The 55,781-nt window shown below is 72.8% G+C and carries 55 protein-coding genes; 42 read left to right on the forward strand and 13 right to left on the reverse strand.

The features are described 5' to 3' along the window. Positions 1 to 784: 784 nt before the first annotated feature. The gene (locus tag GJQ66_RS09425) at positions 785 to 1,915 is read right to left on the reverse strand and encodes a YcjF family protein (protein ID WP_155049082.1); all 1,131 of its coding nucleotides are present in this window, start codon (positions 1,913 to 1,915) and stop codon (positions 785 to 787) included. Positions 1,916 to 1,953: 38 nt separating this feature from the next. Next, on the reverse strand, positions 1,954 to 2,304 hold the full coding sequence (locus GJQ66_RS09430) for a MerR family transcriptional regulator (RefSeq protein ID WP_155049083.1): 351 nt from the start codon (positions 2,302 to 2,304) through the stop codon (positions 1,954 to 1,956). A gap of 130 nt (positions 2,305 to 2,434) precedes the next feature. Here GJQ66_RS09430 and GJQ66_RS09435 point away from each other — a divergent pair, with 130 nt between their 5' ends. The 3 genes from GJQ66_RS09435 (at position 2,435) to GJQ66_RS09445 (ending at position 5,523) form a co-directional block, all read left to right on the forward strand. Next, positions 2,435 to 3,949 (forward strand): SulP family inorganic anion transporter, encoded by a 1,515-nt coding sequence (locus tag GJQ66_RS09435; protein WP_155049084.1) that lies wholly within the window; start codon positions 2,435 to 2,437, stop codon positions 3,947 to 3,949. A 67-nt stretch (positions 3,950 to 4,016) separates the two neighbouring features. Next, the gene (locus GJQ66_RS15385; RefSeq protein WP_155049085.1) at positions 4,017 to 4,970 is read left to right on the forward strand and encodes a CPBP family intramembrane glutamic endopeptidase; all 954 of its coding nucleotides are present in this window, start codon (positions 4,017 to 4,019) and stop codon (positions 4,968 to 4,970) included. Between the two features lie 73 nt (positions 4,971 to 5,043). Further along, complete coding sequence (locus GJQ66_RS09445) at positions 5,044 to 5,523, forward strand: hypothetical protein (protein ID WP_155049086.1); 480 nt, start codon at positions 5,044 to 5,046, stop codon at positions 5,521 to 5,523. A 4-nt stretch (positions 5,524 to 5,527) separates the two neighbouring features. On the opposite strand, the gene GJQ66_RS09450 is transcribed toward GJQ66_RS09445, so the two are convergent. After that, positions 5,528 to 6,304, reverse strand: coding sequence for an aminotransferase class IV (locus GJQ66_RS09450; RefSeq protein ID WP_155049087.1), 777 nt, complete (start codon positions 6,302 to 6,304; stop codon positions 5,528 to 5,530). 56 nt (positions 6,305 to 6,360) lie between these two features. On the opposite strand from GJQ66_RS09450, the gene GJQ66_RS14705 reads away from it, so the two are divergent. Together GJQ66_RS14705 and pabB are read left to right on the forward strand one after the other, a co-directional pair. Continuing rightward, a complete protein-coding gene (locus tag GJQ66_RS14705) occupies positions 6,361 to 6,951 on the forward strand; it encodes an aminodeoxychorismate/anthranilate synthase component II (protein ID WP_230379506.1) in 591 nt (196 codons plus the stop codon). Beyond that, the gene (pabB, locus tag GJQ66_RS09455; RefSeq protein WP_230379507.1) at positions 6,948 to 8,297 is read left to right on the forward strand and encodes an aminodeoxychorismate synthase component I; all 1,350 of its coding nucleotides are present in this window, start codon (positions 6,948 to 6,950) and stop codon (positions 8,295 to 8,297) included. Before GJQ66_RS14705 ends, pabB begins: the two co-directional genes overlap by 4 nt. Positions 8,298 to 8,301: 4 nt before the next feature. Here the strand turns inward: pabB and GJQ66_RS15295 are convergent, their stop codons facing one another. Beyond that, on the reverse strand, positions 8,302 to 8,607 hold the full coding sequence (locus tag GJQ66_RS15295) for a hypothetical protein (protein WP_368732849.1): 306 nt from the start codon (positions 8,605 to 8,607) through the stop codon (positions 8,302 to 8,304). 59 nt (positions 8,608 to 8,666) lie between these two features. Between GJQ66_RS15295 and GJQ66_RS15390 the strand changes: the two genes are divergently transcribed. Genes GJQ66_RS15390 through GJQ66_RS09470 form a run of 3 tightly spaced genes read left to right on the forward strand, consistent with a single transcriptional unit; the run spans position 8,667 to position 10,197 of the window. Further along, positions 8,667 to 8,888: a LysR substrate-binding domain-containing protein gene (locus GJQ66_RS15390; protein ID WP_368732856.1), complete on the forward strand. Its 222-nt coding sequence runs from the start codon at positions 8,667 to 8,669 to the stop codon at positions 8,886 to 8,888. A gap of 7 nt (positions 8,889 to 8,895) precedes the next feature. Continuing rightward, positions 8,896 to 9,360 (forward strand): GNAT family N-acetyltransferase, encoded by a 465-nt coding sequence (locus GJQ66_RS09465; protein WP_368732850.1) that lies wholly within the window; start codon positions 8,896 to 8,898, stop codon positions 9,358 to 9,360. Between the two features lie 57 nt (positions 9,361 to 9,417). After that, on the forward strand, positions 9,418 to 10,197 hold the full coding sequence (locus GJQ66_RS09470) for an LLM class flavin-dependent oxidoreductase (protein WP_155049089.1): 780 nt from the start codon (positions 9,418 to 9,420) through the stop codon (positions 10,195 to 10,197). Positions 10,198 to 10,317: 120 nt separating this feature from the next. Here the strand turns inward: GJQ66_RS09470 and aztD are convergent, their stop codons facing one another. Genes aztD through aztB form a run of 4 tightly spaced genes read right to left on the reverse strand, consistent with a single transcriptional unit; the run spans position 10,318 to position 14,604 of the window. After that, positions 10,318 to 11,526 carry a zinc metallochaperone AztD gene (aztD, locus tag GJQ66_RS09475; RefSeq protein WP_155049090.1) on the reverse strand — a complete coding sequence of 403 codons (1,209 nt, stop codon included), beginning with the start codon at positions 11,524 to 11,526 and terminating at the stop codon, positions 10,318 to 10,320. A gap of 26 nt (positions 11,527 to 11,552) precedes the next feature. Further along, positions 11,553 to 12,479 (reverse strand): zinc ABC transporter substrate-binding protein AztC, encoded by a 927-nt coding sequence (gene aztC, locus GJQ66_RS09480; protein WP_155049091.1) that lies wholly within the window; start codon positions 12,477 to 12,479, stop codon positions 11,553 to 11,555. Further along, positions 12,476 to 13,681, reverse strand: a complete 1,206-nt coding sequence (locus GJQ66_RS09485) for an ABC transporter (protein ID WP_155049092.1) — start codon at positions 13,679 to 13,681, stop codon at positions 12,476 to 12,478. The genes aztC and GJQ66_RS09485 overlap by 4 nt, the downstream gene beginning before the upstream one ends. Beyond that, positions 13,678 to 14,604: a zinc ABC transporter permease AztB gene (gene aztB / locus GJQ66_RS09490; protein ID WP_368732851.1), complete on the reverse strand. Its 927-nt coding sequence runs from the start codon at positions 14,602 to 14,604 to the stop codon at positions 13,678 to 13,680. The genes GJQ66_RS09485 and aztB overlap by 4 nt, the downstream gene beginning before the upstream one ends. A 54-nt stretch (positions 14,605 to 14,658) precedes the next feature. Here aztB and aztA point away from each other — a divergent pair, with 54 nt between their 5' ends. From aztA to GJQ66_RS09505, 3 genes are all read left to right on the forward strand, one after another. Next, positions 14,659 to 15,273, forward strand: a complete 615-nt coding sequence (gene aztA / locus GJQ66_RS09495; protein ID WP_155049170.1) for a zinc ABC transporter ATP-binding protein AztA — start codon at positions 14,659 to 14,661, stop codon at positions 15,271 to 15,273. A gap of 69 nt (positions 15,274 to 15,342) precedes the next feature. Continuing rightward, positions 15,343 to 15,960 carry an acyl-CoA synthetase gene (locus GJQ66_RS09500; protein WP_155049093.1) on the forward strand — a complete coding sequence of 206 codons (618 nt, stop codon included), beginning with the start codon at positions 15,343 to 15,345 and terminating at the stop codon, positions 15,958 to 15,960. Continuing rightward, complete coding sequence (locus GJQ66_RS09505; RefSeq protein ID WP_155049094.1) at positions 15,960 to 16,295, forward strand: amino acid transporter; 336 nt, start codon at positions 15,960 to 15,962, stop codon at positions 16,293 to 16,295. The genes GJQ66_RS09500 and GJQ66_RS09505 overlap by 1 nt, the downstream gene beginning before the upstream one ends. On the opposite strand, the gene GJQ66_RS09510 is transcribed toward GJQ66_RS09505, so the two are convergent. Further along, positions 16,296 to 17,162: a fused MFS/spermidine synthase gene (locus GJQ66_RS09510; protein WP_155049095.1), complete on the reverse strand. Its 867-nt coding sequence runs from the start codon at positions 17,160 to 17,162 to the stop codon at positions 16,296 to 16,298. 124 nt (positions 17,163 to 17,286) lie between these two features. Between GJQ66_RS09510 and GJQ66_RS09515 the strand changes: the two genes are divergently transcribed. The 16 genes from GJQ66_RS09515 to GJQ66_RS09590 all read left to right on the forward strand — a co-directional run bounded on the left by GJQ66_RS09515 (position 17,287) and on the right by GJQ66_RS09590 (position 34,333). Next, on the forward strand, positions 17,287 to 18,654 hold the full coding sequence (locus tag GJQ66_RS09515; RefSeq protein WP_155049096.1) for an RDD family protein: 1,368 nt from the start codon (positions 17,287 to 17,289) through the stop codon (positions 18,652 to 18,654). 46 nt (positions 18,655 to 18,700) lie between these two features. After that, entirely contained in the window at positions 18,701 to 23,389 is a 4,689-nt protein-coding gene (locus GJQ66_RS09520) for an FtsK/SpoIIIE domain-containing protein (RefSeq protein ID WP_368732852.1), read from the forward strand. Positions 23,390 to 23,449: 60 nt separating this feature from the next. Beyond that, positions 23,450 to 23,830 (forward strand): flagellar protein FlgN, encoded by a 381-nt coding sequence (locus GJQ66_RS09525; protein ID WP_155049097.1) that lies wholly within the window; start codon positions 23,450 to 23,452, stop codon positions 23,828 to 23,830. Beyond that, positions 23,830 to 25,059, forward strand: a complete 1,230-nt coding sequence (locus GJQ66_RS09530; protein ID WP_155049099.1) for a hypothetical protein — start codon at positions 23,830 to 23,832, stop codon at positions 25,057 to 25,059. Before GJQ66_RS09525 ends, GJQ66_RS09530 begins: the two co-directional genes overlap by 1 nt. Before the next feature lie 12 nt (positions 25,060 to 25,071). Continuing rightward, positions 25,072 to 25,818 (forward strand): hypothetical protein, encoded by a 747-nt coding sequence (locus tag GJQ66_RS09535; RefSeq protein WP_155049100.1) that lies wholly within the window; start codon positions 25,072 to 25,074, stop codon positions 25,816 to 25,818. After that, positions 25,815 to 26,459 (forward strand): hypothetical protein, encoded by a 645-nt coding sequence (locus GJQ66_RS09540; protein WP_155049102.1) that lies wholly within the window; start codon positions 25,815 to 25,817, stop codon positions 26,457 to 26,459. The genes GJQ66_RS09535 and GJQ66_RS09540 overlap by 4 nt, the downstream gene beginning before the upstream one ends. Continuing rightward, on the forward strand, positions 26,456 to 27,082 hold the full coding sequence (locus GJQ66_RS09545; RefSeq protein ID WP_155049104.1) for a hypothetical protein: 627 nt from the start codon (positions 26,456 to 26,458) through the stop codon (positions 27,080 to 27,082). Before GJQ66_RS09540 ends, GJQ66_RS09545 begins: the two co-directional genes overlap by 4 nt. 43 nt (positions 27,083 to 27,125) lie before the next feature. After that, positions 27,126 to 27,416, forward strand: coding sequence for a hypothetical protein (locus GJQ66_RS09550; protein ID WP_155049106.1), 291 nt, complete (start codon positions 27,126 to 27,128; stop codon positions 27,414 to 27,416). A 57-nt stretch (positions 27,417 to 27,473) separates the two neighbouring features. Beyond that, entirely contained in the window at positions 27,474 to 27,761 is a 288-nt protein-coding gene (locus GJQ66_RS09555) for a WXG100 family type VII secretion target (RefSeq protein ID WP_196215849.1), read from the forward strand. A gap of 77 nt (positions 27,762 to 27,838) precedes the next feature. Then, a complete protein-coding gene (locus GJQ66_RS09560; RefSeq protein WP_155049108.1) occupies positions 27,839 to 28,159 on the forward strand; it encodes a hypothetical protein in 321 nt (106 codons plus the stop codon). 20 nt (positions 28,160 to 28,179) lie between these two features. Next, on the forward strand, positions 28,180 to 29,322 hold the full coding sequence (locus tag GJQ66_RS09565; protein ID WP_155049109.1) for a hypothetical protein: 1,143 nt from the start codon (positions 28,180 to 28,182) through the stop codon (positions 29,320 to 29,322). A gap of 3 nt (positions 29,323 to 29,325) precedes the next feature. Next, a complete protein-coding gene (locus GJQ66_RS09570) occupies positions 29,326 to 29,964 on the forward strand; it encodes a hypothetical protein (protein ID WP_155049111.1) in 639 nt (212 codons plus the stop codon). Then, the gene (locus GJQ66_RS09575) at positions 29,957 to 30,628 is read left to right on the forward strand and encodes a hypothetical protein (protein WP_155049113.1); all 672 of its coding nucleotides are present in this window, start codon (positions 29,957 to 29,959) and stop codon (positions 30,626 to 30,628) included. Before GJQ66_RS09570 ends, GJQ66_RS09575 begins: the two co-directional genes overlap by 8 nt. After that, the gene (locus GJQ66_RS09580) at positions 30,625 to 31,641 is read left to right on the forward strand and encodes a hypothetical protein (protein ID WP_155049114.1); all 1,017 of its coding nucleotides are present in this window, start codon (positions 30,625 to 30,627) and stop codon (positions 31,639 to 31,641) included. Before GJQ66_RS09575 ends, GJQ66_RS09580 begins: the two co-directional genes overlap by 4 nt. A gap of 67 nt (positions 31,642 to 31,708) precedes the next feature. After that, positions 31,709 to 33,505: a hypothetical protein gene (locus GJQ66_RS09585; RefSeq protein WP_155049118.1), complete on the forward strand. Its 1,797-nt coding sequence runs from the start codon at positions 31,709 to 31,711 to the stop codon at positions 33,503 to 33,505. A gap of 39 nt (positions 33,506 to 33,544) precedes the next feature. Beyond that, a complete protein-coding gene (locus GJQ66_RS09590; protein ID WP_230379508.1) occupies positions 33,545 to 34,333 on the forward strand; it encodes a hypothetical protein in 789 nt (262 codons plus the stop codon). 3 nt (positions 34,334 to 34,336) lie between these two features. Here GJQ66_RS09590 and GJQ66_RS09595 read toward each other — a convergent pair whose 3' ends face one another. Continuing rightward, positions 34,337 to 34,933 (reverse strand): nucleoside deaminase, encoded by a 597-nt coding sequence (locus GJQ66_RS09595; RefSeq protein WP_155049120.1) that lies wholly within the window; start codon positions 34,931 to 34,933, stop codon positions 34,337 to 34,339. A 36-nt stretch (positions 34,934 to 34,969) separates the two neighbouring features. Continuing rightward, positions 34,970 to 36,361: an adenylosuccinate lyase gene (gene purB, locus GJQ66_RS09600; RefSeq protein WP_155049122.1), complete on the reverse strand. Its 1,392-nt coding sequence runs from the start codon at positions 36,359 to 36,361 to the stop codon at positions 34,970 to 34,972. 166 nt (positions 36,362 to 36,527) lie between these two features. Between purB and GJQ66_RS09605 the strand changes: the two genes are divergently transcribed. Beyond that, positions 36,528 to 36,782 (forward strand): hypothetical protein, encoded by a 255-nt coding sequence (locus tag GJQ66_RS09605; RefSeq protein ID WP_155049123.1) that lies wholly within the window; start codon positions 36,528 to 36,530, stop codon positions 36,780 to 36,782. Continuing rightward, on the forward strand, positions 36,779 to 38,149 hold the full coding sequence (locus GJQ66_RS09610) for a hypothetical protein (RefSeq protein ID WP_155049125.1): 1,371 nt from the start codon (positions 36,779 to 36,781) through the stop codon (positions 38,147 to 38,149). Before GJQ66_RS09605 ends, GJQ66_RS09610 begins: the two co-directional genes overlap by 4 nt. Here GJQ66_RS09610 and GJQ66_RS09615 read toward each other — a convergent pair. Next, positions 38,115 to 38,513, reverse strand: a complete 399-nt coding sequence (locus GJQ66_RS09615; protein ID WP_155049126.1) for a phage holin family protein — start codon at positions 38,511 to 38,513, stop codon at positions 38,115 to 38,117. The genes GJQ66_RS09610 and GJQ66_RS09615 overlap by 35 nt on opposite strands. Before the next feature lie 75 nt (positions 38,514 to 38,588). Between GJQ66_RS09615 and GJQ66_RS09620 the strand changes: the two genes are divergently transcribed. Further along, positions 38,589 to 39,656: a histidinol-phosphate transaminase gene (locus tag GJQ66_RS09620; protein WP_368732853.1), complete on the forward strand. Its 1,068-nt coding sequence runs from the start codon at positions 38,589 to 38,591 to the stop codon at positions 39,654 to 39,656. A gap of 51 nt (positions 39,657 to 39,707) precedes the next feature. On the opposite strand, the gene GJQ66_RS09625 is transcribed toward GJQ66_RS09620, so the two are convergent. After that, on the reverse strand, positions 39,708 to 41,402 hold the full coding sequence (locus GJQ66_RS09625) for an AMP-binding protein (protein WP_155049128.1): 1,695 nt from the start codon (positions 41,400 to 41,402) through the stop codon (positions 39,708 to 39,710). Positions 41,403 to 41,539: 137 nt separating this feature from the next. Between GJQ66_RS09625 and GJQ66_RS09630 the strand changes: the two genes are divergently transcribed. The 12 genes from GJQ66_RS09630 (at position 41,540) to GJQ66_RS09685 (ending at position 55,727) form a co-directional block, all read left to right on the forward strand. Beyond that, positions 41,540 to 42,667, forward strand: a complete 1,128-nt coding sequence (locus tag GJQ66_RS09630) for a thiamine pyrophosphate-dependent dehydrogenase E1 component subunit alpha (RefSeq protein WP_368732854.1) — start codon at positions 41,540 to 41,542, stop codon at positions 42,665 to 42,667. After that, a complete protein-coding gene (locus GJQ66_RS09635) occupies positions 42,664 to 43,644 on the forward strand; it encodes an alpha-ketoacid dehydrogenase subunit beta (RefSeq protein WP_155049130.1) in 981 nt (326 codons plus the stop codon). Before GJQ66_RS09630 ends, GJQ66_RS09635 begins: the two co-directional genes overlap by 4 nt. 10 nt (positions 43,645 to 43,654) lie before the next feature. After that, positions 43,655 to 44,968, forward strand: a complete 1,314-nt coding sequence (locus tag GJQ66_RS09640; protein ID WP_368732857.1) for a dihydrolipoamide acetyltransferase family protein — start codon at positions 43,655 to 43,657, stop codon at positions 44,966 to 44,968. 46 nt (positions 44,969 to 45,014) lie between these two features. After that, the gene (locus tag GJQ66_RS15395) at positions 45,015 to 48,248 is read left to right on the forward strand and encodes a DEAD/DEAH box helicase (protein WP_155049134.1); all 3,234 of its coding nucleotides are present in this window, start codon (positions 45,015 to 45,017) and stop codon (positions 48,246 to 48,248) included. Positions 48,249 to 48,279: 31 nt separating this feature from the next. Continuing rightward, complete coding sequence (locus GJQ66_RS09650; protein ID WP_155049136.1) at positions 48,280 to 49,254, forward strand: metal ABC transporter solute-binding protein, Zn/Mn family; 975 nt, start codon at positions 48,280 to 48,282, stop codon at positions 49,252 to 49,254. 53 nt (positions 49,255 to 49,307) lie between these two features. Next, positions 49,308 to 50,135 carry a metal ABC transporter ATP-binding protein gene (locus GJQ66_RS09655; RefSeq protein ID WP_155049138.1) on the forward strand — a complete coding sequence of 276 codons (828 nt, stop codon included), beginning with the start codon at positions 49,308 to 49,310 and terminating at the stop codon, positions 50,133 to 50,135. Continuing rightward, entirely contained in the window at positions 50,135 to 51,025 is an 891-nt protein-coding gene (locus GJQ66_RS09660; RefSeq protein WP_155049140.1) for a metal ABC transporter permease, read from the forward strand. The genes GJQ66_RS09655 and GJQ66_RS09660 overlap by 1 nt, the downstream gene beginning before the upstream one ends. A gap of 9 nt (positions 51,026 to 51,034) precedes the next feature. Beyond that, the gene (locus tag GJQ66_RS09665; protein WP_155049142.1) at positions 51,035 to 51,427 is read left to right on the forward strand and encodes a Fur family transcriptional regulator; all 393 of its coding nucleotides are present in this window, start codon (positions 51,035 to 51,037) and stop codon (positions 51,425 to 51,427) included. Between the two features lie 97 nt (positions 51,428 to 51,524). After that, positions 51,525 to 52,478 carry a permease gene (locus GJQ66_RS09670; protein ID WP_155049179.1) on the forward strand — a complete coding sequence of 318 codons (954 nt, stop codon included), beginning with the start codon at positions 51,525 to 51,527 and terminating at the stop codon, positions 52,476 to 52,478. Continuing rightward, a complete protein-coding gene (locus tag GJQ66_RS09675) occupies positions 52,468 to 53,217 on the forward strand; it encodes a TIGR03943 family protein (RefSeq protein ID WP_155049144.1) in 750 nt (249 codons plus the stop codon). The genes GJQ66_RS09670 and GJQ66_RS09675 overlap by 11 nt, the downstream gene beginning before the upstream one ends. Then, positions 53,207 to 54,643, forward strand: coding sequence for a hypothetical protein (locus tag GJQ66_RS09680; protein ID WP_155049146.1), 1,437 nt, complete (start codon positions 53,207 to 53,209; stop codon positions 54,641 to 54,643). Before GJQ66_RS09675 ends, GJQ66_RS09680 begins: the two co-directional genes overlap by 11 nt. A gap of 106 nt (positions 54,644 to 54,749) precedes the next feature. Next, positions 54,750 to 55,727 carry a zinc-binding dehydrogenase gene (locus GJQ66_RS09685; RefSeq protein ID WP_155049147.1) on the forward strand — a complete coding sequence of 326 codons (978 nt, stop codon included), beginning with the start codon at positions 54,750 to 54,752 and terminating at the stop codon, positions 55,725 to 55,727. Positions 55,728 to 55,781 lie beyond the last annotated feature (54 nt).

Genomic DNA, 55,781 nt, shown 5'->3' on the forward strand with positions numbered 1-55,781 from the left:
TCGCCGTCGTTTACCGCGCCGCCGTCATCCTCAACGCCGTCATCGCCTGGACCCGGCAATTGTCAGACACACCCTAGCCGGTCGTCCTCGCGCGATCGCGCCGGCAATCAATGACAATGCATGAGACTGGGGAGACTTGTGACTGATTCAACTGAGTGGTGCAACGCGTTGTACTTTCCACACGGGCGAAAAAAGCTCGGCGGTGTGTTCTGTCGGCTTCCAGCCGGGCACGCCGGTGAACACTGGTGCGAACATCAGGATGAGATGGATGAGTAGACCTAGTCAGCCGGGCGGGCGGTTCCCTACCAGCTCACCCCGCGTGAAGTCCGTCATCGAACGTCTAACGAGGAGTGAGTAGCGGATCGGGCGGAGCTGAAGGCCCAGATCGAGGAGCTGATGCGCCAGTACGGCGACGGTGAGATCGACGGCGATACCTATGCCCAGCGGATGATGGAGCTGACGGCGTCCGCTCAGGATTGATGGTCGCGAGTCTCGCGCGCGAAGTCTGTCCGGGGACTGGAACGCGGGCTGGCGACAGATGGACATTTACGTCGGCACGACGTGCTCGGGTCGGCGGACAACTCGTGTCTGGGCGCCGCAGCATGCTGCGGGTGCCGCGGACAACTCTGATCGATCTCTACAGTTCGAGGACGAATAGGGCGCGCCGACTGCTCGAGGGACGACCTACATGCCGGCGGGCGCAGTTACTCATCATCCTCGACGCGAAAATTATGAGTAGCACAGGTGCTCATGGTTTTCGGCGAGGATCGTCTTGGCCCCGCCCTTACCCCCGCCGGATCCGCTTCGTCGCCATCTCGCGGATGACGGATCCGGCGCTGGGGCCGAGGTCTTCCCACGCGTCGCCGACGCGAGCGAGGTCGAGCTTGCCGGCCTGCACGCGCTCGCACACCCGCACCCACGCCTCGCCCATCGCGTAGGTGAGCGCGAAGGCGACGGAGCTGCCGATGACGCTGCCCGCGCCCGGGATGAGCTTGAGGAAGCTGCGCGCGAGCGCCTGGCCCGTGATCTGCGCCGACAGCTGCGCGATCGTCGACGTCGACAGCATGGACGTGAGCTTCAGGTCGTAGACGGCGGCGATCTTCGCCATCATCGTCACCTGGATCGGCGCCAGGGCGGTCGCATCCGCGACGGGGAGGGGAACCGCGGTCGCGGCGGCAGCGGAAGCCGCCGCAGCAGCGATGATGGGCCGGGCCATCTTGCGCTTCCAGGGGAGGTTGAGTCGCTGAGCCACGCGAAACGCGTCCTTCTCGTCTTCCGGCGAGAGGGCGAGCGTCTCGGCCACGAGCTCACCGAGCCCAGGCCCCGCGCCCTTTCCGTGCGGCCCGTGCGCGGCGGTGGGGATGACGGCGTGCACCGGGAGGGGGATCCGGTTGCCGTCGTGATCGCGCGGATCCACGAGCCAGTCGCGAAACTCCGCCACGTCGCGCGGGAGGCGAACGGATCCGGTCACCGGGTGGCGCGAGAACTCCACCTTGGTCAGGACGAGGATGACGGGGAGCCCGGCCGCGTCGAGCTCGCGGATCATCGCCACGTCGGCGTTCGTCAGGCGGTCGGCGCGGGCGGCGACGCAGTACCAGACGACGGAGATCTGCTCCTCGGCGGGCCGGGCCGCGATCCGCGCGAGGTGGCCGCGCAGCGCCTCGGCCGGCGACGTGGCCGTCCCGATCTCGAAGCCCTCGACGTCCCAGATCCCCAGCACGTCGTCGTGGTAGTAGTGCACGCCCTCCGTCACGGGCAGCCCCTTGCCCACGCGGGCGAGATCGCGGCCGAACACGGCGTTGACGAGGGAGGACTTGCCCACCCCCGTGCCGCCGACGACGGCGAGGTTGAAGCGCCCGTAGCGCCGGCGGGCCTTGTCGTGCGCGTCGACGAAGGCCTCGTTCGTGTCGTTCATGGCACCCCCGGTCCGCAACCTATCGCGCCCGACGTGCGTCAGCCGAGACGCGCGATGAACTCGTCGGCCATGTCCACCTGCCGCGCCAGCTTCGCGCGGCGCTCGCGCGCGTCCTCGCGGAAGCGCTCGAGCGCGGCCGGGGCGTCCGGATCCGTGCCGTCGACGGCCGCCAGGAGCGCCGCCATCTCCTCGAGCGAGTACCCGAGGGGCTTCATGCGCCGGATGACGAGCAGCCGGTCGAGGTCGCCCTCGCTGTACTGGCGGAAGCCGCCGTCGGACCGCCCCGACGGCTTGACGAGGCCGACCTCGTCGTAGTGCCGGATCGTGCGCAGCGAGAGCCCCGTGCGCTCCGCGAGCTCGCCGATGTGCATGAGGGGCGCGTCGGTCATGGCTCTCCCGTCGTCGGGTCGTCGGTCAACCCTACCCTTACGTTACGGTAGGGTTGACCCGGTCCGATCGGACCATGTCCCATTCTTTCGCGCCGACCTGAGCCGCCGGTGCGCGCTGCCGAGGAGCCGCATGACCACCGTCACTCCCGCGCAGGATCCGTCCTCGCGCTACCGCATCGAGCCGACCGTCCTGCAGGCGCTGCGGAGCCCGCGGATCCTCACGCGCGAGGTGCTCGCGGGCCTCGTCGTCGCGATCGCCCTGATCCCCGAGGCGATCGCCTTCTCCATCATCGCGGGGGTGGATCCGCGGGTCGGGCTGTTCTCCTCCTTCGTGATGGCCGTCACGATCGCGTTCGCGGGCGGGCGCCCCGCGATGATCTCGGCCGCGACGGGCGCCGTCGCGCTGGTGGTCGCCCCGGTCGTGCGGGACTACGGGCTCGAGTACCTCCTCGCGACCGTGATCCTCGGCGGGCTCATCCAGGTCGTTCTCGGGCTCGTCGGCGTCGCGAAGCTCATGCGGTTCATCCCCCGCTCCGTCATGGTCGGGTTCGTCAACGCCCTGGCGATCCTCATCTTCTCCGCGCAGGTGCCGGAGCTGATCGGCGTGCCGTGGCTCGTGTACCCCCTGTTCGCGGTCGGGCTCGCCGTGATCCTCCTCCTGCCGCGCCTGACGAAGGTCGTGCCCGCGCCGCTCGTGGCGATCGTGCTCGTCACCGCCGTCGTCGTCGCGATGGGCATCGACGTGCCGACGGTCGGCGACAAGGGCGCGCTGCCCGACAGCCTGCCCGCGTTCCTCTTCCCCGACGTCCCGCTCACCCTCGAGACGCTTCGGATCATCGCCCCCTACGCCCTCGCGATGGCGGTCGTGGGGCTGCTCGAATCCCTCATGACCGCGAAGCTCGTCGACGAGATCACCGACACCCACTCGCGCAAGCCGCGCGAGGCGGTCGGGCAGGGGCTTGCCAACGTGCTCTCCGGCCTGTTCGGCGGCATGGGCGGCTGCGCCATGATCGGCCAGACGATGATCAACGTGAAGGCCTCGGGGGCGCGCACGCGGATCTCCACCTTCCTCGCCGGCGTGTTCCTCCTCATCCTCGTCGTGGTCTTCGGCGACGTCGTCGCGCTCATCCCGATGGCGGCGCTCGTGGCCGTCATGGTCGTCGTCTCGGCCTCCACGTTCGACTGGCACAGCGTCCGCCTCTCGACCCTCCGGCGCATGCCGAAGAGCGAGACCGCGGTCATGGTGATCACGGTCGCGGCGACGGTGTGGACGCACAACCTCGCCGTCGGGGTCGTCCTCGGCGTGCTCGCCGCGATGGTCCTCTTCGCCCGCCGCGTCGCGCACTTCGTTACCGTGACCCGCGAAGCCTCGGCGGAGGAAGCCCGCTACGCGGTCGTGGGCGAGCTCTTTTTCGCCTCGAGCAACGACCTCACGACGCAGTTCGCCTACGCGGAGGACCCGGATCGGGTCGTCATCGACATGTCGCGGTCGCACGTGTGGGACGCCTCGACCGTCGCCGCGCTCGACGCCGTTGTGACGAAGTACGCCGCCCACGGCAAGACGGCCGTGATCGAGGGCATGGACGGCGCGCCCGGCGACCTCCACCGCCGCCTCTCGGGCGGCCTCGGCGGCGGCGAGGGCTGAGCCGACCCGGCGCGGATCCGCCCTGCGGGGGAGGCGCGCGCGGCACCCTCCGCGAGACGATGGCACCGTGAACGCCGCCGACCTGTTCTCCCCGCACGACGCTCGACCGGGGATCCCGCCCGCGCGCGTGCCGTGGATCCCCGTCGCGGCCTTCCTCGCGATCGCGGCGGGGCTCGGCTGGCTCGTGTGCCTGCCGCTGTGGCTCGGCGACGGGCTGGCCTCGCCGCTGTTCCCCGTGGGCGCCGCGGCCCTCATGGCGACGCCGACGCTCGCGGCGCTCGCGGTGACGTTCGCGACCGTGCCCCGCGGATCCCGCGCCCGCTATCTCGGGCTGATCCCGTTCCGCCCGGTGGGGCGGAAGATCGCCCTGTTCCTGCTCGCGCCCGTCGCGCTGTTCGCGATCGCCTTCGGCGCCATGGCGCTCGCCCACGTCGCCGGCTGGTCGCTGATCGATCCCGGCATGACCGCGCTCGCCGCGCAGCTCCAGGCGATCGGCGGGCCCGACACCCTGACGTTCGTCGTCGTGCAGTTCGTCCTCGCGCCCGTGGCGATCGTGCAGGCGACCGTGCTCGCCTTCGGCGAGGAGCTCGGCTGGCGCGGCTACCTCACCACCGCGCTCGCCCCGCTGGGGTTCTGGCCCTCCGCCGCGATCATCGGCGTCGTCTGGGGGCTGTGGCACGCCCCCGTCATCCTCCTCGGCTACAACTTCGCGCGCCCCGACGCGGTGGGGCTCGCCCTCATGTGCGTGTTCACGCTGCTCGTCGGCGTGCTCCTGCAGTGGACGCGCTACGCCACGCGCAGCGTGTGGCCCGCCGCCGTCGCGCACGGCGCGCTCAACACCGCCTTCGCGTACCCGCTGTGGTGGGCAAGCGCGGGCGCGGATCCGTTGTGGGGATCCGCCGTCGGGATCCCGGGGTGGATCCTCCTGGCCACAACGATCGTCATCCTCGTTCTCACGCGCGCGTTCCGCCCCGCGCCCGACTGGACCCCGCGGCCGGACCCCCGGGCCGCGGGCGCCTGAACCACCCGGGCGGGGGAGGCGGATCCGCCCTGCGGGGGAGGCGGTCCCCTGCGCGGACGGGTGGACTGGTGACATGATCGAATCGCTCCAGTCGTTTACCGAATCCCTCCCCCCGGCCGTGCAGTGGGTGGGTCTGATCCTGCTGGGGGCGATCCCTTTCGTGGAGTCGTACGCGGGGTCGTTCGTCGGGGTGCTGGCGGGGATCCCGCCGGTCGTGGCCGTGGCGGCGGCGGTCCTCGGCAACGTCGTCTCCATGACGATCTTCGTGCTGTCGGCGCACGGGATCCGCTCCGCCGCGACCCGGAACCAGGAGCCGAAGGAGCTGAGCCCGCGCCGCCAGAAGCTCAAGGCGCGCTTCGATCGCTATGGCGTTGCGGGCGTAAGCCTGCTGGGCCAGCTCGTCCTCCCCAGCCAGATCACCTCCGCGATCATCGTGGGGTTCGGGGCGCCGAAGAACCGCGTGATCTTCTGGCAGGTCATCTCGATCGTGCTGTGGGGCGTCCTGTTCGCGGGCCTCGCGCTCGCGGGGGTGCAGCTTGCGGGGCGCTTCTGACGCGTCAGAGCGGTTCGCCCGGGATCGCCGCGTAGGTGGCGCGGAGCGTGTCGAACGCCGGGTGATCGGTCGGAAACGAGACCTCATCGATCGACGCGATCGGCCGGACGCCGACGCCCGAACTCGTCGCGAACGCGGCCTCCAGCGCGCCGAGCCGCTCGCGGCCGACGGGCTCGACGCGGCCGCCCGCGTGCGCCTCGAGGAGCGCGCGGGTGACGCCGGGCAGCGCGTCGCCCGCGGCCCACACGATCTCCCCGCCCGCGACGACGCCCACGTTCCACGTCGGCCCCTCGGCGAGGCGACCCCACGGATCCACGAAGATCGCGTCGTCGAACCCCGCGCGCTGCGCGAGCCGGCGCTGGCGCAGCGCCGCGAATAGGCCTGTGTGCTTGATGCGCGGCTCCTGGCGCCCGAACGGGGTGGACCGCAGCCGGAGCGGCGCGGGGGCGTGCGCGAGGGCGGGGCGCGGGGTCACGAGGATCCGCGGGTGCGCGTCGGCGCCCGGCCGCACGAGCGTGAGCGCGGGGTCGAACAGCGTGATGCGCACGACCACGCGATCGGGCTCGTCGGCGATCGCGGAGCGGATCCGGTGCCGCACGAGGTCGAGGTCGAGGTCGACGTCGAAGACCTCCCGGGTGTCGCGCGCGAGCCGGTCGAGGTGGAGGCCGAGGCCCCGCACGCGCCCCGCGTCGACGTCGATCGTCGTGAAGTGCCCGAAGCCGAGGAGGGCGAGGGGGGCGAGGTCGGCCGGATCCGCCGGCGCACCGTCGAGCTGCTGCATGCCCCCAGTGTGCCGCGTGGACGGCGGATCCGCGGGCGGCGGGGGAGAATGGGCGGATGACCGACGCGACCGCCCCGCCCCGGGTGCTCATCGTCGACAACTACGACTCGTACACCGGCAGCGTCGAGCAGCTCGTCTGGGCCGAGACGGGCGCGCGGCCGACCCTCGTGCAGAACGACGCGGTCGACCCGGCGCGCCTCGACTCGTTCACCCACATCGTCCTCGGCCCCGGCCCCGGGACGCCGCACGAGGCCGCCGACGTCGGTCGCGGTCTCGACGTGCTCCGCGCGGCCCGCGTGCCCGTGCTCGGCGTGTGCTTCGGGTTCCAGGCGATGGCCGTCGCGCTCGGCGGATCCGTCGTCCGCGCCCGCCCCGCGCACGGGCGGGTCGAGCGGGTGACGCACGACGGATCCGCCCTGTTCCGCGGCGTGCCCCGCACGTTCGACGCCGTCCGCTACCACTCGCTCGTCGTCGCCGAGCCGTCGCCCTTGCGGATCACGGCGCGCGCGGCCGACGGGACCCCGATGGCGGGGGAGCGGCCCGAGGCGGCGTGGTGGGGCGTGCAGTTTCACCCCGAGTCGATCGGCACGCCGGACGGGCGGCTCATGGTCCGCGCCTTCCTCGCGCAGGGACGGGGCCCGCGATGACGTGGACGCTCACCTCGGACAGTCGCCCGCTCGCGGGCGCCCCCGACGCGATCTTCGCGCACTTGTACGGCGACCGGCCCGTCGCCGTCTGGCTCGACAGCGCGCAGCGCGCGTACGGCATGGGGCGCTGGTCGCTCCTGGGCGCCCCGGAGACCCCGCGCGACGACGTCATCCGCGCGGACGACGACGCGGTCTGGGACGCGCTCGCCGCGGCCGTGACCGCCCACCCCGTCGCGCCCGCCGGCCTCCCGTTCGCGGGCGGGTACGTCGGATCCGTCGGGTACGGCGCGAAGGCGATCGGCGCGGGCGAACCGGGACCGGGCCCCGCCGCCGAGCTCGTCCACCTCAGCCGCTTCCTGCTGATCGACCACGAGGAGGGGCGGATCCACGCGGTCGCCGTCGGCCCGGAGGGCGAGACGCGCGAGGCCGGCGCCTGGGTCCGGCGCGCGCTCGAGGAGGCGGCCCGGGCGCCGGACCTCGCGGATCCGCCCCCGGCGGACCCCGCCGGCCCCGCCTCGGCGAGCGTGAGCCGCGCGGGCTACGTCGCGGACCTCGCGCGGGTGACGGGCTGGCTCGAGGCGGGCGACTCGTACGAGGCCTGCTACACCTACGCCCTCGCCTTCCCGTTCGCAGGCGACGGGTTCGCGGCGTACCGCCGCCTCCGCCGCGGCAACCCCGCCCCCTACGCCGCCTACCTCCGGTTCCCGGGCCGCGAGGTGCTCTCGTGCTCGCCGGAGCGCTTCCTCGCCGTGACGCCCGGCGGCCGCGCCGAGACGAAGCCCATCAAGGGCACGGCGCGCCGCGACGCGGATCCGGCGCGCGACCGGGCGGTGGCCGACGCGCTCGCCGCGGATCCGAAGACCCGCGCCGAGAACCTCATGATCGTCGACCTGCTGCGCAACGACCTCGGCCGGATCAGCGCGCCCGGGTCCGTCGAGGTGCCGCGGCTCATGGCGGTCGAGAGCTACGCCACGGTCCATCAGCTCGTGACGAGCGTGACTGCCCAGCTCCTCCCGCGGGAGGCGGCCGGCGTCCGCGCGGCCGAGGCGCTGTTCCCGCCCGGATCCATGACGGGCGCGCCCAAGCGGCGCACGGTCGAGCTGCTCGACCGGCTCGAGAGCGCCCCGCGCGGGGTGTACGCGGGCGCGATCGGGTTCTTCTCGCGCTGCGGATCCGTCGACCTGTCGGTCGTCATCCGCACGGCCGTCCTCGCGGGCGGATCCGCCACGATCGGCACGGGCGGCGCGATCACGATCGACAGCGACGCGGAGGCGGAGGCGGACGAGACGATGGCCAAGTCCGAGGCCGTGCTCCGGGCGTTCGGTCGCACGCACCCCTGGGCCTGAGGCGCTACGCGACGGGCGCGGCCTCCGGCGCCGGGGTCTCCCGCTCGACGGCGCCCGTCGGGCGCGCGCCGCGGGCCAGCCGGGTGGCCCACACCTGACCGCCGATCACGGCCGCCATCGCGAGCGCGAAGCCGGCGGCCTGCGCGGGGGTGAACGTCTCGCCGAGGATCCCGACCCCGATGGCTGCGGCGACGAGCGGCGAGAGCGCCGGGAGCAGCCCCGACGCGGCCGCGGCGACGCCGCCGGGGAGGCGCTCGGCCGCCACGAACAACAGCGGGAAGAACAGCCCGATGTTCAGGGCGCCGAGCACGAACGCGCGCCCCCACCAGCGGCCGCGCGCAGACGGACCATGCGTTTCAGGCCGCCGGGATCCGCCGCGACATCGCGTTCGAGGCGTGGCACGCCGACCACATCCTCGGCCTCGTCGCGGCGGACCTCGCGGTCGCGATGCTCGCCCCGGCCGTGGCGGAGGGCGCCCCCGGCGTCGTGGCGATCCCAACGACGGGCGCGGCCGAGCGGGTCGAGCACCTCGCCTGGCACGCGACCGACCCGAGCCCCGCCGCCCGGGCCTTCGTCGCGCTGGTCGGATAATGGATCCGTGCCGCTCGAGATCCGCGAAGACGACCTGACCCACCCCGCGACCCGCGCCCTCGTGGCGGGGCACGTCGCGGAGATGCGGGCCGGATCCGCCCCCGAGCTCGTGTACGCGTACGACCTCGAGCGGCTCCTCGCGCGCGGCGTGACGCTGTGGTCGGCGTGGGACGGCGACGCCCTCGCCGGGGTCGGCGGGCTCGCGGAGATCGGGCCCGGCCGAGGCGAGCTGAAGTCGTTCCGGACGCACGCCGACCACCTCGGCCGCGGCGTCGGACGGCGGATCCTCCGGCACGCGCTCGCCGAGGCGCGGGCCCGCGGCTACGCGTCGGTGTGGCTCGAGACGGGCACCGCGCCGTCGTTCGACGCCGCCCGGCACCTGTACGGCAGCGAGGGCTTCGTCCCGTGCGCCGCCTTCGGCGACTACGTCGACAACCCGCTGTCCCACTTCATGCGGCTCGACCTGGCCTGACGCGCGCGCCGGTTCCCGGAGTTGACGGATCCGGGGGGCGTCCGGTGGGGTGGACGGATGAACCACAGGCGCGTGTCGTTGGGAATCGCCGGGGAGCTCGGCGCGAAGAAGGCGGCCGCGCTCGCGCCCCGTCTCGAAGAAGCGGGCTTCCGGACTCTCTGGATCAACGAAACCCCCGGGACGAACGCGCTCGAGGTCGCCGCCGCGGCCGCGCGCGAGACGGAGAACCTCCGCGTCGCGACGGGCGTCATCCCCATCGACCGCCGCTCGGTCAGCGAGCTGCTCGACGATATCGAGCGCCTCGAGATCCCGGCGGACCGGCTGACCCTCGGCATCGGATCCGGCCAGATGCGCCGCGGCGCGCTCGCGGCGGTCGAGCAGACCCTCGCCGAGCTGCGCGCGGGCACCGATGCGCGGCTCGCGCTCGGCGCGCTCGGGCCGCGCATGCGCGAGCTCGCGGCGCGGCACGCCGACGCCCTCGTGCTCAATTGGCTGACGCCCGAGGCGGCCCGGGAGCAGGCCGAGGCCTTTCACGCCGTCCAGCCCGCCGGGGAGGTCGTCCTGTACGCGCGGACGAACGCGGAGCCGTCGGCCCGGGGCCGCCTCGAGGAAGAAGCCGACCGGTACGGCGGCTACCCGGCCTACGCGGCCCACTTCGCCCGGCTGGGCGTGACGGCGCGCGACACCGTCCTGCCGCCCGAGCCGGACGTGGAGATCGCGCCGCGCCTCGACGCCTACACGGCGGCCGTCGACGAGGTCGTCCTGCGGGCCATCACCCCCGGCGACCACACGGACGAGTTCCTCGCGTTCCTCCCGCTCGCGCGCACCGAAGCCTGACCCGCGCGGGCGGACCGCGCCCCGGGGACGGAAAAGGGGGCGGGATCCGCAGTGGATCCCGCCCCCACGCCCCGCGCGTGCGGGGCGGCGCGCGGATCCCCATATCCGCGCGGGTCTTGATCAGCCCAGGTTGACTGCCATCTCGTTCGGCGCCGCCGGGAGGGCGTCGCTCTCGGCGAGCACCTCGCCCGTGGCGAGGTCGACCGAGACGACGCGGTCGTTCGCCACGTCGGCGACGTACGCGACGGATCCGTCGGTCGTCATGGCGGGGTGCGGGTCCTGCCAGTCGGCCGGGCCCTCCCACGCGTCGATGACGGGGAACTCGTCCGTCACGTCGCCCGTGGCGGGGTCGAGCACGTGGATCGCGCCGTCGGTGCCGAGGATGTAGGCGAGGTCCTCCGGCCCGCGGACGGCGCCGCGCCAGGTGTACTCGATGCCGCCGAGGTCGGCGACTTCGTAGGTGTGGGCCGCGGTGTCGATCAGCGCGACGGATCCGAGGAGGTAGCCCTCCGCGTCGGGGTCGTTCTTGTAGTCGCCGACGATGATCGGGCTCGTCTCGGAGACGTAGGCGTTACCCATACGACCGTACTCGTCCGGGGCCTCGAACTTCTCGAACGCGCCGTCGTGGAACAGCAGCGCGCCGTTCTCGCAGCCGAAGATGACGGCCTCGCCGGCCGCGGTGCCCTCGCCGTGGATGCCGGGGCACGCGTCCGAGGAAGCGAGCTCGTGGTAGTGGTCGTCGTGCGGCTCGAGCGCGACGGCGCCGGAGCGGCTCGTCGCGTCGCCGACGGTCGTCACGAGGGTGCCGTCCTCGAGGACGATGGACACACCGTGGTGCGCCTCCTCCGCCTCGTAGGTGGTGGTCTCGGGGAGCGCGCCGTCCGAATCGAGCAGGGCGGTCGTGTCGAGGATCGTCGTCTCGCCCCAGCCGTCCGAGTAGAGGACGGTCTTCCCGCCGTGGCGGACGACGTGGCCCGCCGCGTCGGCCGCGATGACCGTGTCGGTGAGATCCGGCGCGGCCGTGTCGAGGACCTGGAAGCCCTCCGAGGTGGTGACGAACACGTTCCGGCCGTCGCCGACGGCGTTCAGGCGCGTGAAGTCCTCCGACGCGAACGACTCGACGACCTCGAGGGTCTCGGCGTCGAGGACGAGGACTTCCCCGGCGACCGAGACGGCGAGGCGGTCCCCGGCCGCGACGTCGGCGGCCGCGGCGGATCCGGCGTCGGCGGATCCTTCCCCGGCGGATCCGCTCGCGCAGCCGGTCGCGATGAGCGCGACGGCCGCGAGGGACGCCGCCCCCGCGAGGGCGCGTGTGCTCCTGGTGAACATGGTGTTCCTTTCGTGCTGTGGGGCGCTCACGGTGCGAGGCCGTGGGCGATGCGCTCGGTGTTGGCGCGCATCATGGACAGGTAGGTGTCGCCGGTCTCGCCCGGCTCGGCGAGCGACTCGGTGAATAGCGGGGTGACGCCCACGTCGATCCCGGCCTCGGAGGCGAGCACCTCGATGAGGCGCTCGGGCTGGGATGAGTCCGCGAAGATCGTCGCGACGCCGGCCTCCTCGATCGCGCCGGCGAGGTCGGCGAGGTCCGCGGCCGACGGCGACGCGAGGGTCGTGCCGCCCGGCACCGCGGCGCCGACGACGGTGAAGTCGAAGCGCTCGGCGAGGTAGCCGAACACGTGGTGGTTGGTGACGAGCTGGCGCGCCTCAGCCGGGATCGCGGAGAACGCCGCCGACATCTCGTCGTCGAGGTCCGCGAGCTCGGCGCGGTACGCGTCGGCGTTGTCGGCGATCGCCGCGGGGTCGATGCCGTCGAGGGCCGCGACCTCCTCCTCGAGCGCGTCGACGACGTCGACCATGCGCGCCGGATCGGTCCAGAAGTGCGGATCCGGGCCCTGCGCGTCCTCGCTCGAGTACGCGACGACCTCGATGTGGTCGCCCGCGACGAACCGGTGGGCACCGGCTTCGGCGGCGGCGACGAGGTGCTGCTCCACGCCCTCCTCGAGCCCCAGGCCGTTCGAGACGACGAGGTCGGCGTCGTGCAGGCGCGACGCCTCCTGCGCCGAGATCTCGAAGGAGTGCGGATCCGCGTTCGGCTTCATGAGCGTCGTCACGGTCGCCTCGTCGCCCGCGATGCGGGTCCCGACGTCGCCCAGGATGTTCGTCGTCACCTGGATCTGGGGGTCGTCCCCGGCCGCGGCGGCCCCGCAGCCCGCGAGCGCGGCGGGCAGCGCGAGGGCACCGGCGACGATCGCGGCGGCGCGGCGGATCCCCCGGCCCGTCATCGCCCGACCTCGACCGCGGCGTCAGGGTCGGTGGGCGTGGCGATCTCGCGGGCGATGCGCGCGCCGTCCGCGTAGTCGATCTCGTAGACGAGCCCCGCTTCGGGAGAGGTCAGGTATGCGCGCTCCGTGTCGACCGTGAGGGTCGCGCCGGCGGGATCCTCGACGAGCGGATCCGTGGATCCGCGCTCCTGCCCCGCCTCGTCGAACACGCGCACGGCTCCCGCGGCGTCGACGGCCACGAGGTGGCCCGCCGCGTCGTCCGCGGCGACCACGCGGGCGAGGTCGGCGTCGATGTCGACGTGGGTCCACTCCGCCGCGCGGGTGTCGAGCAGCCACACGCCCCCGTCGCCCGCGAGCGCCGCGACGGTCGGGCGGTTCTTGCGCCCCGCGAAGTCGCTGGCGAGCGCGCCGCCCTCGGGGAGCGCGACCCGCTCGATCGCGGCGTCCGCGCCCTCGCCCGTGACGAGGAGGGCGCCGTCGGCGCACCCGATGGCCGTGCCGACGCGGGTCGTGATGGCGCCCGTGGGGTCGGCGCACGCGACCGCTTCGCCGGCCGCGCCCGAGGGGTCGTACAGGGTGGCCGTGTCGGCGCCCGACCCGTCGGCGACCGCGACGAGCGCGCCGTCCCCGACCGGGGCGACGACGCCGGACGTCGCGCCGGTGGAGACGCGGAAACGCTCCGAGATCTCCCCGTCGTCGAGGGCCGTCATGTCGAGCGCGACGGCCTCGCCGGATCCGGCGAGGAAGACACCCGTCGTGCCCGCCGAGGACAGCGGCGTCGTCGTGACGTGCGCGGGTCCGTCGCCGGGGAGGGATCCGACGACGCGGGGCTCGGCGAGGTAGTAGTGGAAGTGGTCGCCGTGGTCCCACGTCCACGCGCCGCCGTCGACGATGTCGACGCCGTCGGCGGTCGTCACGAAGGCGAACCGGCCGTCCGAGGCGACGCCGGCGGGTGCGCCGACCCGGCCCAACGCGCTTTCCTCGCCGGAGAGGAGGTCGACGAGGCCGACCTCGCCCTCGGCAGAGACGGACAGGATCCGGGACTGCGGCTCGGACATCTCTTGCGCACCGTCGACGGCGCCGTGGCCCGCTGCGGGCGCGGACGAGGAGGAAGGGGGCGGGGCGGTCGCGGTGCCGGAGGCGCAGCCCGCGAGGGCGAGGGAGGCGAGGGCCGTGGCGGGCAGGAGGGTGCGTCGGATCATGTGGAGCTTTCGATGCCGGGGTGTGCGGGTGCGGGCGAGGCCGCGGTGACGGGGGTGCGGGTGCCGGCGGGCGCGGGGGCGCCCGGGGCGTGGGCGGCGTGGGTACGGCGGGTGCGGCGCAGCGCGGCCGACGCCGCACCCGAGGCGCCCGCGAGGAGGATGGCGAGGCCCGCGATCGTGGGGCCCGCGGCCGTCGCGGCGTGCCAGGAGATGAGGAGGCCGCCCCAGACGGCCGCGACGCCGAAGGCCGTGGCGAGCGCCATGGTCGCGGGGATCGTGCGCGTCCACCGGCCCGCGGCGACGGCGGGCGCGAGGAGCATGCCGACGACGAGGAGGGATCCCACCGCCTGGTACGAGGAGACGATCGCGAGCGTGACGAGCCCCGTGAGCGCGACCTGCGCGAGGCGCGGGCGGAGCCCCAACGTCTCGGCGATGCGGGCGTCGAACGCGGCCGCGACGAATGGGCGGTGCATCGCCCAGGCGATGCCCGCCGTCGCGACGAGCGCGGCCGCGAGGAGCGCGAGGTCCGCCGGGCCCACGGCGAGGATGTCGCCGAAGAGCATGACGGTCGCGTCGGTGGCGAAGCTCGCGGAGTGGGACACGATGATGATGCCCGCCGAGAGCATGCCGACGAACAGCAGCCCGATGCTCGTGTCGTACGACAGGCGCCCGCGCCGTTGCAGCGCGCCGATCGCGGCGCTCATCGCGACGGCGCTCGCGGCGCCGCCGAGGATCACGGGCCAGCCGGCGAGCGTGGCGAGGGCGACGCCAGGGAGCATGCCGTGCCCGATCGCCTCGCCGAGGAAGGCCATCCCCCGCGTGACGACCCAGGTGCCGACGATGCCGCAGATCGCGGCGATGAGGACCCCGCCGGCGAGGGCGCGGGCCATGAAGTCGGCGGCGAACGGATCGAAAAGGAGCACGAGGAGAGACCGTACATGACAATGAGAACGGTTATCAATTACATTAGAGGGGTGATGACCCTCCCGCTCCGCGCCCACGGAATCTGCTTCGCCTACGACGGCGTCGACGTCCTGCACGACGTCGACGCGGCGCTCGAGCCCGGCGTCGTCACCGCGATCGTGGGGGCGAACGGATCCGGAAAATCGACGCTCGCGGAGATCCTCGCGGGCGTGCGCGAGCCGCGGGCGGGGCGGGTCGAGCGCTCGGGCGACGTGGCGCTCGTCGTGCAGCGCGCGGCGGTGCCCGAGGCGCTGCCGCTCACGGTGCGCGAGGTGGCCCAGATGGGCACGTGGCGGCGCCGACTGCCCCGTCGCGAGGCGCGCGTCCGGGCCGAGGCGGCGCTCGGTCGGGTGGGGCTGGGTGATCTCGCGCGGCGCTCGTTCCACGCCCTCTCGGGCGGGCAGCGCCAGCGCGCGCTCATCGCGCAGGGCATCGCGCAGGACGCGCCCGTCATGATCCTCGACGAGCCGGCCGCCGGGCTCGACGCCGAAAGCCGCGCGCGCGTCCGGCGGATCCTCGCGGACGAGGCCGCGCGGGGCCGCGCGATCGGGTGGGTCACCCACGACGAGGAGGACATCCGGGCCGCGGATCGCCTCATCCACCTCGCGGACGGCCGCCGCGTAGCCTGACGCCCCGGCACCTCCCAGCGTGCGGCCAAATAGGATGGGGTCATCCCGCCTGAGAACCGTGAGGATCCCATGCACGTGCGCTTCACCTCGCCGGCCGCCGACCGCGCCGTCGTCCTCCTCCGCGCTCTCCTCGCGGCCGCCGCGGCGCTCGTGGTCACCTTCGTGCAGGACCGCACGCCCGGGTTCGCGCTCGCCGCCTTCCAGATCTTCGCGTATGCGACCGCCGTGCTGCTGTTCGCCGACGCGCTCTTCGTGCGCGGGCGCCGCTCGCCCTCGCTGTCGCGGGTCCTCGCCGCGCTCTACCTCATCGCGGGGGCGCTGTGCACGCTCCTGCCGGGCGACCCCGCCGCGGTGTTCCACATCGTCGTCATCGGCTGGGCCGCGGCCGCCGGAGCCGTCGAGCTGATCGCGGGCATCGCCGCCCGCCGCCGGCGCCCGAGCCCCGAGGCGCGCGACGCGATTGCGGTCGGCGGGCTCACGGCGCTCCTCGCGGCCGTCTCCCTCGTCGTCTCGCCCGGGTACGCGCTCGAGTACGCGATCGAGGAGGCGGGGCGCTCGTTCACCCTGACCGGGACCATCATCGGCGTGGGGCTCTTCGGCGGCTGGGCCGCCCTCGTCGCCGTGTACCTCGCGATCGGCGCGCTCTCGCCGACGCCGCAGAACAAGCCGCTGTCGAAGGACGCCTGATGACCGAGAAGCAGCCCACCCGCCGCGACCTGATGAAGCCCGTGCAGCTGATCGGGATCGCCCTCGCCGCCGCCCTGTTCGCCGGTTTCGTGACCGCGATGTCGATGGGCGCGTTCACCGGATCCGGCGGCGAGATCGCCCAGGCGGCGTGGCGCATGGCCGCCATCATGGCGGGAATCGTCTTCATCGTCGTGCTGCTCGTGCTCGCGCTGCTGCTCCTCGTCGTGGATCCGCGCGACGTCGCGAAGCCGCACGACGGCCCCGTGCTCCTGCCGAAGGACGACGAGGGCGACGGATCCGCGGAACAGCCGTCCAGTGACGCCTCGCGCGAGTAGTTACCGCCCCGGCAGGAGGCGCCGGAGCGCGTCCGACATCTCGTCGAGCGCCGCGATCGCGCGCGACGCGTCGGGGAGGTCGGGCTCGGGCGACCACTGAGCCTCGGCGTCCGTGAGGGGCGCCGCGTCGTCGACGATGCCGTCGAGGTCGGTGACCAGCGCGCCCTTGGACGGGTCGCCTCGCAGCTCGGCGCGGATTCGCTCCGCGTCGAGCTCGGCGTCGCTCGCGACGAGGCACGCGTTGCCGAAGCGCAGGCCGCCGAGGGAGGACCCCTGCACGATCAGCGCGACGTGCGGGAATGTCTCGCGCAGGCCCGCGAGTTGGCGCCGCGTGAACTGCAGCGGCGCGCCGGCGACGGAGTTCACGACGAGCCGGCCGCCGGGGGCGAGCGCGCGCCGGGCCGCCCGGGCGGCCTCGACCGAGGAGAAGGCCGGGGGGATCCGCCCGCCCGCGAAGACGTCGATCGTCACGAGATCCGCGGATCCGGGCTCCGCCGCCTCCAGCGCCGCGCGCGCGTCGGCCTCGCGCACCTCGACGCCCTCCGGCGCCGGGAAGCGCCCCGACGCGAGCGCGACGAGCGCCGGCTCGATCTCCCACACGACCTGGCGGGATCCGGGCCGCCGGTCGGCCACGACGCGGGGGACGGTGAGGAGGCCGCCGCCGAGATGCGCGGCCCGAACGGGCGCGCCGCCGCCGATGGCGGCCGACATCCAGCGCGCGTAGGCGAGGACGGGGGCCTGGCCGGGCGGGCCGACGTGCGACTGCGCGACGCCGTCGATCACGAGCGTCCAGCCGCCGTCTCGCGGGCTGAGGCGCGCCACGCGCCCGTCCGCCAGGGTCAGCTCGTTCGCCGCACCATCCTCCACGCCCCGATCCTCGCACGCGCGGCGCGCGCCGGCGGGCACTTCTCCCCACCGCGATTCGGCCCCGCGATCGGTAACGTGTTCCCTCGGGCGGATCCGCCGCCCGTGCACCCGGGGGAGGTGGCGCGTGACGACGATCTGGGAGCTCGACGAGGGCGAGCGTGAGATCGAGGGTATCCGCGCCGACGGCACCCCGGATCCCGCCTACGCGGCGGCTCTCGGGATCCTTCCCGCCCCCTACGGGCGCCGGGCGCTCGCGGTCGCGATCGACATCGCCATCTACGCGCTGGTGCAGCTCCCGTACGCGCTCGGCACGCTGCCGCTCGTCCTGCTCTTCCTCCGCGCCGAGGTGAGCGCCTACGGCTTCCTCACCCACCCCCAGTTCCTCCTCGCCATGATCATGGCCGGCGTGACCGCGGTGCTGACGCTCGCGCTCGCGGTCGTGCAGCTCGTCCTCCACGGCCGCCGCGGGTTCACGATCGGCAAGGCCTCGGTCGGGGTGCGCACCATCCACGTCGCCACCCTCGAGCGGCCCGGCTTCTGGCGGGTTGTGTGGCGCGTGGTGCTCGTCGGCGCGGCCGGGCTCGTGCCGGTGGCGGGCTACGTCGTGATGTTCCTGTCGGTCATGTGGGATCCAGAGCGCCGCGGCCGCGCGTGGCACGACCGCGCCTCGAGCGTCTGGCTCATCGACGTGCGCCGCGGCCTGCAGCCCTACGACGACAAGCGCATGCGGATCGCGCGCAAGATGGTGCGCGTGGAGGCGGCGCCCGAGGCGCCGGAGTTGCCGTCCCTCGCGACCCACTCGGGCGCGCCGGAGGCCTATCGCCCCGCGGGCCGCGTGAGCGCGGGCGTGCTCGGCGTGGCGCGCGCGGGCCGCGGCGCCGAGGGGGCTGTGGGCCTTGCCGCCCGGCCGCCGCGGCAGGCGGATCCGCAGGCCCCCGCGATCGTGCTCGGGATGCCCGCCGACCTCACGTCGGCCCCGCCCGCGGCCCCCGCGCCGCGCGCCCCGGAGCCCGCGCCCCGGGTCGATCCGGCGCCGCGCGCGGACCCGGCCCCGCGGCCCGCGGAGCCCGCGCCCCGGGTCGATCCGGCGCCGCGCGCCGAACCCGCCCCGCGGCCCGCGGAGCCCGAGCCCGACCCGCTCCCCGCCGACCCCGCCCCCGCCGCGCCAGCGTTCCGCCTCGTCCTCGACACGGGCGGCGCCCTCGCGCTCGCGGGCCCGATCCTCGTCGGTCGCGACCCGCAGGGCGACGGCGGCTTCGCGGGAGCGCGGCCCGTCGCGATCCCCGACGACACCCGCTCGATCTCGAAGACGCACGTCGCGCTCGCGCCGCGCGCCGACGGCGTCGAGATCCGCGACCTCGGATCCACGAACGGCACCTCGATCCGCCGGGGCGAGGCCGAACGGCCCGTCCCGGCCGGCACCTCCGTCCTCGTGCGGCCGGGCGACGTCGTCGCCTTCGGCGACCGCACGATCCGAATCGAGCGCGCGTGATCCTCGCTCGCACGGCCCCTGACCCCCAGCCGAAGGAGGCTGCCGCGTGAAGGTCAAGCTCACCCTCCACCGAACCGGCGTCGACCCCGTCGACATCGTCGTCACCGCCGACTCCACCGCCACCGCGGGAGACGTCGCGCGGCACATCGCCGAGGCCGACCCCGCCCGCACGGTCGCCGCGGGCCCCGACGACACCCTGACCCTCGCCGTCGCCCCGCCCACGGCCGACCGGCTCGAGCCGCTCCAGCCCGACGTCCCGATGGGAGAGGCGCCGATCGGATCCGGGTTCGCCGCGGCGATCCACAACCTCGGCCCGCACCACGCGCGCGCCGTCGACGGCCGCCAGGTCGTGGCCGTCCTCCGCGCGATCGACGGCCCGCTCCAGGGCCAGGACTTCCCCGTCCCCTACGGCCACTCCTTCATCGGCCGCGGCGGCTCGAACGACGTCACGCTGCCGGATCCGATGGTCTCGGCCCGCCACGCGCGCCTCGAGGTCTCGAGCTTCATCGAGGTCGTCGACCTCAACTCCGCCAACGGCGTCGTCGTCGACGGCTCGCCCGTTCAGCGCGTGCGCCTCGAGGCGGGCCAGCCGTTCGTGATCGGCGGATCCACGCTCGTGTTGTTCTTCTCCGCCGACTACGACGCGGAGGCCGCCGACCCCGTGCTCGAGCGCGGCGGCGGCCTGCGGTTCAACCGCAGCCCGCGCGTCGAGGTGCGCTACCCGGGCGTGGAGCACACGCCGCCGCGCATGCCGACGGAGATGCTGTCGAAGATCTTCCCCTGGACGATCCTCGTCGCGCCGATCATCATGGCGCTGTCGATCTACTTCCTCACCGAGCGGCCGCGCGCGCTCCTGCTCATCTTCATGACCCCCCTCATGGCGCTCGGGAACTTCGTGAACCAGCGCATGCAGGCGAAGAACAAGCGCAACCACGAGCTGCAGCTGTTCGAGCGCCAGTTCGAGTCGCTCGAGGAGACGTTCTACCTCGAGAAGCCGGAGGAGGAGCGCGCGCGCAACGAGGAGGTGCCGCCCGTCGCGGAGGTCTTCGAGCACGCCATGCGCCTCGGCCCGCTGCTCTGGACAAGGCGGCCCGAGCACTGGAACTTTCTCGCGGTGCGGCTCGGCACGTGCACGGCGCCCTCGCGCAACGGGATCCGCGAGCAGGAGACGCAGGATGGCCTGCCCGAGTACATCGCGCGCGTCGACCGGCTGCGCGAGCGCTACCGCGACGTGCACGCCGTTCCCGTGCTCGAGTCATTCCCGGCCGCGGGGTCGATCGGCGTCGCCGGGCCCGAGGCGCTCGCGGCGGACGCGATGCGCGGCCTGGCCGTGCAGGTGTTCGGCCTGCACGCCCCGAACGAGGTCGTGACCGTCGCGTTCGCCGACGCCGAGTGGGTCTCGCAGCTCGAGTGGATCAAGTGGCTGCCGCACACCTCGACCGAGACGAGCCCGTTCCGCGACCTCCCGCTCGCCGACACGGAGCCGACGGCCAACGCGCTGCTGAGCTCGCTCGAGGAATACGTCTCGCGCCTCGTGAAGGCGCCGTCGCACCGCGGCCCCTTCTCCGAGACCTGGAACCCCATGCGGTACGGCACCGACGTGCACCGCGCGGGCGAGGAGACGGACGCGAAGAAGCGGATCTCGGTGGTCGTGTTCGTCACGAACGACGCCCCCGTCGACCGCGCGCGGCTCACGCAGGTGCTCGAGCTCGGCGCCGACGTCGGCGTGCACGCCGTGTTCGTCTCGCCGACGGTCGAGTCGCTGCCGGCGGCGTGCCGCAGCTACATGGACGTCAGCAACGGCCTCGACGACGTCACCGTGGGCATCGTCCGCTCGGGCGAGACCTATCGGCACGCGCGCGTCGAGGGCGTGTCGGGCGCGTACATGGACATGCTCGCCAAGCGCCTCGCGCCGGTCGTCGACGCGTCCACCGTGGTGCACGACGAGTCGGATATCCCTGGATCCGTCATGTTCCTGTCGCTCGTGGGGGCCGACATCGCGGAGGATCCGCAGGCCGTCGTCGACCGCTGGCGGCAGAACAACACCATCATCGACCGCTCCGACGCCGAGCGGCCGCGCCTGAAGAAGGCGGGCAACCTCCGCGCGATCGTCGGGCAGGGCGCGAGCGACGCGATGACCCTCGACCTACGGGCCCAGGGCCCGCACGCCCTCGTCGGCGGCACGACGGGCGCCGGCAAGTCCGAGTTCCTGCAGGCCTGGGTCCTCGGCATCGCCAGCGCGCACAGCCCCGATCGCGTGACCTTCCTCTTCGTCGACTACAAGGGCGGATCCGCCTTCGCCGACTGCGTGGAGCTGCCGCACTGCGTCGGGCTCGTCACCGACCTCAGCCCGCACCTCGTGCGCCGCGCGCTGACGAGCCTGCGCGCCGAGCTGCACTACCGCGAGCACCTGTTCAACCGGAAGAAGGCGAAGGACCTCCTGGAGCTCGAGAAGCGCCAGGACCCGGAGACCCCGCCCGCGCTCGTGCTCGTGATCGACGAGTTCGCGGCGCTCGCGGGCGAGGTGCCCGAGTTTGTCGACGGCGTCGTGGACATCGCGCAGCGCGGACGCTCGCTCGGCATCCACCTCATCATGGCCACGCAGCGCCCTGCCGGCGTGATCAAGGACAACCTCCGCGCGAACACGAACCTCCGCGTCGCGCTGCGCATGGCCGACGAGGCCGACTCGAAGGACGTCGTCGACGACCCCGTGGCCGCGTCCTTCCCGCCGTCCCTCCCGGGGCGGGGCATCGCGAAGACCGGCCCCGGCCGCCTGACGCCGTTCCAGTCGGCGTACGCGGGCGGGTGGACGCGCACGGACGAAGGCGCGACGGCCGAGGTCAGGGCCGCCGAGCTGCGCTTCGGCTCCATCCACGAGTGGGAGCCCGCGCGGCCGGCCGAGAGCGACGCGCACGACGAGGATCTCGGGCCGAACGACCAAAAGCGCGTCGTGCGCACGATCATCCGCGCGCACGAGAGGGCCGGCCTTGTCACGCCCCGCCGTCCGTGGCTCGACGACCTGGCCGAGGTCATCGACCTCGCCGACCTGCCGCTGGAGGGCGACGGGCGGATCCCGCTGGGCCTCGCCGACCTGCCGGAGCGCCAGCAGCAGCTCGCCACCTGGTTCGCGCCCGATCGCGACGGCTCGCTCCTCGTGTTCGGCACCTCGGGCGCGGGCAAGTCCACCGTGCTCAAGTCGATCGCCACCGCCGCCGGCATGCGGCCGGAGCTCGGATCCGCCCAGGTGTACGGCCTCGACTTCGCCTCGGGCGCCCTCGGCGTGCTCGAGAAGCTCCCGCACGTCGGATCCATCGTCGACGGCGAGGACGCGGAGCGGATCCAGCGCCTCCTGCGCACCCTTGGGCGCGAGCTCGACCGGCGGGGCGAGGCATTTGCGGCCGCGCACGCCTCGAACCTGTCGGAGTACCGCGACCTCGTGGATCCGTCCCTGCCGCGCATCTTCCTGCTCGTGGACAACTTCCCCGAGTTCAAGAAGGAGTGGGAGATCACGTCGGCGCGCGCGCCGTTCTACCGCGAGTTCATGCGGATTCTCGGCGAGGGCCGGCCGCTCGGCGTGCACGCGGTCATCACGGCGGATCGCGGCGGCGCGGTGCCGACGGCGGTCGCCTCGAACATCTCGCGGCGCGTGATCCTGCGCCTGAGCGACGTCAACCAGTACACGCTGCTCGGCGCGGACAAAGACGTGCTCACCGACCAGTCGCCCCCCGGGCGCGCGATCGTCGACCGGAGCGAGGTGCAGATGGCGGTCCTCGGGGGCACGTCGAACACCTCCGAGCAGGCCAAGCGCCTCGACCAGCTCGCGGCGCGCCTGCGCGAGGAGGGCGCCCGCGAGGCGCCCGCCATCGGATCCCTGCCGACCGACATCGACATCCGCAAGCTCCCGGCGACCGCGGGCGGCCAGCCCGTGTTCGGCGTCGCGGACGACACGCTGGAGGCGCGCGGCTTCGACCCCGCGGGGTCCTTCATCGTCACGGGGCCGCCGTCGTCGGGCAAGACCAACGCGCTCAAGTCGCTCATCATCGCGATGGAGCGCTTCGACCCCGAGGTGAAGCTGTTCCACTTCGGCACCCGGCGCACGGAGCTGAACGACTTCCGCCCGTGGGTGCGCAGCGCCACGCGCGGCGACGACGAGAAGGAGCTCGCCACCGAGCTGGCCGAGATCGTCGCGGACGAGACGATCCCGTTCCGGATCCTCGTCGTCTGCGAGGACATGCCGCACCTGGCCGACGGGCCGGCGGATCGCCCCATGCGCGCGCTGCTGAAGGCGATCCGGGAGAGCGACCACATGCTCATCGGCGACGCCGACGTGACGCGCGCGGGCGGCGGCTCCGGTGTCATGGGCGAGTGGAAGGCGGGCCGCCAGGGCATCGCCCTCAAGCCCGACGCCTACGACGGCGACACGCTCTTCAAGGTGCCGTTCGGCCGCGTCAAGCGCGCGGACTTCCCCGAGGGGCGCGGCATGTTCGTGCAGGCGGGGCGCGCCGTGCTCCTGCAGATGCCGGTCGCGCACGACGAGCAGCCCGCGCCCGCGGGCGAGTTCCGGCTGCCGGAGCGCGCGCCAGAGCCGGCTCCGGCGCCGTCCGCGGAGACGGCGCCCACGCCGCCCGCGGGCCTGGGCGACGCCGACGCCCGCGCCGCGCGCCGGGCCCGCCGCGAGGCGCGCCTCGCGGCCCAGCGCGCGGAGGAGGAACGGGCCGCGGGCCCGCAGGTGTGACGCCGCCGGGTAGTTCTGCCCATTGGCGGCCGCGCGCGCGTCTCGTACCGTTTTCGTTAGATGGACGTCGCGCACGAGGCGGGCACGTCGCGGCACGCTTCATCGACAGTTTGGACAGACGGCACGGGGGACGGCATGGCATACGACTTCTTCATCCCGCTCGAGGATCTCGAGAGCATCAAGGAGAAGCTCACCGACATCACCGAGGAGTTCGCCGACGCGGTCAACCGCTCGGAGGACCTCGAGGACGAGATCGGCAAACCGTTCGGCCGGGGCGATCTCAAGGACCGGGTCGAGGACTTCGAGACGCGGTGGGACATCAAGCGCGACAACCTGGCCGAACAGTTGGGCGGGGTACTCGAACACCTGACGACCGTCATCGATAACACGGACCAGCTCGACGCGGACGCCGCGATCGCGCTGACACCTGAGGAGAGCTGATGGGACTTTTCGGCGGAATGGATTCGTCCCCGCGAGGACGAAGCATCGAGAAGATCGAGGGGAACCCGTTTGCGATCGAGCAGCGGGGAAACGCCATCGCGAGCCTTGGCGAGAAGATGAGCGAGTCGGCGACCGTGCTCGAGGTCATCAGCACGCGCGCCGAGGGCGGCCAGGGGAAGGCGATCGACAAGCTGCGCGAGACGATCGGTGACTCGTACGCCACGCTGCGCGAGGCCGGCGACCTCTACACCCCGGTGGGGCCGGTCATCGCCGCGTACGGCGTCGCGCTCGCGGACGTGAAGTACGCCCTGAACGGCACCGTCGACGAGTGCGAGGGGCTCTGGCAGACGTACGATTCGCTCCCCGGCAGCGTGGATCCCCGCGGTACCGGCGGGCTCTTCCAACCCGACGAGGGCTCTCCCGAGGCGCAGGCGCAGGCCGAGGAGGACCAGGCGAAGAAGAATGCCTACGAGGCGTGGGAGGCCGAGGCCGAGGCGTTCGACGGGTACTACGACACGTGGGAAGAGGCCTTCGACACGGCGGTCAGCGGGATCACCGACGAGATGGCCGGCGAGATCGAGGACGGCGGCTGGCGCACCTTCTTCAAGGTATTCGGCGACGTGCTTGGCTGGGTCGGCCTCGCCGTCGGGATCGTCGCGCTCTTCGTCGGCGGCCCGGTCATCGCGATCATCGCCGCGGTGGTGTCGGTGGCCGCGCTCGTCGTCGCGATCGTGCAGGCCGTGGACCCGCACAACAAGGCGGGGTGGGGTGGCGTCGCCTGGGCGCTCGTCGACTTCGTGCCCTTCGGCAAGCTCGGCCGCCTCGGCCGCCAGCTTCCCGACGGGGCCGCCAACAAGATCGACGACCTGTTCACCGGCAACCCGCTGAACCCGACGACCTACACGAAGGCGTTCGATGAGCTCGCGGAAGGGGCGAAGCCGTTCACGTTCAATGGATGGGGCGGCTCCTTCGTCAAGGCGCTCACGGGGAATACCCCGGACGGCTGGACCAAGACCATCGACGACTACACGGCGCTGGATGTGGGAGACGCGGGCTTCCTCCGGTCGCTCGGGAAGGGATTCGTGCACGGCGCGAAGATGACCCCGGGGATCCTCCTCGAGACGACGACGACGGTCGCCGACAACGCCGTGAGCTGGTGGGGTCGCGTCGAGAAGGTCACGCAGGGCGAGTCGCCGAAGAGCCAGTACCCCTGGCTCAACTTCCTCTGAGAGGCTGGGGAGATGTCCGTCGAAAAGCAACCGAACGCGGTGGCGTACGCGCGTCGGGTCGAGAGCCGCGCCCACGTCCGCCTGTCGGAGATCGAGGAGCACATCGCGAACGAAGCTTTGGACGGCCGATCGCCGACGCGCCGGGCGCACAACCTCAGAATCGTCGCGGCGATCCTGTCGATCTTCACGTTCGGGGCGTTCGCGACGATCGGCCCGCAGGGCGCCATCCCGGGGATCATGGGGTCCACGGGGCTCAGCTCGGCGCCCATGGACGACGACGTGCGCGACGTTCTCATGCCCCTGAGCTTCGCGATGGGCATCGTTGGCCTCACGCTCTTCTTCCTCGCGTGGGTGCGGGGTGGCCGGAGCCGGGACCACATGGCGATCATCGGGTCCGTCATCGCGCTCCTGACCGGCGCGGGGATCCTGAACTGGTATTTCTCCGGCGAGGGCGAGGGGCTGTTGTCGTTCGTGCTCGCCTGCCTCACCATCGTGCTGGCGATCGTGGTGCTCATCTCGCACGCCGTCTTCTCGCAAGGACCCCCGGTCGAGATCGCGCGCCATCACCAGGTGGCGAACACGCTCCGGGCGTTGCCCGAGGACGAGCAGAGCCGCGCTCTCGACGTGCGCGCGCAGGCGTTGCAGGTTCTTCGGGACCGCGGGTTCATCGATCAGACGACGCAGGCGCGCGCGCTTGACCTGCCGCTGGGCGACCTGTGGACGATGCGGCGCACGCGCCGAGGGAAGATTCGCGCATGACGGGCGCCTCTCGGCGGCGGGTCGCGACCATGAACGTGTCGACGACGGACCCGGGGTGGCTCATGATCCCGGACGACCTGGACGCCGCGGAGCGCGCCGCCTGGCCCGGTCAGGTGGCCGCGCGCATGCTCGAGGCGTGGTCCGGCACCGACACGACGGCGAGCGCGGAGGCGCTCGAGCACATGTTGCGCGCCTCGCTCGAGGTGCGCGGAGCGGACGACTTCGTGTTCGAGGTCTGGCCGTTCGCGGCCGCGATCCGGAGCCGCGTGCGCGTCTCCCGCGTCGAGATCGGCGAGATCCCCGCCTGGGAGGAGCTCGGATACACGGTCATGCCGTACGAGTCGCTCGCCATGGGCGACGGCTATATCGCGACCGGGTCGAGCGCCGCGGCGCTCGGGGACGACGCGACGACGATGTTCCGGAGCGCCGTGGTGTTCGCGGATGCCGAGATGGCCATCGTGGTGTTCGTCGAGCCCACTCCGGAGGCGCTCTACCTCTCGACGCTCGTGGGCCTGCAGGGGGTCGTCGACTCGATCGAGATCGACTTTTCCGACGGCAGCCGGTTCCGCGCGACACCGCCCGCGCGCTTCGTGACGGATCGCGACGCGGAGTGGCCGGACGGCGCGGAGGGTGCCGCGTGAGCGGGATGTCCCTGCGCGAGGAGCTCGGCGCGAGGCCCGACCCCGAGTTCGAGCTGCGGCTGCCGGACGGATGGGTGCGACGATCGCCCGACGACACCACCGAGCGCGAGTTTGAACGCGCGATCCGCGCCCGCGCGATGGCGCACGGCATGCCCGACATGATGGCGACCGGCGGCCAGCTGCTTCGTGACGCATTCTCGCAGATGAGGGAACATCGCGTCGTCGCGATGTTCCTGCCCTTCAACGACGACGATCGTGGGTACTTCCCCGTGCCCATGTCGGTCCTCGCCACGGTCCGGCACGGTCGCCCCGACCAGACTCTCGACGCCTACGTGCGGCACCTCATCGCCCACGAAGGCGGGACCCCGCTTCTCGAGGACAAGCGCGTGGTGCGGGTCGAGCGCGAGGAGCGTCAGACGCACGACGGCGCGGAGATCGTCGTCGCGACCACCCTCTACGTCACGCCCATCCCCGGCACGCGCCGCCAGCGCGCCCTCGAGCTCGCGGCGACCTACGGCCGGCCCGCGACCCTGCACCGCGACGACCCGCAGATTGAGACGGTCCACGGCCTCTTCGACATGATGGTGTCCACGCTGCGCTGGGTGCCGCCGACGACGCGCTGAACGCCGAAGCACCGCCACGGACCCGGAGAGAGGACGGACGATCGTGACGGAACCGCAGACCATCGGCGTCTGGGCCGCCATCGTCGCCGTGCCCCTGCTCATGTGGTGGGTCCTGTTTGACCGCCACGCCACGGGCGGGATCCGGGGCTTCGCCGTTCTCGCTCCCGCGCTCTCGATCGCGGCTTGGTCTCCGATGAGCTGTACCTGCGGGCGATCAACGCGCCGCTGGGATCCTGGAGCAGCCTCGACCGCGCCTGACGCGGATCCGTGCGGGAAGGCGCCCCTGGCCGCATGGGCATTTCTCCCCATCGCGGATCCGCCGGCCCGCGCATAGGTTGTTCTCAGGCGGCCCGATCGGGCTGCCGAATCCACGACCTGGGGGCAGATACCGATGAGCGATTTCGGCGCAACATACGACGAGATGGAGTCGACGGCCACGAAGCTGGACGACGGCAAGGAGTCGATCGACACGCTGCTGGACGAGCTGCAGGGCCATGTCGACGACCTCGTCGAGGACGGGTTCAAGACGGAGAAGGCGTCGGGCAAGTTCCGCGACGGCTACGAGGATCTCACGAACGGTATGAAGGATGCCGCGGACGGGGTGTCCGAGATGGCCACGGCGCTGCGCGACATGGCGCAGGCGGTCCGCGACCTCGACGACCAGCTCGCCGGCGGCTGAACCGCCGCACGCGTCGCGGCGAGACGGTTGCCGTCTCGCCGTAACCTGTTTCGTCGCCGAGGGGGAGGACGTTTTCGATGCCTGATGTCGTCATCAGCTACGCCACGCTCGAGAGCCTGATCGAGAAGCTCTCGGGCATGATCACCGAGCTGGACACGGGAAGCAAGGGCAGCGCGCTGCGCAGCGCCATCGGCGAGCCCTTCGGGCGCTCGGAGCTGACCGACCGCGCGGAGGAGACCGAGGACCGCTGGAACGACAAGCGGGAATCGCTCGTGGAGGACCTCACCTCGATCCGCGACTTCTCGCAGGAGATCCACGACGGATACGCGCAGTTCGACGACGAGGCCGCCGCGCAGTTTGAGTCCGGGGCCGACGTGCCCGGCAACGCCGATTACTGATCGTTCGGGGGAGCGAGAAGATGTCTGATATGTGCTGGGGCCCCGGCTCCTACGTCACCTGGCCGACGAGCCCCGAGGGGCGGCGGATCGCGCAGTTTGCGCCGTCGGCGAGCGACGTGGTCGCGGCCGCGCAGGAGATGGTGGACATCGCCCTCGACATGACCTCCGCCTCGCGCACGCTGCAGGCGGTGGCCGAGAGCGAGGACGGGCAGCAGGGGCAGGCCGTCGACAAGCTGCGCGAGCTCGTCGGCGACACCTGGGAGATCCTCGGCCAGTCCGGGTCGATGTATTACGCGACGGCCTCGGCGATCCGCACGTACGGGCGGGCCCTGGAGAACAGCGTCGCCGAGGACATCGACAGCGCCTACACGCTGGCGTCCGAGAAGTGGGAGGCGTACGACACGCTCCCGGGGGACCGTGACGGCGACCTCACCGCCTCGCCGTCCGACGACGACCCGAACGCCGCGGGGGACGCGCAGGACAACCGCGAGAAGTACGACGCGTTCCAGGAGTGGATGAACGCGGCGAACGCGTGGGACGCCTGCTACAACGATTGGGAAGACGCCTGGAACACGGCGATCGACGCGATCGAGGACGCGCACGAGGACGGCCCGGCCGACGGGTGGGGCGATGTCCTGAAGGTGGTTTACGGCGTCCTCACGGTGGTTGCGCTCGTGGTGGGTGTCCTCGCGCTCATCTTCGGTGGCCCGTTCATTCTGGCCGGAATGATCGTCGGGGGCCTCATCGCGGTGGTCTCGCTCATTCGCTATGTGCGCGGCGAGGTCAGCCTTGGCACGCTCCTTCTCGACATTGCCGGGGCTGTGCCCCTCGGGAAGCTCGGCGCGCTGATGGCGAAGATTGATCTCGGAATGTTTGCAAAGCTCGGTGGCACGGCGGGCAATCTCGTTGACGGAAGCGTGGCCCGGGTATTTCCCGAACTCGTGTTCCCCGGGGTCGCGCGTGGCGCAGGAAACGCGGTCACGAGCGCCGCGGCCCCCTATCTGGCTTCGATCGGCGACATGGCCATGCGCCTACAGCCCATCGGGCCGTATCTCGAAGTCGCAGACCCCGTCTACGAGCAGTTCAAGGTGCTGTATGCCTTCAACGGCACCCTCGATAACGGATCGCAACTGGCGGAATGGTTGTCGGGCGGGGCCTCGTAGCGCATGCAACGACATTGGCAACTTGAGGTCGAGCCGTACCCGAAAGGCTGGCTGTTCGTTCCCGAGACACACGAGGACGACGTGCGTCGGCAGTGGATCAGCGAGGCCGCGGAGCTCGTGATGGACTCGTGGGGCCCGCACATCGACCCGCTCGTCCGCGGTGCGCTGGAACGCCTCTTGGCCGAGATCGCTGCGTCTGAGGTTCCCGGGAGGGTCCGGGAAATGGTGATGTGGCCTGAGGTCTCGTTGTGGCCGATCCGGCTCCTGTTCGTGGTGTTGCCTTCGTCGGCGGAGAATGACTGGGAGAGGCACGGATTCCGTGCCACACCCTACGAGACTTCCGCAGTCGGGCCGGGTACCCAGTACACGCGCGCACGCGCCGACGAGCCGTCCGGACCGACGCTCGAGGCGATCTTCGAGTTCGACCGCGGTGACGTCAGGATGCTGGCGCATGTGCTCCCGCTCGCCGTCGAGACGTTTGTGCGATTCGGAGACGAGATAGCCTCGACGCTCAGTGCGGTGCGGCTCGTGGACGGGGACGGTCGCGTATTCGAGAGCCGACGGATGGGAGCGGGAACCACGGTGGTCCAGTCGGACGAGTGGCCAGGAGAGGTGCTTGAGGAAGGTGCGAGCAATGGGTGAGTTCGCGACCGAGGCACCTCTTCGAGATCTGCTGGGGGCGGTCCCCGATCCCGAGTTTGAGCTGACCATGCCACCCGGATGGGAGCGGTCTAGCCCGACGCAGGGGGTCGAAGCGGGCTTCGAACAACGCATGAGTCGCGCGTTCATGGAGATCGGAAGTCCGGAGGCGATGACGGCCTTTGCGCGGCTTCGCGCTGAGCTCCGCTCCTCGATGGAGACGATGCGTCGAGAACGGGTGGTGGCGTTCTTCGCCCCCACGAAGGACGTGGGCCGGTGGGTCGTGCCGTTTCCGGCATCGATCATCGCGACGATCAGGAGCATGCCGACCACCCAGGACATGGATGGGTACGTGAAATCGCTCATCGTTCGTGACGGTGCGCGCCCGCTCGGTGCGAACCGTGGAGTTCTCCGGCGCGAGAGCGAGCACGTCGAGAAGACCGGGGATGAACAGATCGTCGTTCGCTCCATTCTGTACGTGGCCCCGGTACCGGGTACCGGCCGGCGGCGGGCGCTGGAGCTCCTGGCGGTGTTTGGGCGCCCGGAGGAGGCCGCTCCCGACGATGCCGATGTCGACGCGGTGACAGCGTTGCTCGACGGCATCGTCTCGACGTTGCGCTGGCACCGCCCCTCGGGCTCGGGCGTGGCGAGGGGAGCCAGGCGGTGACGGCGGTGGATGTTGCTCGCCTCGAGCAGCGCCCGTCGCGGGAGGAGGTCGCGGCCTTCGTCGCGCGCCCGGAGAATGTGGAGGCGCGCCGCATCGTCGCCCACACGCGAGAGACGTACGCGGTCATCGGCGGGAGCGGCGTCGTCGCGGCCCTCATCGGCCTCGCGCTTCACGTCTGGGCCCCCGACGAGGAGGCGCGCGTGATCTGGACGCTCATCGTGGGCGGACCGATGCTTCTCGCCACGGCGGCGATCCTGCGGGGGCTGTCGTCGCCGCGCCGGGCGGCGCGTATCGGTGAGTTCGCCGACCGCAACGACATGCAGTTCACCTGGCTGTCCCGCGACGCGCGCTTCGACGGGCTGCCGTTCGTGACCGGCACGACGCACCGACGGTGGATGGCCGTGTCCGGCAAGCGGCGCGGCCGGAGCTTCGAGGTCGGCAACCTCTCCTACTCGGAGGGCGAGTGGCGCCGCCTCGCGCGGCGCTGCGGGTACGTGGCGATCCGGTTGCCGGGGCGGCTGCCGCACATGATCCTCGACGCGGGCCACGGCAACGGGCTGCTGGGGCTGACGCTCCCGCAGGTGCCGCGCGCGGAGCAGCTCATGGACATCGGCGCGGAAAAGCGCGTGCGGCTCTACGTCGCGCCCGGCGCGGAGCGGATCGCGCGCGCCCTCTTCGCGGGCGACGTGCGCGAGCGATTCCTCGCGCTCGCGCGCCGGTTCGACGTCGAAATTCTCGGCGACACCCTCTTCCTGTACAGCCGGGGTCCCGCGTCCGGGACCCGCGCGCGGCGGTGGCGCGAGGTCCTCGACGTGGTCGATGACCTGTCGCGCGACGTGGAGGCCTGGTCGGTCTGGCCGCTCGTGCGCGGCCGGCACGCGCGCGCCGTCGCACGGATGCCGCGCCTGGCGATGGCGCGCGTGCGCACGCGCAACATCGGATTCGCCGTCCTCGTCCTCGTGGCCCTTTTCGCGTTGATCGCGCTGATCATCGCGGTGCCGTACATCGCATAGGCGGCGGAACGACCCGCGGGCAGAACTGCCCATCGGAGCGGGGCGCGCGTGCGCCTAGGCTGGCGGTGTGAGGGCCGTGCGTCGAGCGATGTCAGGTGCCGCGGCCATCGCCGCGGCGTGTGCGCTGGCGGCCTGCGGCGGGGTGGCCGCCCCCGGAACCGTCGTGGCGGGATCCGTCGCCGCCGTCGCCTGGGAGGGCCCGCTCACAACCCTGAACCCGGCCGTCGCGGCCGAGCGGACGGCCGGCGATCTCGACGTGGCCGCGCTGACGCGGGCGCGATTCGCGACCGTCGAATCGGGCGCCCTCGTCGCGAACGAGGACTTCGGCCAGGTCACGATCGAAGAGGAGTCGGCCGGCGGCCTGGTCGTCTCTTATGACCTCGCGGAGCCCGTGTGGTCGGACGGCATCGCGCTCGACGCCGCCGACCTGATGCTCGCATGGGCGGCGGGATCCGGGGGGCTCCGCGCCGCGACCGACGTCGAGTTCGCCGCGGCCGACACGGGGCTCGCGCTGTCCGAGGAGGTCCCGGCATACGACGAGTTCGCGCGGCGCATCGAGGTGACCTACACCGAGCCGGTGATCGACTGGCAAACGGCCATCGACGTCGCGGTCCCGGCCCACGTCGTGGGCCAGCGCGCCCTTGGCATCGACGACCCGATGGCCGCGAAGACCGCCGTCATCGAGGCGATCACCGGGCGCGACGCCGCCGCGCTCGAGCAGATCGCCCAGCTCTGGAACGAGGGCTTTGCGGTCACGGGCAAGGGCGGGCTCGTCGCGGCGGACGAGCTCACGCTCTCCAGCGGGCCGTATGCCATCGACGGCATACAGGGCGGACCGGACGAAGAGGGCCAGAAGGTCACCCTCGTCGCCAACCCGCGCTACACCGGGACGCGCACGCCCGCCTACGAGACGCTCGTCCTGCAGCGCGACGCGGCCGAGGATCCGGCAGACCTCGGCGACGCCTACGACGTCATGACCGTCCGCCCCACGGGCGAGAACTTCGACGCGATCCGGACCCTCGAGCGCACCGACCACGGCGTGAGCATCACGGACCGCGGCGAACTCTGGACACTGCTCGCCCGGGTCGACGGGGTCAGCAAGCTCAGCGACCCCGCCGTTCGCGCGGTGTTCCTCCGCGCGTTCGATCGAACGGACGTCACCTCCGCCGCCGCCGGCGCGTGGGAGGACGCGTACCCCGCCGCCTCCGCCGTGCTATTCGCCCCGGGCGACGAGGGCTACGACATCGCGCAGGAGGACGCGGGCTTCGCGGACGCGTTCCGCCGCACCGGCGACCCCGCGGAGGAGCGGATCGCCGCGGGGATCCCCGAGAACTCCGCCGTGTGCGTGCTCTACGACAGCACCTCCGCGTTCGCGACGGCGGCGTTCGAGGCGCTCCGCGCGCAGGTCGCCGAGGCGGGCTGGGCCGCCGCCGACTGCGGCAACCCCGACCCGGCCAGCGTCGTCGAGGTCGGCGGGGAGTGGGACGTGCAGATCACGCGGCTGGCGATCCCCGCCACCCCGGCCGAGATCGACGCCGTGTGGGGCACGGGCGGCGCGCTCAACGCGACGGGCGCCACGAGCGATGCGCGCGACGCGCTCATCGACGAGCTCGCGCACACGACGGATCCGTACGCCGCGCGCGACACGCGCGTCGCGATCGAGAAGACGATCGTCGACCAGATGGTCGCCGTGCCGCTCGCGATGGATCCGATCGTCGCGCTCGCGGACACGTCGCTCGAGGCGGTGCTTCCGCGCGGCGGCCGCGTGGCGCCCGTTATCGGCACGGCGGTCGACTGGCGCCCCGCCGGCGCGCCGGAGCCTCAGCCGACGGAGGGGTCGGACGAGGACGGGTCCCTGTTCTGACGCCAGCCTTTGGCACAATGGCAGGTGAACGGGGGACGAATGACGAACGGTCAGCAGAACATGGGTGTCTCGCACGAGGTCGATGCCGACACGGCCGTGCCGGGGCGGGAGACCCGCAGCGATGCACCGCCGCTCCGCGTCGACTTCTCGGGCGAGATCCACGTCGTACAGCCGGGGCAGTCCTTCACGATCGGACGCGAGGGCGACCTCGAGGTCGACGACAACCCCTATCTGCACCGCACTTTCCTCGAGCTGGCTTACGCCGAGGGGTTGTGGTGGCTCTCGAACATCGGGTCGCGCCTGTCCGCGACCGTCTCGAGCGCGGGCGGGGCCGTGCAGTCGTGGCTCTCGCCCGGCGCGCGCCTGCCGGTCGTGTTCGAGCACAGCGTCGTCGTGTTCACGGCGGGGCCGACGACGTACGAGGTGGCACTGAACGCCCCCGCGGCGCAGTACGCCGTCTCCAGCCAGGTGCGGGAGTCGATCTCGGGCGAGACGACGGTGATGCCGGTCCGCCTCACGCCGTCGCAGAAGCAGCTCATCGTGGCGCTGGCCGAGCCGATGCTGCGCCGCGAGGGCGTGTCCGTGAGCGACCTCCCGTCGTCCGCGACCGCCGCGAAGCGGCTGGGCTGGTCGATGAGCAAGTTCAACCGGAAGCTCGACAACGTCTGCGACAAGCTCGACCGCATGGGGGTGCAGGGGTTGCGCGGGTCCGCGGGCAAACTCGCGATGAACCGCCGCGCGCGCCTCGTGGAGTACGCGGTCTCGTCCCAGCTCGTCGGCCGCGCCGACCTGCCCCTCCTCGACGCGGGCGACCTCGACGACGATTAGGCCTCAAGCGTGGGGGATCCCCGCGCTGCCCTTGGACGCCTGGTACGTGGCCGAGAGCCCGTCGTACGTGCCCGCGATCCGCGCGATCCGGTCCGTCAGGTCCGCCGGCCCCGCGATGGGGTGGCTCGTGAAGAACGCGTTGTCGCGGTTGTAGAGGTCCCGCCCGGGCGCGGGCTCGGCGCGATCCGGGTCCGGCACGGCGTAGACGGCCTTGAGGATCCGGATGTCGTGGGGGATCGCGAAGGCGTCGGCCGAGTCCTGGTGGCTAAACAGGTAGGCGAATTCCGGAAAGCCCGCCCACGCGATCCCGGACAGGCACAGCGAGCACGGCTCGTGCGTCGCGAGGAACAGGCACTCGGACGGATCCGGGCGCCCCGCCGCGGGCAGCTCGTGGAAGCGCTTGATCGCGTGGATCTCCCCGTGCCACAGCGGGTTCTCGATCTCGTTGTTCGTCTCCGCGACGACGACTGACAGGTCGTCCCGGCGCAGGATCGCGGCGCCGAAGAGCTTGTTGCCGCGCGCGACGCCCGCGCGCGTGAGGGGGACAATGTCCTCCTCGATGACGTCGAGGAGACGGGAACGGGTGGCAGGATTGAGCATGGCCCGATCCTGCCACCCGCGTGTTTCGGGGGCGCGTCAGCCGGCGATCTTCGACTTCACGACGCTCTCCGCCAGGCCCGTGTAGGTCGCCGGCGTCAGCGCGATGAGGCGCTCCTTGGCGGCGTCGACGATGTCCAGCCCGCGCACGAACTCCGCGAGGTCGTCCGCGCCCAGGCGGTGCCCCCGCGTGAGGTCCTTGAGCAGCGCGTAGGGGTCATTGATCTCGGAGCGCCCGGCGACGACCTCGGCGCGGATCACCGTCTGGATTGCCTCCGCGAGCACCTCCCAGTTGCCGTCGAGGTCCGCCAGCAGCACGTCGCGCGCGAGCGAGATCTGGTCGAGGCCGCCCAGCAGGTTCGTCAGCGCGAGGCGCGAGTGCCCGAACGCGACGCCGATGTTGCGCTGCGTCGTCGAGTCGGTGAGGTCGCGCTGCAGGCGCGAGGTGACGAGCGTCTGGCCGAGCGTCTGGAGGAGCCCGCCCGCGATCTCGAGGTTCGCCTCGGCGTTCTCGAACTTGATGGGGTTGATCTTGTGCGGCATGGTCGAGGATCCGGTCGCGCCCGCGACGGGGATCTGCGTGAAGTAGCCGAGCGAGATGTACGTCCAGATGTCCTGCGCGAGGTTGTGCAGGATGGCGCCCGCGTGGCGCACGTGGTCGTAGAGCTCGACCTGCCAGTCGTGCGACTCGATCTGGGTCGTCAGCGGGTTGAAGGTGAGGCCGAGCGGGCCCTCGACGAACTCGCGCGTGAGCTGCGGCCAGGCGACCAGCGGATCCGCGGCGAGGTGCGCGGACCAGGTGCCCGTCGCGCCCGAGAACTTCGCCATGAACTCGGTCGCCTCGATGCGGGCGAGCACGCGCTCGAGTCGCCACACGAAGACGCCGAGCTCCTTGCCCATCGTCGTCGGCGTCGCGGGCTGGCCGTGCGTGCGGGCGAGCATCGGCGCGTCGGCGAGCTCCAGCGAGACGGCGCGGAGCTTCTCGATGACCTCGCGGAACGTCGGCAGCCAGCCGTCCTGCACCGCGCGCTTGACGGTGAGGGCGTAGGCCGTGGAGTTGATGTCCTCGCTCGTGCAGGCGAAGTGCGTCAGCTCGGCGAGGTGGCCGAGGCCGAGGCGCTCGAGGCGGTCGCGCACGAGGTATTCGACGGCCTTGACGTCGTGGCGCGTGACGGCCTCCTTCTCGGCGAGCCAGTCGATCTCCTCCTGCCCGAAGTCGAGGTACGCGAGGCGCAGCTTGTCCTGCGTCTCGACGGGAACCGGATCCGTGCCGAACACGCGGTTGTCGGCGAGGTGGAGCAGCCACTCGACCTCGACCTCGACGCGGGCGCGGTTCAGGCCGGCCTCCGACAGGTAGTCGGGCAGCGTGCCCATCGCGGCGCGGTAGCGGCCGTCGAGGGGGCTGAGCGGCTGCGGGGGAAGGGCGGTCATGGGAAAAGGCACCTCCGGTTCGAGGCGGGCAGTGGAGTTCCCAGCCTATGCGCCGGGGCGGACATCCTGCGGCCCGGCTCGTTCACATCCCCCACGCGGCACGGGTTGTGTGAGGATCCGTCCTCCCCGCGGGCCGGGGCGGGCGGCCGCCGACGAGGCTGGGGGCATGATGACGGGACTCGAGAGGGCCGAGGCGCTGTGGCGGGCGCGGGACGAGCTCGCGGCGGCGGCCGATGAGATGGCGGTCGTGGGCCGCGCGCTGTCCTCGGTCGCGGACGACGCGGGGTGGCGCTCGCGCGCCGGTACGGCCTTCCGCGAGCGCGCCGAGGAGCTGGCGGCCGCGGCGTCGGCGGCGTCGGCGGAGTTCAGGGTCGCGGCCGTGGAGCTGCTCGCGGCGGGGAACCGGGCGGTGCTCGCGTGAGCCTCGAGGTGACCGACGGCGCCGTCGTCGCCGTCGACCCGGCGGAGCTGCGCTTTCTCGCGCACCGCGTGCGCGCGCTGGCCGAGACGGCGCGCGAGGCCGCCGGTTCCGCCGCCCGCGCCGGGGCGCAGGCCGCGATCGCGGGCGGTCCGGGCCTCGCCCGCCCCGACACCGCGCACGCGTGGGCCGCGGAGGCCGAGGTGCTCGCGACGGGGCTCGCGCAGGCCGCCGACGCATACGAGATCGTCGAGCTGCGTACTGCGGTCGCGATGGGCGGATCCGGTGCCGCGGCCGCGAGCCGCGAGCTGTCCGCGCTCGAGGCCGCGAACCCTGTGGCGGCCGCGCAGGCCGACCACCTCTGGGCCGCGTGGCGCGCGCTCGCCGGCGACGCGCTCGTCGAGCACATGTCGGACGCGGGCCCCGCCGGCGTCCGCGCCGCCACGACGCTCCTCGCCGTGCTCGCGGCGGGGCGCGTCGCGCTCGGCATGGGGCGCGGATCCCTCGGCGAGTCGGCGCGGGCCGACCGCCGGCGCCGGGAGGGCGGCGGCCCGCGCGGCCTCGTGCCTATGTCGTTTCGCCGGGGTCCGGGGCGCGCGCCGGCCGGACTCGCCGAGGCCGTCGCGCGCATCCCGAACTCTGAGGGGCTTTTTCGCTTCGACATGAACGAGCGGGTCCTCGTCGAGCGATACGCGATGCCGGACGCGCCGGACCGGTACGCCGTCTACATCGCGGGCTCGAGCGAGATGCCGTGGGACGACACGGATCCGTTCTCCTGGGGCAACAACCTCGGCCTGTACCTGGGCGAGCCGGGCGGGGAGGGGTACGACTTCGTCGTCGCGGCGCTCGAGGAGGCGGGCGCGAAGCCGGGATCCGTCGTCGACACGGTCGGGTTCTCGCAGGGGGCGATGATCGCTCAGCGCCTCGCGACCGACAGCGCGTTCGACGTCCAGCGCGTCACGACGGTCGGATCCCCGCTCCACGTCCCCGTCGGCGACGCGGTCTCGCTGACGATCGCGCACGAGGACGACCCCGTCGCGGCGCTCGCGGACGGCGGATCCCCGGCCGCGCTCGGCGGCGACGGCAGCGCGCTCGTGCGGCGGCCCTTCGCCGAGGAGGACCTCGGCCTCCTCGAGTGGTCGCTCCCCGCGCACCGCGTGAGCGCGTACGCGTCAACGGCGTGGGCCTTCGAGCACTCGGGGGATCCGCGCGCGGGCGACACGGCCGCCTACTACGCGTCGCTGGGGGAGGCGGACCGCGTCGAGCGGTTCATCTTCGTCGCCCCGGAGGACCCGCCGGGCCGGCGCCTGGCCGGGCCGGCCGAGCGGGGCGGCGCTACCGGCGGCGCTTCTGCTGGGGCCGCAGGATGATGCCAAACGCCCAGTTGATGACGCTGAGGAGGATCCCCGCGAGCACGCCCGGCCAGAACGCGCCGACGGCGAGGCCCCAGTCCCAGAAGCCGGTCACCCACGCCGTGATCATGAGGAGCACGCCGTTGAGGAGGAGCGACACGAGCCCGAGGGTGAGGACGAACAGCGGGAAGGCGACGATCTTGATGATCGTGCCGATGATCGAATTGACCAGGCCGAACAGCGCCCCGAGCGCGACGAGCGTCAGGATCAGCTGCAGGTCGCGCCCCGGCGCGAACGGCGTGACCGAGATCTGAAGGAACGGGATCAGCGAGAGCACCCAGATGGCGAACCCGTTGACGATCGAGCGGATGATGAACCCCATGCGGCCAGTGTGACAGGCGAAGCCCGCGCGCGGGCCCGGCGTTTGCCGAACGCGCGCCGTGCGTAGGATCGACGCGTGAGCACCGAGCCCGTCCTGCCCCGCGTCCGCCCCGAGATCGCCGCGCTGCCGCCCTACCGGCAGGGGCGCCCCGCGAGCGCCGACGGATTCAAGCTCTCGAGCAACGAGAACCCCTTCGCGCCGCTGCCCGGCGTCGTTGAGGCCGTGCGCGACGAGGTTGCCCTCAACCGGTACCCGGATGCGACGGCCGGTCAGCTCCGCGCGGCGCTCGCCGTCCGCTACGGCGTCACCGCCGACGACGTGCTCGTGGGCGCGGGAAGCGTCTCGCTCATCGCCGCGTTCCTCCAGGCCGCGGCGGGCCCGGGCGACGAGGTGGTGTACGCCTGGCGCTCCTTCGAGGCATACCCGAGCCTCACGCTCGTGGCGGGCGCGACGAGCGTGCAGATCCCGAACCGGCCGGACGGCCGCCACGACCTCTCGGCGATGGCCGCAGCCGTCACCGACCGCACGCGCTGCATCATGCTCTGCACGCCGAACAACCCGACGGGCCCGATCATCACGCGGGCCGAGTTCGAGGAGTTCGTCGCCGCCGTGCCCGCCGACGTCCTCGTGATCCTCGACGAGGCCTACGCCGAGTTTGTGACGGATCCGGAGGCCGTCGACGGGCTCGGCCAGCGCGTGTTCGCCTCGCACCCGAACGTCGTGGTCCTGCGCACCTTCTCCAAGGCGTACGGGCTGGCGGCCCTGCGCATCGGATACGCGATCGGCGACGCCCGCGTCCTCGATGCCGCGCGCGCGACGCTCATCCCGCTTTCGGTCACGGCGCAGGCGGAGCACGCGGCGCTGGCGAGCCTCGCGCGGGACGCGGAGGTGCGCGTCCGGGTCGCGGAGCTCGTCGAGCGCCGCGACCGGCTCGTGGCCGGCCTCCGCGACGCGGGGTGGGACGTGCCGGACAGCCAGTCGAACTTCGTGTGGCTCCCGACGACGGATCCGGCCGTGGCGACCGCGTTCGAGGACGCGGGCCTCATGGTCCGCCCGTTCCCGGACGGCGTGCGCATCTCGGTCGGCGAGGCCACATCGATCGACCCTCTGATCGCCGTCGCCAAGTCCACAATTCTCCGGTAAGTCTCCCCCGGATCCGGGCGAGACTTACCGGAGAACTGTGGACTTAACGGGCTACGGGCGCGAGCGGAGGCCCGGGAACTGGTCGTCGCGGAACTCGCCCGAGCGGTCGAGGTGCGGATCCTCCTCGCGGGCGCGCAGCTCGACGCGGCGGATCTTGCCCGAGATCGTCTTCGGCAGCTCGAAGAACTCGACGCGGCGCACGCGCAGGTAGGGCGCGAGGTGGGCGCGAGCGTGCGCGAGGATGTTGCGCGCCGTCTCGGCCGTGGGCTCGTGGCCAGGGGCGAGCGCGACGTACGCCTTGGGCACGGCGAGGCGCAGCGGATCCGGCGCCGGCACGACGGCCGCCTCGGACACGGCGGGGTGCGCGATGAGCGCCGACTCGAGCTCGAACGGGCTGATCTTGTAGTCGCTCGCCTTGAACACGTCGTCGGTGCGGCCGACGTAGGTGATGAACCCGTCGGCGTCGCGGGCGGCGACGTCGCCCGTGCGGTAGTAGCCTCCGCGCGTCGCCTCGGCCGTGCGCTCCGCATCGCCCCAGTAGCCGGTCATGAGCGGCAGGACGGGGCGGGACAGGTCGAGGCAGAGCTCGCCCTCGCCGGGGCCCTCGATCCGCTCGCCCGTGACCGTGTCGAGGAGGGCGACGGGGTACCCCGGGAGCGGGCGGCCCATGGAGCCGGGCTTGAGGTCGGAGCCCGGGGTGTTGCCGATCTGCGCGGTCGTCTCGGTCTGCCCGAACCCGTCGCGGATCGTCAGGCCCCACGCGCGCTCGACGCGCTGGATCACCTCGGGGTTCAGCGGCTCTCCGGCCGAGACGAGCTCGCGGAGCCCCGCGGGTCGCTCGCCGAGGTCGGCGTGGATGAGCATGCGCCACACGGTCGGCGGGCCGCAGAACGTCGCGACGTCCCGCGCGCGCAGCTCCTGAAGGAGCTTCGCGGCGTCGAAGCGCTGGTAGTTGTAGACGAAGATCGTCGCCTCCGCGATCCACGGCGCGAAGAAGCTGCTCCAGGCGTGCTTGCCCCAGCCGGGGGAGGAGATGTTGAGGTGCACGTCGCCCGGTCGCACCCCGATCCAGTAGGTGGTCGACAGGTGCCCGACGGGGTACGACACCTGCGAGTGCTCGACGAGCTTCGGGCGGGACGTCGTGCCCGACGTGAAGTACCGCAGGAGCGGGGCGGACGCCGCCGTCCCCGGGTGCGGGCGCGGCGCCCACGCGCGCCCCGCGGCGCCGGCGAGGTCGGTCCAGCCGTCGGCGGTGCCCACGCTGATCCGGATCCAGGAGCCGGGGATCCCCGCGAACAGCCCCGTATCGCGGGCGTTCGCGATGACGCACCGCACGCCGCCGCGCGTGACGCGGTCGGCGAGGTCCTCCGCGCCGATCGCCGTCGTCGTGGGGAGGATGACGGCGCCGAGCTTCATGATCGCGAGCATCGCGACCCACATCTCGACCTGGTTGCCGAGCATGAGCATGACGGGGTCGCCGGCGGCGACGCCGCGCTCGGCCAGCCAGTCCGCGACGACGTCGGACTCGCGCGAGAGCTCCGCGTAGGTGCGGGTGAGCTCGGATCCGTCCTCCTCGACGATGACGAGCGCGGGGCGGTCGTCGGCGATCTGGTCGAACCAGTCGACCGCCCAGTTGAAGGTGGGCCCGACATCGGGCCAGGAGAACTCGGCCGCCGCCCGGGCGTGATCGCCCGACAGGGCGAGGAGCTGGTCGCGCGCGGCGCGGTAAGACTCGGTTGCGCTCATTCCGCGAGCGTATCCGCGGCGCGATGCCCCGCGCGGCATGCCTCGGGTGGGTTCGTGCGGATCCTCCAGCGGATCCGGATATCCATTGTCGGTCGTGCCTTGGCCCCCGGCGGCGCGGGCGGGCCTAGCGTGGAGAGGTGACTTCGGCAGACTCCCCCGTCGTGCGCTTCCTCGACCCCGATGGCTCGTTCGCGCCAACCCCCGACGCCGAGCCGTACCGCGCGGCCGTCGATGCGCTCGACGACCACGCGCTCGAGCAGCTCTACCGCGACATGGCGGTGATCCGGGCGTTCGACCGCCAGGCGACCCTCCTGCAGCGCCAGGGCCAGCTCGCCCTGTGGCCGCCGTCCCTTGGCCAGGAGGCCGCGCAGGTCGGATCCGCGCGCGCGACCCGCCCGCAGGACACGGTCTTCCCGTCGTACCGCGAGCACGCGGTGACGCGGATCCGCGGGGTCGACCCCGTCGACATCCTCGGCCTCATGCGGGGCGTGACGCACGGCGGGTGGGATCCGACGGATCCCGCCAACGGCAACACGCGCCTGTACACGCTCGTGCTCGGCACGCAGACGCTGCACGCCGCGGGGTACGCCATGGGGCTCGCCTTCGACGGCCGCACGGGCACGGGGAATCCCGACACGGACGAGGCGGTCGTCGTCTACTACGGCGACGGCGCCGCGAGCGAGGGCGACGTGCACGAGGCGATGGTGTTCGCCGCGTCCTACCAGGCGCCCCAGCTCTTCTTCCTGCAGAACAACCAGTGGGCCATTTCGGTGCCGGTCTCGACGCAGGCGCGCGCGCCGCTGTCCGACCGCGCGGCCGGGTACGGGATCCCGAGCGCCCGCCTCGACGGGAACGACGTCCTCGCGTCGTATGCCGTCTCGCGCATGTTCCTCGACGAGGCGCGCGCTGGCGGCGGACCGCGGGCGATCGAGGCCGTGACGTACCGAATGGGCGCGCACACGACGAGCGACGACCCGACGAAGTACCGCACCCGCGAGGAGGAGGAATCGTGGGCTCGCCGCGACCCCATCGCCCGCATGCGCGCGTTCCTCACAGCCCGCGGCGCGGGATCCGATTTCTTCGCCGACGTGGACGCGGAGGGCGAGGCGCTCGCCGCGGACGCGAGGACGCGGGTGGCGCAGATGGACGCCCCCCGGCGCGACAGCATGTTCGCGCACGTGTATACGGATCCGCACCCCCTCATGGAGCAGCAGGCGGCCTGGCTCGCCGACTATGAGGCGGCGTTCGAGGGGGGCGAGGCATGAGCCGCGAGACGATGCCGTTCGCGAAGGCGATGAACGCGGGCCTGCGCCGCGCGATGGAGGAGAACGACCGCGTGCTCCTCATGGGCGAGGACATCGGCAAGCTCGGCGGGGTCTTCCGCGTCACGGAGCACCTCCAGCGCGACTTCGGCGAGCGCCGGGTGCTCGACACCCCGCTCGCGGAGGCCGGCATCGTGGGCACGGCCATCGGGCTCGCCATGACGGGGTTCCGACCCGTCATCGAGATCCAGTTCGACGGGTTCGTGTTCCCGGCCTTCGACCAGATCACCACGCAGCTCGCGAAGCTCACGAACCGGCACGAGGGCGCGCTGTCGATGCCGGTCGTCATCCGGATTCCCTACGGCGGGCACATCGGCGCGGTGGAGCACCACCAGGAGAGCCCGGAGGCGTACTTCGCCCACACGGCGGGCCTGCGCGTCGTGAGCCCCTCGACGCCGAACGACGCGTACTGGATGATTCAGGACGCGATCGCCTCGAACGACCCCGTGATCTTCCTGGAGCCGAAGAGCCGGTACTGGCAGAAGGGCGAGGTCGACACGGATCGCCGCGCGGCGCAGCTGCATGCCACCCGCGTCGTGCGCCCGGGCACGGACGTAACGCTCGCGGGTCACGGCGCCATGGTGTCGGTCCTCCTGCAGGCCGCGGCGATCGCCGAGGGGGAGGGCACGAGCTGCGAGGTCGTCGACGTCCGCTCGCTGTCGCCGATCGACTACGACCCGCTCGTCGAGTCGGTGCGCTCGACGGGCCGCATGGTCTGGGCGCAGGAGGCGCCAGGCCACGCGAGCATCGGCGGCGAGATCGCCGCGACGGTCGCCGAGCGCGCGTTCTATTCGCTCGAGGCCCCCGTGATGCGGGTTGCGGGGTTCGATGTGCCGTTCCCGCCTGCCAAACTCGAGGGCACCTACCTGCCCGACGCGGACCGCGTGCTCGAGGCCGTCGACCGCGCGATGTCGTACTGAGACCCGGAGGATCCGCATGGAGACGTTTCACCTTCCCGACGTCGGCGAGGGACTGACCGAGGCCGAGCTCGTCGAGTGGCGGGTCAAGCCGGGCGACGAGATCGCCGTGAACGATGCGATCGCCGACATCGAGACGGCCAAGAGCGTCGTCGAGTTGCCGTCGCCGTTCGCGGGCGTCGTGGGCCGGCTCCTCGTCGCCGAGGGCGACACGGTCGACGTCGGAGCGCCGATCCTCACAGTCGAGCAGGCGGCGACCGCGCAGGCCCCGGCCGCATCCTCCGAGGGCGGAGCGACGCCCGAGGCGCCCGCGGACGCGTCCGACTCCGCGGTCCTCGTGGGGTACGGCAGCGGCGCGGAGGCGAAGACCCGTCGCCGGCCGCGCACGCACGAGAAGACCGTGCGCCAGGCGGTCGGCGTGATCGCCAAGCCGCCGGTGCGCGGCCTCGCGCGCGACCTGGGCGTCGCGCTGAACGAGGTCCAGGGCACGGGGCCGTCGGGCGAGGTCACGCGCGACGACGTCGTGCGGCACGCCGATCAGGCGTCGGTGTTCCGCAACCTCTCGACGCCCGAGTGGCCCGCGGAGCGCGAGCGGCGGATCCCCGCCCCCGCGAAGCCCGCGGATCCGCGCTACGAGGCGGTGCCCGTCAAGGGCGTGCGCAAGGCGACGGCCAACGCCATGGTGGGCTCGGCATACACGGCGCCGCACGTGTCGGTCTGGACCGACGTCGACGCCACCCGCACGATGGAGTTTGTGGCGCGGCTGAAGAAGCAGCCGCAGTTCGCGGACGTACGCATCTCGCCGCTGCTCGTCTTCGCGAAGGCGCTGCTCTGGGCCGTGCAGCGCACCCCCGAGATCAACTCGGCGTGGATCGAGACGGAGGCGGGCGCCGAGATCCAGGTGCGCAACTACGTCAACCTGGGCATCGCCGCCGCGACGCCGCGCGGCCTCCTCGTGCCGAACATCAAGGACGCGCACGACCTGTCGATCCGGGAGCTCGCGGTCGCGCTGCAGGCGCTCACGCAGACGGCGCGCGACGGCAAGACGTCCCCCGAGGATCAGGCGGGCGGCACGATCACGATCACGAACATCGGGGTGTTCGGGATGGACGCGGGCACGCCGATCCTGAACCCGGGCGAAGCCGCGATCGTCGCGATGGGATCCATCCGCCAGAAGCCGTGGGTCGTCGACGGCGAGGTGCGCCCCGCGTGGGTGACGACGGTGTCCGGATCCTTCGACCACCGCATCGTCGACGGCGACAAGATCAGCCGCTTCCTCGCCGACATCGCCGCGGTCCTGGAGGAGCCGGCGCTGCTGCTCGACTGACCCGCCTCACGCCCGGGGTGTCGGTGGCCCCGCATAGGGTGAGCCCGTGCTCGTTCTCACCGCCGCCACCGTCTCCGAGCTCTTCGCGCCGGACGACGTAGCCGCGGGGCGGATGCTGGCGGCCGAGCTGCCGATCCGCGTGACGCGCTGCGAGCTCGGGCGGCGGGTGTCGACGGCCCTGGTGTCGGTCGGATCCCTCGCGGTCGCCGTCGAGGCGGAGGACGACGGCGGCGAGTTCGCGATCGCCTTCTGGTGCCCGCACGACGGGGCCGGGCGGTGCGCGCACGCGGCCGCGGCGCTGATCGTCCTCGCCGAGCGGGAGGATCCGTTCCGCGTCGGCGGGGGTGGGGACGGCGGACACGCCTCGGCGGAGGCCGCGCTCGAGCCCTGGGAGCGCGCCCTGCGCGGCGTCCTCGAGGACCCGCCCGACCCCGAGGGCGAGCGGGGCGAGATCGCCCTGCTCTTCGCGGTGCGCGCCGCGGGCCCCGCCGATCCGCAGGGCGCGGGCGTCGCGATCCGACCGGCCGTGCGCGGGGCCCGCGGGGCGTGGATCCGCACGGGGCTGTCGTGGCGCGACGTCGCGGAGGAGCGCTCGGCCGACCCCCGCCGCGCGGCGCTCGCTGACCTCGAGGCGATGCACGCCTCGCGCGAGAACTTCGCGGCCGTAGGAGAGCGCCTGCGCTCGCGCGGCCACCGCTCCCGGTACGGCGCGGGGTGGGGCGCGCCCGACTGGATCCGGCTCGACGCGCTGCCGGGCGCGGGGCTCTGGCGCGCGCTGAGGGGTGCGCACGCGGCGGGCGTCGAGTTTGTCGCGGACGGGGCGGGGCAGCCGGCCGTGGTGCTCGAAGAGGCGGAGGCGGCCCCGCAGATCGACCTGCGCATGGTCCGCGACCGGCTGTGGGTAGAGGCCGTCGCCGGGCCGGGATCCCCCGCGGGGCGGCCCCTCGTCGTGGGCGCGCCCTCCGTCGCCGTCGCGCGGCGGGGGCCGGGCGGGCAGGTCGCGTCCCTCGCGCGCTTCGCCGAGCCGGCGAGCGCGGAGTTCGACGCGCTGGGCCGGGCGGGTCACCTCTCGATTCCCGCCGACCGCCTCGACGACTTCGCCCGCGACTTCCTGCCGCGCCTGCGGCAGATCGCGCCGACGGTCTCGAGCGACGGATCCTACGAGATCCCCGCGCCGCCGCGCCCGACGCTCGTCGTCGCCGTCCGGCACGCGGATCCGCACGCCCGCGTCTATTGGGAATGGGAGCGCCCGGGCGGGGTGGTCGACCGCGCCCTCGAGCGCGAGATCCTCGCGGACGTCGACCGCGCGGCCGGCGACTTCGCGCGGCTGGTCGCCCGCCAGCGCGCCGACCCGCTCCCGCCCGCGCGCGACCTCGGCCCCGACGAGACGGTCGAGTTCCTCGCCGAGGTGATGCCGGCGCTCCGTCGGCTCGACGACGTGCGCGTCGAGCTGCACGGCGAGGTGCCGACCTACACCTTCGCCACCGAGGATCCGGTCGTCACGATCGGCGGCCACGCGTCGGGTCGGGACTGGTTCGAGCTGAACATCGTCGTGACGATCCAGGGGGAGCCGGTCGCCTCGGGCGACCTCATCCGGGCCCTCGCCCACGGGCGCACGTACTTCACGCTGCTCAGCGGGACGACGTTTCCGCTCCTCGGCGAGAACTTCGCGCGCCTGCGCGACATCCTCGCCGAGGCGCGCGCGCTCGACGACCCGACCTCCGACCGCGTGCGCATTGGGCGCTACCGGGTCGACCTCTGGGACGAGCTCGCCGAGATCGGCATTGTCGCGCGGCAGCAGAGCGCGTGGTTCGACGCCCTCCGACGCCTCCGCGAGAGGGCGTTCGTGCGCCGCGATCCGCCGGCGTCGTTCCGCGGGGTCCTGCGCGACTACCAGCGGGATGGCGTCGCGTGGCTCGATCTCCTCCGGCGTCACCGGCTGGGCGGGATCCTCGCGGACGACATGGGCCTCGGCAAGACCGTGCAGGTGCTTGCGGCGCTGGAGCACGCGCGCATCGACGAGCCGGGCGCCCGCTTCCTCGTCGTCACCCCGACGAGCGTGGTGGGCCACTGGGTGGCGGAGGCCGCACGGTTCGCTCCCGCGCTCGCGCCGGCCGCCCTCACGGAGACGACCCGCAAGCGCGGCACGCCGGTCGCGGAGGCCACGGAGGGCGCGACGCTCGTCGTCACGAGCTACGCGATCCTCCGCCTCGACCAGGAGGAGCTGCAGGCCGCGGGGTTTCGCGTCGTCGTCCTGGACGAGGCGCAGCAGGTGAAGAACCTCGCCTCGCGCGGCCACGCGGCCGCGCGCCTGCTCGGGGCGCCCACGACCTTCGCTGTCACGGGAACGCCGCTCGAAAACGACGTCATGGAGCTCTTCGCGATCTCGGCCCTCGTCGCGCCGGGCCTCTTCGGCACCCGCGCGCACTTCCGGTCGCACTTCCACCACGCGATTTCCCGGGAGGGCGACACGCGCCGCCTCGCCGAGCTGCGCGCGCGGTTGCGCCCCTTCCTCCTGCGGCGCACGAAGGAGGCCGTCGCGCCTGAGCTCCCCGCCAAGACCGAGCAGGTGCTCGAGGTCCCGCTCGCGCCGGAACACCGCCGGGCCTACGAGAAGCGGTTCCGCCGCGAGCAGCAGAAGCTGCTCGGGCTCCTGGAGGACGTCGAGAAGAACCGGATCCAGATCCTCGCGTCGCTCACGACACTGCGGCGGCACGCCCTCGACCCGGCCTTCGCGGGGGTCGAGGGGCCCTCGGCGAAGCTCGACGCCCTCGGCGCGCTCCTCGACGAGGTGGTCGCCGACGGCCACCGGGTACTCGTGTTCAGCCAGTTCACGGAGTTCCTCGGCCGCGCGGCCCAGGTCGCCGACGATCGCGGCATCGGCTACGCCTACCTCGACGGATCCGCGTCGCAGGGGCAGCGCGAGCGCATGATCGAGCGGTTTCACGCGGGCGACCTGCCGGCGTTCTTCATCTCCCTCAAGGCGGGCGGCGTCGGCCTCACCCTTACCGAGGCCGACTATTGCGTGCTCCTGGATCCCTGGTGGAACCCGGCCGCCGAGGCGCAGGCCGTGGACCGCGCGCACCGGATCGGCCAGGAGCGCCCCGTGGTCGTCTATCGCCTCATCTCGGCCGGCACGATCGAGCAGAAGGTGCTCGAGCTCCAGGACCGCAAGCGCCGTCTGTTCGAGGACGTGCTCGGATCCGCCGACGCGCAGGCGGTCGCGGCGCTCGGCCCCGAAGACCTGCGGGCGATCCTCGGCGACGTCCCGCGAGATTGATAACGATTCTCATTCGGCGTACGATGGCGCCATGCAGACCCGTCGTGCCCTCCTCGCCGCGCCCCTGATCGCGGTGCCCGCCCTCCTGCTCGCCTCGTGCGCGTCCGGCTCGGCCGGAGCGCCGGTCGAGGACGACGCCTTCACGGTGGTCGCGTCGACGAGCGCCTACGCGTCGCTCGCGGAAGCGGTGGCGGGCGACGCGGCGAGCGTCGAGGCGATCATCGACTCCGGGAGTCAGGATCCGCACGAGTACGAGGCGACCGCGCGCGACCAGCTCGCGCTCGACGGCGCCGACCTCGTGATCATGAACGGCGGCGGCTACGACGCGTTCATGGAGGACCTTCTCGAGGCGTCCGGCTCCGACGCCGAGGTGCTCACGGTCGCCGAGCTGAGCGACGCCTACCCGTCGGACGCGGAGGACGAGCACGACCACGCCGAGGAGGAGCACTCCGAGGACGATCACGACCACGAGCACATCGAGGGCTTCAACGAGCACGTCTGGTACGACCCGCACACGATCGAGCACGTCGTCGCCGAGCTCGAGGAGCACCTCGCGGCCGACCTGCCCGAGGATGCCGAGGCGATCACCGCGAACGCCGATGCCGTGCGGGCCGACCTCGAGGTGCTCGAGGGGCGCGTCGCGAAGGTGCAGGCCGCCCACGCGGGCTCCACGGTGTTCTTCACCGAGCCCCTCGGCGGCTACCTCGCGGCCGAGGCCGGCCTCGAGGACGTCACGACCGAGGGGTTCGCGGAGGCCGTCGAGGAGGGGCAGGACGTCGCGCCCGCCACGTTGCTCGCGGCGCTGACGGCGATTGAGGACGGCGACGTGGATGTGCTCGTCGTCAACGCGCAGACCGGCGGATCCGAGACGGACCAGCTCATCGCGGCCGCCGACGACGCGGGCGTGCCCGTCGTCGAGTTCGCCGAGACGCTGCCCGAGGGCTCGACCTACGTCGAGTGGATGACGGACAACGTCGACGCGCTCGACGACGCGCTCGCGGGCTGAGCGCCGCGCCCGGCGGGCGAGAACGATTATCAGTCCGGAGGTAGACTGAGGGGATGACCGATCCCGTGCTACAGATCTCCGGCGCCGGGCTGCGGCTGCGGGGGCGCGACCTGTGGCAGGGCCTCGACCTCGAGGTGCAGCCCGGCGAGTTCGTCGCGGTGCTCGGGCCGAGCGGATCCGGCAAGACGACGCTCCTGCGCTCCATCCTCGGCCTGCAGCAGCTGAGCGCGGGGCGGATCCGCGTGGCGGGCGCCCCGGTTCGCCGCGGCAACCGCGGGGTCGGCTACATCCCGCAGCAGCGCCCCTTCCCGCTCGGCACGAACATGCGCGCGAAGGACCTCGTCGCGCTCGGCATGAGCGGGACGCGCTTCGGCCTCCCCGTGCCGCGCCGCGGCGACGCCGCGCGGGTGGCCGAGCTCCTCCGGGCCGTCGGCGCGGACCGCTTCGCGGACGACGCCGTCGGGGCCCTCTCCGGCGGCGAGCAGCAGCGGCTCCGGGTCGGCCAGGCGCTTGTGGACAACCCGCAGCTGCTGCTCTGCGACGAGCCGCTGTCGAGCCTCGACCTCGCCAACCAGCGCGCGGTGACCCAGATCATCGACCGCGAGCGCCGCGAGCGCGGGGCCGGCGTGCTGTTCGTCACGCACGACGTCAACCCGATCCTCGGCGTCGTCGACCGGATCCTCTACATCGCGGGCGGACGCTTCCGGCTCGGGAGCCCCGACGAGGTGCTCCGCAGCGAGGTGCTCACGGAGCTGTACGGCGCGCCGGTCGAGGTGATCCGCGCCGCGGGCCGCCTGCTCGTGGCGGGGATCCCCGACGCCGAGCCCCATCACCCGCATCACGAACACGATCACGACGAGGACGAGGCGGGGGTGTTCTGATGAGCTGGTCCGACGTGTTCTCGTTCGAGGACTACGGCGCGCTCCTCGCGCTCATGACCAACTCGCTCATCGCGGGCGCCGCCCTCGGTATCGTCGGCGGGCTCATCGGCGTGTTCGTCATGCAGCGCGACATGGCGTTCGCGGTGCACGGCATCAGCGAGCTCTCCTTCGCGGGCGCGGCCGCGGCGCTGCTGTTCGGCGGATCCGTCGTCGTCGGATCGCTCGGCGGCGCACTCGTCGCGGCGCTCCTCATCGGCGTCCTCGGGGCCCGCGCGCGCGATCGCAACTCGATCGTCGGCGTGCTCATGCCGTTCGGCCTGGGGCTCGGGATCCTCTTCCTCTCGCTCTACAGCGGGCGCTCGGCCAACCGCTTCGGCCTGCTCACGGGCCAGATCGTGTCGGTGTCGAACCCCGACCTCGGGTGGCTCGTACTCATCAGCGCCGTTGTGCTCGTCGGCCTCATCGTCGTGTGGAACCCGCTGCGCTTCGAGTCCCTCGACCCGCAGGCCGCGGAGGCGCGCGGCGTGCCGACCCGCGGGCTCAGCATCGTCTTCATGATCCTGCTCGGCGCGATCGTCGCGGCCGCCGTTCACATCATCGGCGCGCTCCTCGTGATGGCGCTGCTCGTGACGCCCGCCGCGGCGGCTATGCGCGTGAGCAACAGCCCCCTCGTCGTGCCGCTGCTGTCCGCCGGCTTCGGCCTCGTCTCGGCGGTCGGCGGGATCCTTCTGGCGATCGCGGGGACGCTGCCCGTGAGCCCGTACATCACGACGATCTCGTTCGCGATCTACCTCGCGTGCCGCCTCATGGCCCTGCGCCGCGAGCGCGCCCTGCGGATCCGGCACGAGGACCGGGGCGCGCACACCGTGCCCGCGGGCGCGGCGAAGTAGGCTCGGGGCATGGCTCAGCGCAACACGTGGCAGCGAGAGCGCGTCCGCGAGGCGCTCTCCGAGAGCGACGGCTTCGTCAGCGCGCAGGACCTGCACGCCCTGATCCGCGACGACACCGGCATCGGCCTGGCGACCGTGTACCGCGCGCTCGCGGGCCTGGCGAAGTCGGGCGAGGCCGACAGCCTGCAGAGCCCCGAAGGCGAGAGCCTCTACCGGGCCTGCGCGACGAGCGGGCACCACCACCACCTCATCTGCCGCCGGTGCGGCCGCACGGTCGAGATCGAGGCGACGGCGGTCGAGCGCTGGGCTCGCGAGACGGCATCGACCCACGGCTTCACCGACGCCGAACACGTCGTCGACATCTTCGGCGTCTGCGCGGAGTGTGCCGCGAAGAGCGGCTGACCGGCTCATGGCACAGGCGCCCGCCCCTCCCCGTCGGCAGGACGCCCCGCAGGGCGCGGACCGCGGCGCGCGCGGCCGCGCGCTGGCGCTCGTCGGCATGGGCGCCGCGGCGATCGCGGCGCTGTTCGCGGTCGACGCATTCCTGCCGGGGATCTTCGCGGATCCGCTCCCCACGCGCGCGCAGGACGGGCTCACGCTCGCGCTGAGCGTGCTGATCGAGGCGCTGCCATTCGTCGCGCTGGGCGTGATCCTGTCGATCGTCATCCAGGTCTGGGTGCCCGCGGACGTGATCCACCGCCTCCTGCCGCGGTGTGCGTGGCCCAGGCGCATGGTGCTCGCGGGGGTCGGCATGCTCATCCCCGTCTGCGAGTGCGGCAACGTCCCGTTCGCGCGCGGGCTCATGATGCGCGGGCTCACCCCCGCGGACACCCTGGGGTTCCTCGTCGCGGCCCCCATCGTCAACCCCATCGTCATCATCACCACGCACCAGGCGTTCGGGTTCGACAGCGGGATCCTCGTCGCGCGCCTCGCGGGCGGCTACGCGGTCGCGCTCCTCGTCGCGTGGCTGTACAGCCGCCACCCGGAGCCGCAGGCCATGCTGACGGACCGCTTCCAGCTCGCGTGCGAGGTCTCCGCCGACGCGGCCGGGTCGCGCGCCCGCCGCACGCTCGCGCAGTTCCTCGTGGAGCTGCGGGCGGTCATGCCGGCGCTCGTGATCGGATCCGCCATCGCCGGCGCCGTCCAGGTGCTCATCCCGCGCAGCGCGCTCGTGGCGATTGGCTCGAACCCCGTGCTGTCGATCGTCGCGATGATCCTCCTGGCCATGACGGTCGCGATCTGCTCGAACGTCGACAGCTTCTTCGCGCTGTCGTTCGCCTCGACGTTCACGACCGGATCGCTCGTCGCGTTCCTCATCGTCGGGCCCATCGTCGACGTGAAGATGATCGCGCTGCTGCGCACGACGTTCACGGGCCGGGTCATCGCGGGGATCGTGGCCGTCGTGCTGCTGTTCGCCTTCGCGCTCGGGACGGTGATGAACCTTGTTCTCTGACCTCGCGAACCGCTGGCTCGGCGTCGGACTCGCGGCCGTCCTCGCCGTCGTGACCCTGGGGCTGACGATCACGGGCCGCCTGCAGCTGTACATCAACCCCTCGCAGGCCTGGTTCGCCGTGGGCATGTCCGTCCTCCTCCTCGCGGGCGCGGCGCTGTCCTTCGCGCTGCCGCTCGGCGCCGAGCGCGACGACCACGGCCACGACCACGCGCACGACGGCGCCGACGGCGCCCCGGCCGCGGTGATCGCCGCGACGGTCGGCGGCGTGCTCGCCTCGGGCGTCGCGGTCGCGGCGCTCGTGCTCCCGCCCGCGACCCTGTCCGCCGAGCTCGCGATGGAGCGCGACACCGGGGCGCCCGTGCTGTTCGCGGGCGCCGACGAGGTGCAGCTCGGCGTCGTCGACACGGCAGACTTCGGCGTCGGCGACTGGTCGGCCGTGTTCGCCACGGCGACGAGCCCCGAGCGGTACGCGGGCGAGACCGTCCGGCTGACGGGCTTCGTCACCCCCGCGGACGACGGATCCGTGCAGCTGAGCCGGCTCGTCATCACCCACTGCGTGATCGACGCGCAGTCGGCCGTGCTTCCCGTCGCCGACGGCGGCGGGCTCCCGGCCGACCTCGCGACCGGGGAGTGGATCGAGCTCGTCGGCGACGTCGCGGTCGACGACGCGGGCGGCCTCGTGATCGAGGCGGCCTCCGTGGCGCGCGTGGACGAGCCCGAGGATCCGTATGAGTACTGACTCGCGCCGGGCCCTGCGCCGTCGGCGCGGCCGGGGGCGGTTCGCGGCCGCGTTCGTGGTCGTCATCGCCGCGCTGGCCGTGATCGGCGGCGCGGGCGCGGCGGTCGGGCTGTCGCAGGGGCCGCGCGTGACGAGCGTCCAGGCCGACCCCTCGGCCGCGATCGGGCAGTCCGGGAGCCGCGTCATCTTCACCGCGAACCAGTCGCTGTCCGCGATCGACCCCGCGCAGGTGAGCGTCGAGCCCGCGGCCGAGTTCACGGTTGACGCGGTGGGCCGCACGGTCGGCGTGCGCTTCCCCGCGGCGCTCGACGCCGCCACGCGCTACACGATCACGGTGTCCGGCGTCACGGGCGCCGGCGGCGGCCCGGCCGCCGACCTGACGACCACATTCGAGACGCCGCGCGCGGAGGTCCTCACGCTCAAGCGCGACCCCGGCGGCGACGACGTCATCGCGTCCCGCGCCGTCGGATCGGATGCGGATCCCGTCGCCGTGTTCCGCGCCGAGCAGATCGACGACTTCCGCGCGACGAGCCGCTACCTCGTCGCGAGCGTCGTGGAGGAGGGTGAGACGCGCGTGTTCGTCCTCGACCGGGCGGATCCGGGCGCGGATCCCGTCCCGCTCGAGCTCCCCGGCGACGGGTACGTGCAGGCGTTGCAGCTGTCCGAGCAGGACCAGCTCGTGGGCTTCACCTTCACCGACGGCGACGTCAGCGCGGAGTCGGGCCGCGTCAGCGTGCTGTTCACGGGATCCCTGCGGGACGCGGCCGAGACCTCCGACGCGGGCCTCGAGCCCGTGGAAGTCGGGGGCGAGGAGCCGAGCATCGATACCTGGCGGTTCGTGCCCGAGACCTCCTCGCTGTTGTTCAACGACTTCGACGGCGACCTCACGCTCGTGGACCGCACGACCGACGCGGATCCGACGACCTTCGGCATCGCGCTCCTCATCGAGGGCGTCGCGCGCTCGACGTACACGGCTCTCGTCGGCCTCGCCGACGGGCGGCTTGTCGAGCTCGACCTCGCCTCCGGCGAGCAGACGGGCCTCGACGACGTCGACCTGGGGCTTTCGGGCGAGAGTCTCCTCAGCCAGATCATCCCGACCGCCGACGGCGGGACGCTCCGCGCCTACGCCGAGCTCGTCGACGGCCTCCCCACGGACGTGCACGTCGTCCAGGTCGGCGCCGACGGCGCCGCGACCGACGTCGCGACCGTGGCGCAGGGCGACGCGCTCCTGGGCGTCTGCTCGTCGCCGAGCGCGCAGTACGCGGCCGTGCAGGTCGCGCCGGACGTCGCCGAGAACCCGTACGACGACGCGCCGCAGCCGCTCCCCGAGACCGTCGAGACGTGGATCTATGACGCCGCGTCGGGCGAGGAGGTCGACGTGCTGCCCGGGTTCGACCCGAGCTGGTGCGAGGTCGGCCCCTGGTGAGGAATCTGCGGGGAGCTCCCTGAGGCTGGGAACACCCGCCCCGTCCGGGGCGTTGTCACCGCGGCGGCCGGGGACCCCCGACCACCGCGAGAGAAAGGCACCACCCATGCGCGCACTCCTGCACGAGACCTTCGGCGAGGCCGTCGACGTCCTCCAGACCCGCGAGGTCCCGCTCCCCGAGCCCGGCCCGGGACAGGCGCGGATCCGCGTCGTGCTGTCGCCGATTCACAACCACGACCTCTGGACGATCCGAGGGACGTACGGGTACCGGCCCGAGCTGCCCGCGCGCGCCGGAACGGAGGCCCTCGGGGTAGTCGACGCCCTCGGAGACGGCGTGACGGGGCTGCGCGTCGGCCAGCGCGTCGCGACCGGCGGCACGTTCGGCGTCTGGGCCGAGTACGCCCTGGCCGACGCAGCCGGACTCGTGCCGGTGCCGGACGCGATCGGCGACGAGACCGCCGCCCAGCTCATCGCGATGCCCTTTAGCGCCCTGAGCCTCCTCGACTTCCTCGACGTCCGTCCCGGGGAGTGGATCGCCCAGAACACGGCCAACGGGGCGGTCGGCCGGCTCGTGGCGCAGTTCGCCGCCTCCCGCGGGGTTCGTGTCCTCGGGCTCGTGCGCCGCGACGCGGGCGTCGACGAGCTCCGCGCCGCGGGCATTGAGGACGTCGTCTCGACGGCGCAGCCCGACTGGCGCGAGCGCGCCGAGCGGATCCTCGACGGATCCGCGCCCCGCGCCGCCGTGGACTCGGTGGGCGGCCGCGCGGCGGGGGACCTGCTCGCGCTGCTCGGCGAGGGCGGCACGCTCGTGTCGTTCGGCGCTATGGGCGACGGCCGCCTCGACGTGTCCTCGGGCGACCTCATCTTCAAGCAGGCGACGCTCAAGGGCTTCTGGGGGAGCCGCGTGAGCGCGACGATGGATCCGGAGACGCGCGTGCGTCTGTTCGCGGAGCTCTTCGAGCGGGTCGGATCCGGCGAGGTGCCGCTCCCCGTCCACGGCGTTTTCTCGCTCGAGGACGCGCGCGCCGCGGCGGCCGCCAGCGCCGAGCCCGGCCGCGAGGGCAAGGTGCTCCTGCGGCCGTGACACGCCCGGTGTGCTAGGATCGTTGTTTGGCTGTGCGCACTCCTGCGCGCAGTT

The sequence above is a fragment of the Microbacterium sp. ZXX196 genome (assembly GCF_009709595.1).
Taxonomy (GTDB): Bacteria; Actinomycetota; Actinomycetes; order Actinomycetales; family Microbacteriaceae; genus Microbacterium; species Microbacterium excoecariae.

Bases quoted from the DNA above. Each gene is read 5' to 3' on its own strand.
- GJQ66_RS09605 (WP_155049123.1), top strand. From the start codon at position 36,528: ATGATGACGGGACTCGAGAGGGCCGAGGCGCTGTGGCGGGCGCGGGAC.
- GJQ66_RS09445 (WP_155049086.1), top strand. From the start codon at position 5,044: ATGATCGAATCGCTCCAGTCGTTTACCGAATCCCTCCCCCCGGCCGTG.
- GJQ66_RS09430 (WP_155049083.1), bottom strand. From the start codon at position 2,304: ATGACCGACGCGCCCCTCATGCACATCGGCGAGCTCGCGGAGCGCACG.
- GJQ66_RS09665 (WP_155049142.1), top strand. From the start codon at position 51,035: ATGGCTCAGCGCAACACGTGGCAGCGAGAGCGCGTCCGCGAGGCGCTC.
- GJQ66_RS09670 (WP_155049179.1), top strand. From the start codon at position 51,525: ATGGGCGCCGCGGCGATCGCGGCGCTGTTCGCGGTCGACGCATTCCTG.
- GJQ66_RS09685 (WP_155049147.1), top strand. From the start codon at position 54,750: ATGCGCGCACTCCTGCACGAGACCTTCGGCGAGGCCGTCGACGTCCTC.
- GJQ66_RS09650 (WP_155049136.1), top strand. From the start codon at position 48,280: ATGCAGACCCGTCGTGCCCTCCTCGCCGCGCCCCTGATCGCGGTGCCC.
- GJQ66_RS09505 (WP_155049094.1), top strand. From the start codon at position 15,960: ATGACCGAGAAGCAGCCCACCCGCCGCGACCTGATGAAGCCCGTGCAG.
- GJQ66_RS09655 (WP_155049138.1), top strand. From the start codon at position 49,308: ATGACCGATCCCGTGCTACAGATCTCCGGCGCCGGGCTGCGGCTGCGG.
- aztD (WP_155049090.1), bottom strand. From the start codon at position 11,526: ATGTTCACCAGGAGCACACGCGCCCTCGCGGGGGCGGCGTCCCTCGCG.
- GJQ66_RS09540 (WP_155049102.1), top strand. From the start codon at position 25,815: ATGACGGGCGCCTCTCGGCGGCGGGTCGCGACCATGAACGTGTCGACG.
- GJQ66_RS09525 (WP_155049097.1), top strand. From the start codon at position 23,450: ATGGACGTCGCGCACGAGGCGGGCACGTCGCGGCACGCTTCATCGACA.
- GJQ66_RS09560 (WP_155049108.1), top strand. From the start codon at position 27,839: ATGCCTGATGTCGTCATCAGCTACGCCACGCTCGAGAGCCTGATCGAG.
- GJQ66_RS09435 (WP_155049084.1), top strand. From the start codon at position 2,435: ATGACCACCGTCACTCCCGCGCAGGATCCGTCCTCGCGCTACCGCATC.
- GJQ66_RS09555 (WP_196215849.1), top strand. From the start codon at position 27,474: ATGAGCGATTTCGGCGCAACATACGACGAGATGGAGTCGACGGCCACG.
- GJQ66_RS09570 (WP_155049111.1), top strand. From the start codon at position 29,326: ATGCAACGACATTGGCAACTTGAGGTCGAGCCGTACCCGAAAGGCTGG.
- GJQ66_RS09425 (WP_155049082.1), bottom strand. From the start codon at position 1,915: ATGAACGACACGAACGAGGCCTTCGTCGACGCGCACGACAAGGCCCGC.
- GJQ66_RS09530 (WP_155049099.1), top strand. From the start codon at position 23,830: ATGGGACTTTTCGGCGGAATGGATTCGTCCCCGCGAGGACGAAGCATC.
- pabB (WP_230379507.1), top strand. From the start codon at position 6,948: ATGACGTGGACGCTCACCTCGGACAGTCGCCCGCTCGCGGGCGCCCCC.
- GJQ66_RS09635 (WP_155049130.1), top strand. From the start codon at position 42,664: ATGAGCCGCGAGACGATGCCGTTCGCGAAGGCGATGAACGCGGGCCTG.
- GJQ66_RS09500 (WP_155049093.1), top strand. From the start codon at position 15,343: ATGCACGTGCGCTTCACCTCGCCGGCCGCCGACCGCGCCGTCGTCCTC.
- GJQ66_RS09565 (WP_155049109.1), top strand. From the start codon at position 28,180: ATGTCTGATATGTGCTGGGGCCCCGGCTCCTACGTCACCTGGCCGACG.
- purB (WP_155049122.1), bottom strand. From the start codon at position 36,361: ATGACCGCCCTTCCCCCGCAGCCGCTCAGCCCCCTCGACGGCCGCTAC.
- GJQ66_RS09625 (WP_155049128.1), bottom strand. From the start codon at position 41,402: ATGAGCGCAACCGAGTCTTACCGCGCCGCGCGCGACCAGCTCCTCGCC.
- GJQ66_RS09595 (WP_155049120.1), bottom strand. From the start codon at position 34,933: ATGCTCAATCCTGCCACCCGTTCCCGTCTCCTCGACGTCATCGAGGAG.
- GJQ66_RS09660 (WP_155049140.1), top strand. From the start codon at position 50,135: ATGAGCTGGTCCGACGTGTTCTCGTTCGAGGACTACGGCGCGCTCCTC.
- aztA (WP_155049170.1), top strand. From the start codon at position 14,659: ATGACCCTCCCGCTCCGCGCCCACGGAATCTGCTTCGCCTACGACGGC.
- aztC (WP_155049091.1), bottom strand. From the start codon at position 12,479: ATGACGGGCCGGGGGATCCGCCGCGCCGCCGCGATCGTCGCCGGTGCC.
- GJQ66_RS14705 (WP_230379506.1), top strand. From the start codon at position 6,361: ATGACCGACGCGACCGCCCCGCCCCGGGTGCTCATCGTCGACAACTAC.
- GJQ66_RS09450 (WP_155049087.1), bottom strand. From the start codon at position 6,304: ATGCAGCAGCTCGACGGTGCGCCGGCGGATCCGGCCGACCTCGCCCCC.
- GJQ66_RS09680 (WP_155049146.1), top strand. From the start codon at position 53,207: ATGAGTACTGACTCGCGCCGGGCCCTGCGCCGTCGGCGCGGCCGGGGG.
- GJQ66_RS09615 (WP_155049126.1), bottom strand. From the start codon at position 38,513: ATGGGGTTCATCATCCGCTCGATCGTCAACGGGTTCGCCATCTGGGTG.
- GJQ66_RS09485 (WP_155049092.1), bottom strand. From the start codon at position 13,681: ATGATCCGACGCACCCTCCTGCCCGCCACGGCCCTCGCCTCCCTCGCC.
- GJQ66_RS09470 (WP_155049089.1), top strand. From the start codon at position 9,418: ATGAACCACAGGCGCGTGTCGTTGGGAATCGCCGGGGAGCTCGGCGCG.
- GJQ66_RS09535 (WP_155049100.1), top strand. From the start codon at position 25,072: ATGTCCGTCGAAAAGCAACCGAACGCGGTGGCGTACGCGCGTCGGGTC.
- GJQ66_RS09590 (WP_230379508.1), top strand. From the start codon at position 33,545: ATGACGAACGGTCAGCAGAACATGGGTGTCTCGCACGAGGTCGATGCC.
- GJQ66_RS09575 (WP_155049113.1), top strand. From the start codon at position 29,957: ATGGGTGAGTTCGCGACCGAGGCACCTCTTCGAGATCTGCTGGGGGCG.